47 protein-coding genes (2 of these 47 only partly in view) are annotated in these 57,671 nt (G+C 39.1%); 28 read left to right on the top strand and 19 right to left on the bottom strand.

The genetic code is table 11. The annotated features are described in order from the left end of the window. The 12 genes from ftsA to FNN09_RS04375 form a co-directional block, all read right to left on the bottom strand. Positions 1 to 419, bottom strand: the 5' portion of a protein-coding gene (gene ftsA / locus FNN09_RS04430) for a cell division protein FtsA (RefSeq protein ID WP_143300274.1). 919 nt of this gene lie to the left of the window's left edge; the window shows 419 of its 1,338 coding nt (coding positions 1–419); the start codon lies at positions 417 to 419; the stop codon falls past the left edge of the window. Between the two features lie 5 nt (positions 420 to 424). Continuing rightward, positions 425 to 1,153, bottom strand: a complete 729-nt coding sequence (locus FNN09_RS04425) for a cell division protein FtsQ/DivIB (RefSeq protein WP_143300273.1) — start codon at positions 1,151 to 1,153, stop codon at positions 425 to 427. Positions 1,154 to 1,248: 95 nt separating this feature from the next. Beyond that, the gene (gene murC / locus FNN09_RS04420; protein WP_143300272.1) at positions 1,249 to 2,637 is read right to left on the bottom strand and encodes a UDP-N-acetylmuramate--L-alanine ligase; all 1,389 of its coding nucleotides are present in this window, start codon (positions 2,635 to 2,637) and stop codon (positions 1,249 to 1,251) included. Position 2,638: 1 nt separating this feature from the next. Further along, positions 2,639 to 3,736: an undecaprenyldiphospho-muramoylpentapeptide beta-N-acetylglucosaminyltransferase gene (gene murG / locus FNN09_RS04415; RefSeq protein ID WP_143300271.1), complete on the bottom strand. Its 1,098-nt coding sequence runs from the start codon at positions 3,734 to 3,736 to the stop codon at positions 2,639 to 2,641. Continuing rightward, the gene (locus FNN09_RS04410; RefSeq protein ID WP_143300270.1) at positions 3,723 to 4,922 is read right to left on the bottom strand and encodes an FtsW/RodA/SpoVE family cell cycle protein; all 1,200 of its coding nucleotides are present in this window, start codon (positions 4,920 to 4,922) and stop codon (positions 3,723 to 3,725) included. Before FNN09_RS04410 ends, murG begins: the two co-directional genes overlap by 14 nt. 34 nt (positions 4,923 to 4,956) lie before the next feature. Continuing rightward, the gene (murD, locus tag FNN09_RS04405) at positions 4,957 to 6,294 is read right to left on the bottom strand and encodes a UDP-N-acetylmuramoyl-L-alanine--D-glutamate ligase (protein WP_143300269.1); all 1,338 of its coding nucleotides are present in this window, start codon (positions 6,292 to 6,294) and stop codon (positions 4,957 to 4,959) included. 4 nt (positions 6,295 to 6,298) lie between these two features. Beyond that, the gene (mraY, locus tag FNN09_RS04400; protein ID WP_143300268.1) at positions 6,299 to 7,531 is read right to left on the bottom strand and encodes a phospho-N-acetylmuramoyl-pentapeptide-transferase; all 1,233 of its coding nucleotides are present in this window, start codon (positions 7,529 to 7,531) and stop codon (positions 6,299 to 6,301) included. A gap of 10 nt (positions 7,532 to 7,541) precedes the next feature. Next, the gene (locus tag FNN09_RS04395; protein ID WP_221932415.1) at positions 7,542 to 8,999 is read right to left on the bottom strand and encodes a UDP-N-acetylmuramoyl-L-alanyl-D-glutamate--2,6-diaminopimelate ligase; all 1,458 of its coding nucleotides are present in this window, start codon (positions 8,997 to 8,999) and stop codon (positions 7,542 to 7,544) included. A 3-nt stretch (positions 9,000 to 9,002) separates the two neighbouring features. After that, positions 9,003 to 11,114 carry a penicillin-binding protein gene (locus FNN09_RS04390; protein ID WP_143300267.1) on the bottom strand — a complete coding sequence of 704 codons (2,112 nt, stop codon included), beginning with the start codon at positions 11,112 to 11,114 and terminating at the stop codon, positions 9,003 to 9,005. Positions 11,115 to 11,116: 2 nt separating this feature from the next. Continuing rightward, positions 11,117 to 11,485, bottom strand: coding sequence for an FtsL-like putative cell division protein (locus FNN09_RS04385; protein ID WP_143300266.1), 369 nt, complete (start codon positions 11,483 to 11,485; stop codon positions 11,117 to 11,119). 8 nt (positions 11,486 to 11,493) lie between these two features. Continuing rightward, positions 11,494 to 12,402 carry a 16S rRNA (cytosine(1402)-N(4))-methyltransferase RsmH gene (gene rsmH / locus FNN09_RS04380; RefSeq protein ID WP_143300265.1) on the bottom strand — a complete coding sequence of 303 codons (909 nt, stop codon included), beginning with the start codon at positions 12,400 to 12,402 and terminating at the stop codon, positions 11,494 to 11,496. A gap of 5 nt (positions 12,403 to 12,407) precedes the next feature. Further along, complete coding sequence (locus tag FNN09_RS04375) at positions 12,408 to 12,878, bottom strand: division/cell wall cluster transcriptional repressor MraZ (protein WP_143300264.1); 471 nt, start codon at positions 12,876 to 12,878, stop codon at positions 12,408 to 12,410. Between the two features lie 207 nt (positions 12,879 to 13,085). Between FNN09_RS04375 and FNN09_RS04370 the strand changes: the two genes are divergently transcribed. From FNN09_RS04370 to FNN09_RS04305, 14 genes are all read left to right on the top strand, one after another. Beyond that, a complete protein-coding gene (locus FNN09_RS04370; RefSeq protein ID WP_143300263.1) occupies positions 13,086 to 13,922 on the top strand; it encodes a 1-acyl-sn-glycerol-3-phosphate acyltransferase in 837 nt (278 codons plus the stop codon). 29 nt (positions 13,923 to 13,951) lie between these two features. Then, positions 13,952 to 14,899, top strand: a complete 948-nt coding sequence (locus FNN09_RS04365; protein WP_143300262.1) for a GNAT family N-acetyltransferase — start codon at positions 13,952 to 13,954, stop codon at positions 14,897 to 14,899. Between the two features lie 90 nt (positions 14,900 to 14,989). After that, the gene (locus FNN09_RS04360) at positions 14,990 to 16,480 is read left to right on the top strand and encodes an NAD(P)/FAD-dependent oxidoreductase (RefSeq protein ID WP_143300261.1); all 1,491 of its coding nucleotides are present in this window, start codon (positions 14,990 to 14,992) and stop codon (positions 16,478 to 16,480) included. Between the two features lie 320 nt (positions 16,481 to 16,800). Further along, positions 16,801 to 18,048 (top strand): aspartate aminotransferase family protein, encoded by a 1,248-nt coding sequence (locus FNN09_RS04355; protein WP_143300260.1) that lies wholly within the window; start codon positions 16,801 to 16,803, stop codon positions 18,046 to 18,048. Between the two features lie 134 nt (positions 18,049 to 18,182). Beyond that, a complete protein-coding gene (locus tag FNN09_RS04350; RefSeq protein ID WP_143300259.1) occupies positions 18,183 to 19,166 on the top strand; it encodes a CoA transferase subunit A in 984 nt (327 codons plus the stop codon). 20 nt (positions 19,167 to 19,186) lie between these two features. Next, on the top strand, positions 19,187 to 19,963 hold the full coding sequence (locus FNN09_RS04345; protein WP_143300258.1) for a CoA-transferase subunit beta: 777 nt from the start codon (positions 19,187 to 19,189) through the stop codon (positions 19,961 to 19,963). Positions 19,964 to 20,010: 47 nt separating this feature from the next. Beyond that, positions 20,011 to 20,835: a 3-keto-5-aminohexanoate cleavage protein gene (locus tag FNN09_RS04340; protein WP_143300257.1), complete on the top strand. Its 825-nt coding sequence runs from the start codon at positions 20,011 to 20,013 to the stop codon at positions 20,833 to 20,835. A 256-nt stretch (positions 20,836 to 21,091) separates the two neighbouring features. Beyond that, complete coding sequence (locus tag FNN09_RS04335) at positions 21,092 to 22,132, top strand: zinc-binding dehydrogenase (RefSeq protein ID WP_143300256.1); 1,041 nt, start codon at positions 21,092 to 21,094, stop codon at positions 22,130 to 22,132. 64 nt (positions 22,133 to 22,196) lie between these two features. Next, positions 22,197 to 23,480 (top strand): lysine 2,3-aminomutase, encoded by a 1,284-nt coding sequence (ablA, locus tag FNN09_RS04330; protein ID WP_143300255.1) that lies wholly within the window; start codon positions 22,197 to 22,199, stop codon positions 23,478 to 23,480. A gap of 258 nt (positions 23,481 to 23,738) precedes the next feature. Beyond that, positions 23,739 to 24,602: a hypothetical protein gene (locus FNN09_RS04325; protein ID WP_143300254.1), complete on the top strand. Its 864-nt coding sequence runs from the start codon at positions 23,739 to 23,741 to the stop codon at positions 24,600 to 24,602. After that, positions 24,589 to 26,169: a hypothetical protein gene (locus FNN09_RS04320; RefSeq protein ID WP_143300253.1), complete on the top strand. Its 1,581-nt coding sequence runs from the start codon at positions 24,589 to 24,591 to the stop codon at positions 26,167 to 26,169. Before FNN09_RS04325 ends, FNN09_RS04320 begins: the two co-directional genes overlap by 14 nt. A 1-nt stretch (position 26,170) precedes the next feature. After that, on the top strand, positions 26,171 to 27,733 hold the full coding sequence (locus tag FNN09_RS04315; protein WP_143300252.1) for a lysine 5,6-aminomutase subunit alpha: 1,563 nt from the start codon (positions 26,171 to 26,173) through the stop codon (positions 27,731 to 27,733). A 4-nt stretch (positions 27,734 to 27,737) separates the two neighbouring features. Beyond that, complete coding sequence (locus FNN09_RS04310; RefSeq protein WP_143300251.1) at positions 27,738 to 28,466, top strand: OAM dimerization domain-containing protein; 729 nt, start codon at positions 27,738 to 27,740, stop codon at positions 28,464 to 28,466. Positions 28,467 to 28,563: 97 nt separating this feature from the next. Further along, entirely contained in the window at positions 28,564 to 29,745 is a 1,182-nt protein-coding gene (locus tag FNN09_RS04305; protein WP_143300250.1) for an acetyl-CoA C-acetyltransferase, read from the top strand. Positions 29,746 to 30,046: 301 nt separating this feature from the next. Here the strand turns inward: FNN09_RS04305 and FNN09_RS04300 are convergent, their stop codons facing one another. Further along, positions 30,047 to 30,667 carry a bifunctional 2-polyprenyl-6-hydroxyphenol methylase/3-demethylubiquinol 3-O-methyltransferase UbiG gene (locus FNN09_RS04300; protein WP_143300249.1) on the bottom strand — a complete coding sequence of 207 codons (621 nt, stop codon included), beginning with the start codon at positions 30,665 to 30,667 and terminating at the stop codon, positions 30,047 to 30,049. A 259-nt stretch (positions 30,668 to 30,926) separates the two neighbouring features. Between FNN09_RS04300 and FNN09_RS04295 the strand changes: the two genes are divergently transcribed. From FNN09_RS04295 to FNN09_RS04250, 10 genes are all read left to right on the top strand, one after another. Beyond that, a complete protein-coding gene (locus tag FNN09_RS04295) occupies positions 30,927 to 32,189 on the top strand; it encodes a M28 family metallopeptidase (protein ID WP_143300248.1) in 1,263 nt (420 codons plus the stop codon). Positions 32,190 to 32,485: 296 nt separating this feature from the next. Beyond that, positions 32,486 to 33,067, top strand: a complete 582-nt coding sequence (locus tag FNN09_RS04290) for an RNA polymerase sigma factor (RefSeq protein WP_143300247.1) — start codon at positions 32,486 to 32,488, stop codon at positions 33,065 to 33,067. Between the two features lie 101 nt (positions 33,068 to 33,168). Next, the gene (locus FNN09_RS04285) at positions 33,169 to 34,215 is read left to right on the top strand and encodes a FecR family protein (protein WP_143300246.1); all 1,047 of its coding nucleotides are present in this window, start codon (positions 33,169 to 33,171) and stop codon (positions 34,213 to 34,215) included. Between the two features lie 211 nt (positions 34,216 to 34,426). Continuing rightward, entirely contained in the window at positions 34,427 to 35,857 is a 1,431-nt protein-coding gene (locus FNN09_RS04280) for a DUF6242 domain-containing protein (protein WP_143300245.1), read from the top strand. A gap of 126 nt (positions 35,858 to 35,983) precedes the next feature. Next, positions 35,984 to 39,172 (top strand): TonB-dependent receptor, encoded by a 3,189-nt coding sequence (locus tag FNN09_RS04275; RefSeq protein ID WP_143300244.1) that lies wholly within the window; start codon positions 35,984 to 35,986, stop codon positions 39,170 to 39,172. Positions 39,173 to 39,213: 41 nt separating this feature from the next. After that, complete coding sequence (locus FNN09_RS04270) at positions 39,214 to 40,638, top strand: RagB/SusD family nutrient uptake outer membrane protein (RefSeq protein WP_185968867.1); 1,425 nt, start codon at positions 39,214 to 39,216, stop codon at positions 40,636 to 40,638. A 27-nt stretch (positions 40,639 to 40,665) separates the two neighbouring features. Then, the gene (locus FNN09_RS04265; protein ID WP_143300242.1) at positions 40,666 to 41,181 is read left to right on the top strand and encodes a hypothetical protein; all 516 of its coding nucleotides are present in this window, start codon (positions 40,666 to 40,668) and stop codon (positions 41,179 to 41,181) included. A 20-nt stretch (positions 41,182 to 41,201) separates the two neighbouring features. Beyond that, the gene (locus FNN09_RS04260; RefSeq protein WP_143300241.1) at positions 41,202 to 42,341 is read left to right on the top strand and encodes a TlpA disulfide reductase family protein; all 1,140 of its coding nucleotides are present in this window, start codon (positions 41,202 to 41,204) and stop codon (positions 42,339 to 42,341) included. A gap of 18 nt (positions 42,342 to 42,359) precedes the next feature. Beyond that, a complete protein-coding gene (locus tag FNN09_RS04255) occupies positions 42,360 to 43,667 on the top strand; it encodes a thioredoxin fold domain-containing protein (RefSeq protein WP_143300240.1) in 1,308 nt (435 codons plus the stop codon). A 76-nt stretch (positions 43,668 to 43,743) separates the two neighbouring features. Then, positions 43,744 to 44,913, top strand: coding sequence for a thioredoxin domain-containing protein (locus FNN09_RS04250; protein WP_143300239.1), 1,170 nt, complete (start codon positions 43,744 to 43,746; stop codon positions 44,911 to 44,913). 281 nt (positions 44,914 to 45,194) lie between these two features. Here FNN09_RS04250 and FNN09_RS04245 read toward each other — a convergent pair whose 3' ends face one another. The 3 genes from FNN09_RS04245 to FNN09_RS04240 form a co-directional block, all read right to left on the bottom strand. Further along, on the bottom strand, positions 45,195 to 45,665 hold the full coding sequence (locus tag FNN09_RS04245; RefSeq protein ID WP_143300238.1) for a 2Fe-2S iron-sulfur cluster-binding protein: 471 nt from the start codon (positions 45,663 to 45,665) through the stop codon (positions 45,195 to 45,197). A gap of 24 nt (positions 45,666 to 45,689) precedes the next feature. Then, on the bottom strand, positions 45,690 to 45,830 hold the full coding sequence (locus FNN09_RS21090; RefSeq protein WP_185968866.1) for a hypothetical protein: 141 nt from the start codon (positions 45,828 to 45,830) through the stop codon (positions 45,690 to 45,692). A gap of 204 nt (positions 45,831 to 46,034) precedes the next feature. Next, the gene (locus tag FNN09_RS04240; protein WP_143300237.1) at positions 46,035 to 48,320 is read right to left on the bottom strand and encodes a restriction endonuclease; all 2,286 of its coding nucleotides are present in this window, start codon (positions 48,318 to 48,320) and stop codon (positions 46,035 to 46,037) included. A 261-nt stretch (positions 48,321 to 48,581) separates the two neighbouring features. Between FNN09_RS04240 and FNN09_RS04235 the strand changes: the two genes are divergently transcribed. After that, entirely contained in the window at positions 48,582 to 49,313 is a 732-nt protein-coding gene (locus FNN09_RS04235) for a hypothetical protein (protein ID WP_143300236.1), read from the top strand. A 543-nt stretch (positions 49,314 to 49,856) separates the two neighbouring features. Here FNN09_RS04235 and FNN09_RS04230 read toward each other — a convergent pair. Continuing rightward, positions 49,857 to 51,455, bottom strand: a complete 1,599-nt coding sequence (locus tag FNN09_RS04230; RefSeq protein ID WP_255434007.1) for a hypothetical protein — start codon at positions 51,453 to 51,455, stop codon at positions 49,857 to 49,859. A gap of 449 nt (positions 51,456 to 51,904) precedes the next feature. Between FNN09_RS04230 and FNN09_RS04225 the strand changes: the two genes are divergently transcribed. The 3 genes from FNN09_RS04225 (at position 51,905) to FNN09_RS04215 (ending at position 55,942) form a co-directional block, all read left to right on the top strand. Next, the gene (locus FNN09_RS04225) at positions 51,905 to 54,883 is read left to right on the top strand and encodes a hypothetical protein (RefSeq protein WP_143300235.1); all 2,979 of its coding nucleotides are present in this window, start codon (positions 51,905 to 51,907) and stop codon (positions 54,881 to 54,883) included. Then, positions 54,876 to 55,502 carry a thioredoxin domain-containing protein gene (locus FNN09_RS04220; RefSeq protein WP_143300234.1) on the top strand — a complete coding sequence of 209 codons (627 nt, stop codon included), beginning with the start codon at positions 54,876 to 54,878 and terminating at the stop codon, positions 55,500 to 55,502. The genes FNN09_RS04225 and FNN09_RS04220 overlap by 8 nt, the downstream gene beginning before the upstream one ends. A gap of 113 nt (positions 55,503 to 55,615) precedes the next feature. Then, on the top strand, positions 55,616 to 55,942 hold the full coding sequence (locus FNN09_RS04215; RefSeq protein ID WP_143300233.1) for a hypothetical protein: 327 nt from the start codon (positions 55,616 to 55,618) through the stop codon (positions 55,940 to 55,942). Between the two features lie 76 nt (positions 55,943 to 56,018). Here the strand turns inward: FNN09_RS04215 and FNN09_RS04210 are convergent, their stop codons facing one another. Both FNN09_RS04210 and mnmA read right to left on the bottom strand, forming a co-directional pair. Continuing rightward, positions 56,019 to 56,549, bottom strand: coding sequence for a peroxiredoxin (locus FNN09_RS04210; protein ID WP_185968865.1), 531 nt, complete (start codon positions 56,547 to 56,549; stop codon positions 56,019 to 56,021). Positions 56,550 to 56,636: 87 nt separating this feature from the next. Further along, on the bottom strand, positions 56,637 to 57,671 hold the 3' portion of the coding sequence (gene mnmA / locus FNN09_RS04205) for a tRNA 2-thiouridine(34) synthase MnmA (RefSeq protein ID WP_255434006.1). Its footprint extends 72 nt past the window's final position; the window shows 1,035 of its 1,107 coding nt (coding positions 73–1,107); the start codon falls outside the window, past its right edge; its stop codon occupies positions 56,637 to 56,639.

The raw sequence follows: 57,671 nt of genomic DNA, 5'->3' as shown, positions 1-57,671 counted from the left end.
ATCTCATTATCTACAATGTAATCCTGAGGAATTACATGCATTATTTTCTCACCAGCTTCCACTGGTATTTTGTAGTTATCTATGAACAAATTATCGACATCATCCTGGTTAATTTCTAAACCATTTTCAATGAAACGATACCCACGATTACGCAAACTTTTGATGTGTTGCCCTGCAATACCAACGTAAACATCTTTTAGCTTGATGTCTAATTTGCTTTCAATCCTTGCAATGGCAACTTTAATAGAGGCAACTGTTTCATCAATATTTAAAACAACACCTCTTTTTACGCCAATAGATGGCACCTGCTCCATGCCGAGCAACTGTAATTTTCCATTTTCCAATTTACGTCCAACAATGGCTACAATTTTAGTTGTACCTATGTCAATCGCTGCTATCAGGTTAGGTTCGTGGTTCATAACATCTATCCTTTTGTACAAACAACTTGTCCTTTATATTTTAAACTTACTTTCTTATACAAATTCCATTCACGGGTATCCCACCCGTTTTTATAAAGCGCCTTTAAATTGCGCAATTTACTTTCAGTGTTTTCAATGGTACCAAACTCAACTATATGATCCCCTACTCGAGGTACTAAGGTAAGTTCACCTTTTTTGTCAACATAAATCTGCTCGATTTGCGCTTTCCAGAACTTATCCTGGTAAAGCGTAGTTGCAATGGCCATTAAATCCTCCATCGAAGACAACCTTTTAACAAAACCATTCACCACTAACACGTGAGCTGTATGGTGCTTGAAAAGAGGCATTTTATCGCCTTTCATGTCCAAATAATACGATGTGTTATTATCAAAAATCCGAACTAAGGGTTCACGTTGCGTTACATTCAAGTGCAGTGCACCACCGTAGGTAACAAACACTTCGCAATTTTCAATAGCTGGATGTTTCATAAAAAACAACTCCATTTGATTACAATCCACATCTTGAATATGTCCACCTAACAAGCCTGGATATTTACTTAGCACCAAATCATTCATTTCATCTTGTGAAATAAAACGATTTTCAACGCTATCACATATTGATGGCACAATTTCGCTACACACCACCTCATGCTTATCAATGGCTACAAAGGCAAATATGATCGGGAAATAAATTCCGATTAAAACTCCGAATAATATGTTTTTCCAGCGTTTCATTTACTACTAAACCTTCTAAATCCGCTTAAATATAAACTTTTCAACCTACTAAGCCCTGTGTAACAATTATTATTTATTAACAATTTGTTAAACGACTATTTATTACTGATAAACTCATCTAATTTTTCTTTTAAAAGCGGAACTTCTTTATCAATATCACCCGCTCCTAAAGTCAATAACAACTCCAGTTCATCCTCCAAAAGAACATCACTCAAATCATTTTTACTAACAACACGAACATCGGAATTCTTCATGCGCGATGCAATCATCTCAGAATTGACATTTTCAATTGGCAGCTCGCGTGCAGGATAAATATCCAGTAGCAATGTTCGATCAGCCTTATCCAATGACTCTGCAAAACCATCGGCAAAATCACGTGTACGAGTGTACAAATGGGGCTGAAAAACAACCGTAATTTTTTTATCAGGATAAATAGCTTTAACTGATTTCATAATCGCATTAATCTCCTCTGGATGATGTGCATAATCATCAATAAACACCAGTTCATCGGTGTTTATTTGGTATTGAAACCGACGTCTTATACCTTCAAAGGTTGGTAATGACTTCCGTATCTCTTCTTCATCTACACCACCCAATAATGCCAAGCCGATAGCACCGACTGCATTTTCAACATTTACCAATCCGGGCACTCCCATGTACAAACTCTTGATAAGTCCAAAAGGCGTTTGTAAATCAAAATGGTACAAACCATCAATTAGTTTGAAGTTGAATGCACTAAAGTCTGCCTTTTCGTCAATTGAATAGGTAAAAACTTCAATCTCCTCATTCACATCATCAACAGGAAGCCCAAGTTTATGTAACAACACACCACCTGACTCAATCTTAGATACAAACTCATGAAAAGCATCAGTAATCGATTCCTTGTCACCATAGATATCTAAATGATCAGCATCCATAGCCGACAACAAGGCCAAATGAGGTGTTAAATGCAAAAAAGAACGATCAAATTCATCAGCCTCCAATACCATGTAGGACGAGTTGGCATTGTGTAAAAAATTGGTTTTATAATTATTGATTATTCCGCCTAAAAAAGCATTACACCCAACCTCTGACTGTGTATACAAATGTGCCGCCATGGAAGAAATTGTGGTCTTTCCATGTGTACCCGCAACACAAACACTATTCTTCCCCTGAGAAATTATGCCCAATACTTCGGCGCGCTTTCGCACGTCAAAACCATTATCTTGAAAATATCGTAGTTCGGTATGTTCCTTTGGAATAGCTGGGGTATAAACAACTAATGTGGATTTTTTATCGCGATAAGGAAGTTGAATTTGATTAACATCGTCTTCGTAATGAATTTGCACACCTTCTGACTCAAGCTCAGATGTTAAAACGGTTGAAACACGGTCGTATCCAGCTACTGCCAATCCTTCATATTTAAAGAAGCGAGCAATCGCACTCATACCAATACCACCTACACCAACAAAGTAGACACTTTTTATATCCTTTAGCTGTAACATACTATTTATTTTGAGCCAATTTCAACACTTCAGAAGCAATCACCTTTGCAGCATCCTGCTTTGCGAATTGCTTAATATTTTGCGACAATATTGTTAGTTTATCCTGATCAGCCAATAAACACTCCATTTCAGAAATAAGAGAATCAACCATTGCATCCTTAATCAAAATGGCAGCTTCCTTATCCACAAGAGCCATGGCATTTTTTGTTTGATGATCTTCTGAAACATTGGGCGAAGGCACAAAAATAGTGGGCTTGCCAATAATAGCTAATTCAGAAATTGAACTCGCTCCTGCGCGCGACACCACCATATCGGCCGCAGCAAAAGCCATATCCATTCGACCAATAAAATCAGTTACAATCACTCTATCTTTCAACTCTACTGGCAACTTTGACTTCATCTCATCAAAATAAAACTTACCAGTTTGCCATATCAACTGTATATCACTTGGTAAATTAGCAATGGTATTAATCAAACCATTATTAATGGAACGCGCACCCAAACTTCCACCAATAACAAGAACAGTTTTCTTGTTAGCATCCAGTTCCCAAAAATCGAGAGCCTCATCCTTACTAATTGTATTAATCAAATCTTTTCGAACAGGATTACCTGTTACCAATATTTTATCCTTTGCGAAAAAACGTTCCATCCCATCGTATGCCACACATATTTTTGCAGCTTTTTTCGCCAATATCTTGTTGGTTACACCTGGATAGGAATTTTGCTCTTGTAGCAAGCTTGGTATACCCGATTGCGACGCAATGCGAAGCACAGGACCGCTCGCATATCCTCCAACACCAACAGCCACATCAGGCTTAAAGTCCTTAATAACCCTACGAGCCTTTAGCATACTCCTGATTAACTTAAAAGGAAAAGCCAAATTCCTAAGCGTCAACTTTCGATGAAAGCCAGCCACTGGCAGCCCAACAATATCATAACCCGCTGCGGGTACTTTGTCCATCTCCATTTTCCCCTCTGCACCTACAAAAAGTATTTGCGCACTCGGCTCTAATTCTTTTAGTGAATTAGCGATAGATATAGCTGGAAAAATATGGCCTCCAGTACCACCTCCACTAACTATTACTTTAATTGGACTCATAATTTTCTTTTTCTTCTTGTGCAGCTAACTCCGATTCTTCAATATTATTGCGACTTACGCTTAAAATAGCACCCAAAGCCAAGCAAGTAAATAAGGTAGAAGTACCCCCCATACTAACCAATGGCAAAGGCTGACCCGTTACTGGCATAACGCCTACCGCCACTCCCATATTTATAAAGGCCTGAATGACCAACAAGGTAGACAAGCCTACCACCAGAAAGGCGGGAAACGTTCGACTACACGCCCTCACAATAACACCAGCCCTAAAGAGTAATATTAGATAAGCGAACATAATTAAAAAGCCTCCTAATAAAATACCCCATTCCTCGATAATAATCGCATAAACAAAATCACTATATGGATGAGGCAAGAAATATCGTTGTTGACTATTTCCTGGCCCTTTACCCCAGAAAACACCACTTGTTGCAATGGCCATTTGCGATCGCTCGGATTGGTAGTCTGCCGAACTTCCTTTTTCCTGATTCACTTCATCGTCTCCAACAAATCGTTCTATTCGCGCTTTCCAGGTACTTGCACGGTGTAAAAATGGCACATATTCCGATAAAAAGATGATTACAAAAACAAAGATCAAAACAGCCGCTACAGTACCCATAAGATATTTCATTGACACCCTGCCAATCATCATTACCACCCAACTTGTAAACCCAATTAATGCAGCAGTTGAAAAGTCATCTTTAAATATTAATGCACAAACAATTCCAACATGAATCATAATTGGCTTAAAAGCCTCATCAGCAGTCCTATCATTGCCCTGATACTGTGCTAACACCTTGGCGATATACATCATCAAAGCCAACTTTGCAATTTCTGATGGCTGAAACGAAATACCAACAACTGGCACGGTCAACCATCGACTGGCCTGATTAAGACTAACTCCAGAAACGGCGGTAATAGCCAAAAGAACGATAGATATATAAAGAAAAATAGTAGCAAACCTGGCAAACCACTTATAATTAACATGATGAACAGCGATAATAATACCAATGCCGACTAGCAAAAACTTCGCATGCCTGAATAAATAATATACAGCATTACCATCTTGATGTTTATAAGCCAAGTTACCTGTTGCACTATAAACCACCAAACAAGAAAATACAGACAATAAGATAATTACATACCATATTATCCGATCTCCCTTGATGTATTTTTTTAATAAATCGTTCATTATCTACCTCTTAATTCAACAGCCCAAATCTACTCTATAGGTTTCGCACGCATTCTTTGAACAAATCTCCTCTTTGCATGTAATTATCAAATAAATCGAAGCTAGCACAGGCGGGCGACAGCAAAACAACATCGCCCTTTGTTCCCTTTTTATAGGCATTTCCAACAGCATCTTCCATTGATTGTACCTCAACAATATCTTTTACTTTGCCTTGAAATGCTTGTTTAAGCTTATCATTGTCGACACCCAAACAAATGAGCGTTTTAACTTTCTTTTCAACCAAAGGCATCAACTCGTTATAATCATTGCCTTTATCAACACCTCCAACAATCCACACAACAGGCTTTTGCATACACTCAAGTGCATACCAAGTCGCATTGATATTGGTTGCTTTGGAATCATTTACGAACTCAATTCCTCTTACCGATGATACTTTCTCAAGACGATGAGCCACACCTTTAAAACTTAAGAGACTCTCACGAATAAGCTTCTTTCTAATATTCAACACCTTAGCAACAATACCTGCAGCCATCGAATTATATAAATTGTGACGTCCTTTCAACGACAACTCATTAGAGAATATACTCATCGTCTCATCGTTATAATTAATAATTAACTCATCAATAGTAGAATAAGCCCCTTGCTTAAGTATATCTGTTTGAGTAAATGGCAATAATTCAGATTTAAAGATTCGCTTTGGCAACTCAGTACAGATTACCTCATCATCCTGACAATAAATAAATACATCTTCTTCGGTTTGATTCTGAACGATGCGAAATTTACTATCGATGTAATTTTGCATATCATAATCGTAGCGATCTAAATGATCAGGTGTGATGTTTAATAAAACAGCCACATCAGCTTTAAAATCATACATTCCATCCAACTGAAAACTACTCAACTCAATTACAAACCACTCAGGCGTTTTCCCTTCGGCAATCTGACGAGCCAAACTAGTACCTACATTACCAGCCATTTCAACATTAACACCAGAATGCATTAGCAGATAATGAATCAACATGGTTGTTGTCGTTTTTCCATTACTGCCAGTTATACAAATCAACTTAGATTCAGTAAACCTACCTGCAAACTCAATTTCTGAAATAACAGGTATTTTACGAGCATGCAACTGTTGTACCATTGGGATATTATCAGGTATTCCAGGGCTCTTAACAACTTCGTTGGCTGCAAATATCAGATCAAGGGTGTGTAAGCCTTGCTCCCACATAATTCCAGCCTCGTCGAGCTCTTGCTGATAATGCTCTGCTACAACACCACTATCAGACACGAACACATCCCAGCCTTGCTGATTGGCCAACAAAGCTGCACCAACACCACTCTCTCCTGCTCCTAATACAACTAGTTTTTGCATTTCTTTAGCGAACTTTTAAGGTTACTATTGTTAAAACAGCCAAAATAATACCGATGATCCAAAATCGAGTGACAATTTTAGACTCTGGGTATCCAATCTTTTGATAATGATGATGAAGTGGTGCCATTTTAAACACACGTCGCCCCTCACCATATTTCCTTTTTGTATACTTAAACCACGACACTTGAATCATCACGGATAAGTTCTCAACTAAAAACACACCGCACAAAATTGGAATCAACAATTCGATACGAAGCAAAATAGCAAATACAGCAATAATACCTCCAAGGGTTAAACTACCTGTATCGCCCATAAAAACCTGAGCTGGAAAAGAATTATACCATAAGAAACCAACCGTTGCCCCAATAAAAGCAGCCATAAAAACCACCAACTCCTGAGAGTGTGGGATATACATTATATTCAAATAATCGGCATAAATAACATTACTAGATAAATAGGCAAAAATACCTAAGGTCACCCCTATAATTGCCGAAGTTCCAGTAGCCAAGCCATCTAGTCCATCGGTAATATTAGCACCGTTCGATACTGCCGTAATGATAAAAATAACAGCCACGGCGAAAATCAACCATCCCCACTTTTGAGCCTGATCGCCTAAAAACCAAAGGACAGAAGAATAATCAAAACGATGATTTTTTAAGAATGGAACATTTGTGACTGTTGACTTGACCTCTTGTGCTGCAACCCTTTCTACTTGCGATCCATCTTCGAGCTGCACAACAACAGTTTCGCCCTGCAACTTTTCCCTCACAACAACATCCCCACTTGAAAACAAAGTTATGGCTACAATTAATCCTAAGCCAACCTGTCCAGCCACTTTAAACCGACCTGCCAAACCTTCCTTATCCTTTTTGAAGACTTTAATATAATCATCAACAAAACCAATTACACCCAACCATAAGGTTGAAACTATCATTAAGATGATGTAGATATTATCAAGTTTGGTTAACAAGAGTACTGGCAATAATATGGACGCAATAATTATGACACCTCCCATAGTTGGCGTACCTTTTTTGGCATATTGTCCTTCCAAACCAAGATCGCGAACCACCTCACCAATCTGTTGTTTTTGAAGCATATTTATTGCCATTTTGCCAAAAACAGTTGCTGTAATCAAAGCCAAAATAACAGATAAACCAGCCCTAAAAGTGATATACTGAAACATACCCGCTCCAGGCAAATTCATAGATTCTAAATACTCAAATAAGTAGTACAACATAATTGGGATCTTATTCTTCGTTAAATACTTCGTTTACAATTTCTTTATCATCAAAATGATGCCTTTCACCCCTTACCTCCTGATAAGTTTCATGACCCTTTCCAGCAATTAAAATCACATCGCCTTGTGCAGCTACCATACAAGCAGTACGTATTGCTTCACGCCTATTAACAATTGACAAAACCTTGATGCGCTCCTTAAAAGCAACACCCTCCATCATTTGCTTTATAATTTCTTCAGGATCCTCACTTCGGGGATTATCAGATGTAAGAATGACTTTTGAACTACCTGTAACAGCCTGTTTAGCCATTTCTGGTCGCTTGAGGGGATCGCGATCACCACCTGCACCCACAACAGTTATCAACTGTTCTTTCGATTGACGTACAAGATTTATGGTTTCTATCACATTCTTTAATGCATCTGGGGTATGGGCGTAATCTACAATTGCTGTCTTCCCACTTTTTGAACGGATTATTTCGAATCGTCCATCAACTGGCTTTAACTGACTAATTGCCACTTGCACCTCAGCCTTTTCAAAACCAAGCAAACAAGCCGCTCCGTATACCGTCAATAAATTCTGTGCATTAAAATCACCAACAAATTGAGTCCAAACTTCCTGCCCATCAACCTCAAGCTGCATACCTTCGAACATACTTTCAATTATCCTGCCTTTGAAAGTGCCCATACTGCGTAAAGAATAGGTAAATTGTTTGGCCTTACAGTTTTGCAACATCACCATACCATTCTTATCATCAGCATTGGTTAAAGCAAAGGATGACTTACCCAAACCATCGAAGAATGATTTTTTAGCATTGATGTATGCCTTAAATGTTTTATGGTAATCTAAGTGATCGTGTGTAATATTCGTAAATAATCCACCCTCAAAAACAAGGCCCGCAGTTCGTTGCTGAACCAAGGCATGAGAACTAACCTCCATAAAACAATACTCACACCCCGCTTCTACCATCTCTGCCATTACCTTATTTAAGGTAACTGCATCGGGAGTTGTGTGCGTAGCATCAAGCTTTGTTTTTCCAATATAATTAGCAACAGTTGAAAACAAACCCGCTTTATAACCCAGGTTCATTACCAAATTGTATAATAGCGTAGCTGTTGTTGTTTTACCATTAGTGCCCGTAACACCTACTAACTTAAGCTGTTTTGATGGATGACCATAAAAAGAAGCAGCCATTTGCCCTAAAGCTTCTAAGCTGCTTTCTACCTGTACCAACACAACACCATCAGCCTCACATTCTGGCATTTCCTCACACACTATAACCCGGCAACCCGCTTCGATCACTTGGGGTATAAAGCGATGAGCATCGACCACCGTACCACGCGTTGCTACAAAAATGGTATCGACACTAGCTTTTCGCGAATCAAAAACAATATCCTTAATCTCATAATCGTCATGAGTAACACGATCTTTAAGCTTAATATCTTTTAATATATCAGAAAGTAACATCATTCTCTAACTCATTTTTAAATAAATGGTTGATCCTTTACGGTAATTCTGACCAGCCGTCATCGATTGCTGTTTTACCCGACCAACTCCATTAATTATCACCTTCAAACCCATATTCTCAAGAATGGAAACAGCATCCTTAGCGCCCATTCCTTTAACATTTGGTACAATTCCGCTTGGAAAGCTTTTACTTTTTAAACTAATATCATGTTCACGTGCTGAAGTTGAGATCCATTCCGCCTCCACTTCCTGCCCTTGCACCATCACACCTACTTCATCCAACACAGCCAATAACTCTTCCTTTTTTCCTCCTTTTGAATAAGGTTGGTGCTTACCCAACTCAACTTCATATTCCGTTTTTACATCGTCATGCTCAAAACTTTGGGCATATACCCGATCTGAAATCTCTTTAAATACCGATCCTGCAACCACATTTCCGTAATAACCCTTTTTAGTTGGCTCATTCACAACCACAATACACGAATACATGGGACGATCAGCAGGAAAATAACCTACAAAAGAAGCCTGGTGTTTCTTTCCACCCTCTCCTTTGTACCCTGTTGTTCCTTTTGCAATCTGAGCCGTTCCCGTTTTACCCGCTATTTGATAACGTTTACTTCTTATATTTCGCGCAGTTCCATTCTCCACTACACCAACCAAAAGTTCATGTACTTTTTCGATTGTTTCCAAGGAACAAATAGATGGGTTAATAACTTCGGTCTGTTTTTCCTCAATCACTTCGCCATGATGCTGAATAGCTTCGACAAACATTGGCGTAACCATTTTACCATTATTGGCGATGGCATTATAGAAAGATAAAATCTGCAATGGCGTTTGCTGTAATTCATACCCAATGGACATCCAAGGCAATGTTACTCCCGACCAGGTTTTCTCTCCAGGGTATTTAATCATCGGCATGCCCTCACCCTTGATTTCAATACCCAAAGGATCTTTTAGGTTCATATCATATAAACGATTGACATAACGACGAGCATCATCTCGATAATTATCAAATATTATTTTAGATATCCCAATGTTTGAGGACTTCTCAAACACCTCTCTAACAGACAGAGTACCATACCCACCCGGATGACTATCTGTCATCTTTCGGTCGTGAAAATAACAAAAGCCCTTACCCGTTTCGATACTATCTGATAATTGAACAACACCATCTTCAAGAGCAACAATTAAGGAAGCCAATTTAAATGTTGAACCAGGCTCTGTTGCCTCTCCAATGGCATAATTATATTTTTCAATGTATTTACCCGATGGCGTTCTTCCTAAATTAGCAATGGCTCGGATTTTGCCTGTAGCCACTTCCATCAATACCGCACATCCATGATCAGCTTGATATTGTTTTAATTGATGAAGAAGTGCGCTTTCAGCAACATCCTGCAAACCAATATCTATTGTTGTTACAATATCAAGACCATCAATTGGCTCTATCTGTTCTTCAACCACCCAATTACCACTCACCCTAGTGCGAGTGCTGATACCAGCCAAACCTTTCAAGCTGTTGTTATAAGCCATTTCCAAACCAAAACGACCGCCTAAATCTTTTTCAGCATATAAACTCCCAACAGTTCGGGCCGCCAACTCGCCAAATGGCAATTTCCTGTTTTCATATTTCTTCGGAATAAAACCACCTTTATTAGCACCTAAACGAAACAAAGGAAACTGCTTTAGCTTTTTTAAGTCGGTAAAAGAAATACGACGTGGATGAACCATATAATAACGCTTACCATCTGCTCTGGCTTTTTTCAAACCACTTCTAAAAGTACGTTCTGAACGATCGCCATAAAAGCGCGACAACAAATAAGATAAACTATCAACATTAGCATTAAACACCTCATCGATTAAACCATGAGCTCGCATATCCATATGAATTCGATAAGTAGGTACCGAACAAGCTAGCTTACGAAAGTCGGTAGCCAGTATATCCCCCCTATTGGCATCAATAACAATATCTTTATTGTTATGCTCCTCAACTACCTCTTCCCACCTATCACCCTCAACCACACGAAGATATAGTGCCTTACCTAAAATAGCCACAGCCAAAACTGCAACCCCCAGGTATAAGAAACCAAACCTTAATATGATGCTTTTCTTTATTTGCATTTTTAATACTTCACTTTTAAATGACGCGGAGGCTCTCGCAATTCCTCCAATTTAAGATTCTTGTTTCGTATCTTTTTCAACACTTCGCTTTGCTTACTCATAAACATCAATTCAGACGATGTTGTAATGGCCTCATATCGGAGTGATTTTAGCTCTCTATTCAAAACTGCAATCTCGCGCATTTGCTCCTCCATACGGTAATGATTACCGATATACATAAAAGCAAAAAAAGCCAAAAACAATGCAAAAGGCAGTTGATTGGCAATTAGTGAGCGTGTAAATAATCGACCATTAATAACATCTCGCAAGGAGATGTTTTTCAGCTCATCTACATCTTCTTTTGACAGAATGAAGTCTGGTATTTTATTCATCCGCCACTTCATACCCGCTCAGCAATTCTAAGTTTAGCACTACGCGCACGATTATTACGTGCTATCTCTTCTTCGTTAGGAATGATTATTTTACGATGCGTTGCCTTAAATGGCACATTTGATTGCCCATACAAATCTTTATCGGCTTGGGTTTTATCACAATCACCCGAACGCACAAAGTTCTTCACCAATCGATCTTCCAAACTATGGTATGATATAACAGATAGACGTCCGCCTTTTTTGATAACATCTGTACTTTGCATCAGAACCGACTTAAGCACATCCATTTCTTTGTTAACTTCTATTCTTAAGGCCTGAAATACTTGAGCTAAAAATTTAGACTGTTCTTTTTTAGGACCAATCTTCTCAGCCAAAGTTTTTAAATCCGTTGTTGTTTCAAAAGGTTTATTCGATCGCTGATTTATTATTTCACTGGATAATTTATACGAAGACTTTATTTCGCCGTACTGCCAAAAAATTCGCTTCATATCCTCCAAACTATAAGAATTTACAACATCGGCAGCTGTCATTTTTAAACCCTGCCCCATGCGCATATCTAACTTCCCCTCAAAACGAAATGAAAAACCACGCTCTGCTGCATCAAAGTGATGCGATGACACTCCTAAATCACCAAGTATTCCATCTACTTTTTCAATACCCATGTAACGTAAAAAATGTGACAAGTATTGAAAGTTATGCCTTACAAACAACAGGCGATCGTCCTGTGGCCTATTCTTATAAGCATCTTCATCCTGATCAAACACAACCAGCTTTCCATCCTCACCTAAACGACTTAATATTTCACGGGAATGACCTCCACCTCCAAATGTTAAATCCACGTATATTCCACCCGGATGAATATTCAATCCATCAACCGATTCCTTAAGCAAAACTGGTACATGATACCCTTGTTCCATAACTTTTAATTTTCTTTCTCGTCGGCAAAGTTACCACCAAGTAATTCTTCTGCCAACTCCCCTAGCTCATCTCCATCCAATCCGTCATCATCAAAGTGCGCCTTACTCCACAATTCAATACTATTCCCAACCCCCAACAACACAACTTCAGCATCAACTTCCACCAGATCCATCAAGCGCTTTGGTACTAAAAATCGACCATTTGCATCCAGCTTCACTTCTGCCGTTGAACGATACAAAGCGCGTTTTAAACGCTTATCCTTTTGACGAAAACCACTCAACTTTTCTTCTACTAGCTTCACTTCTTTTTGCCATTCGTTTTGCGGAATCAAAACAAGACAGTGATCAAATAAATCTTTGCGCACCACAAAAGCAGACTGCCCCTCGTCACTCATCAACTTCTTGAAGACTGAAGGCAGTACAACACGCCCTTTAGCATCGGGCTTACAAACAAAATCGCCTATAAATGTGGTCATTACAAAAGCATATTTCTTGTTGTAAAAATATAAAATAATAAAACCACATGCAACCACATTAAACCACTTTATGACACTTGTTGATAACTTTTCCTATTCAACTCAGCTTAAAGTCACAAGCACCCCTACAAACAAGCCATAAATACGCGCGATTCATCACGTTTTTTCATAAATAATTCCTAAAATTGAAGTCTATTACGATTTTACATGGAACAGAAGATACAACAAGATAAATTCATCGACATTGATAAGGTTTTTAATGAGAAAAACGCAAAACTCAAACGGTTTATTCCAAAATTCCTGATCAACTACCTAAAACGCATTACCCATCAGGAAGAAATTAACACTTTTATGGCCAACAACGTGCATTTATTCGATGCAGAATATGCAGAAGCCATTATTGCAAATTTCGAATCGAAATACGTCATAAAGGGAGAAGGGAATATACCAAAAGCCGGTCGGTACATTTTTGTGGCCAACCATCCACTTGGAGGCCTCGATGGCGTTATGTTTGTTGCTGCTGTAGGTCGGTTTTTTCAAAATATGAAATTTCCTGTCAACGATATTTTGATGAATATTAAAAACTTAAGCAACATCTTTTTACCAATAAACAAGCATGGTAGCCACAGTCGAGAAGCGGCCAAAGCAATTGACAATGCCTACGCAAGCGACAATCAACTACTGATGTTTCCTGCCGGTTTAGTTTCCAGAAAACAAAAAGATGGCACCATTCAAGATTTGGAATGGAAAACGAATTTCATCAAAAAGGCAAAATACCACAACCGCGACATCGTACCAGTTCATATATCGGGACAAAACACCAATCGTTTTTACAATTTAGCAAACTGGAGAAAGAAACTAGGCATCAAAGCAAACATTGAAATGCTTTACTTAGTAGACGAACTATATCTTCAACGCAACAAAACAATTACAATTACATTTGGGAAACCTATTAATATATCAGACGTAGAATTGACCAAGGGCGGAAAAGTATGGACTCAAAAAATCAAAGATGAAGTGTACGCCTTATCAAAAATAAATTAAATTTGTAGTCTACCGAAAGAAATCACCGAATGAGAGTAAAAGAAATTATACCTCCTGTACCAAGGGAAGAGCTGGAAGCAGAGTTGACAAAGGAGACATTTGTACGAAATACGAATAAAGGCGATAATAAAATATATGATTTTACTGCTCAGCAAGCTCCTGCTTTAATGCGCGAGGTTGGTCGATTACGTGAAATCACATTCCGCATGGCAGGTGGAGGAACTGGAAAAGAGACCGACATAGACGATTACGACACCGCAGAAGTACCTTACAGACAACTTATTGTTTGGGATCCTGATCAAAAAGAAATTCTAGGAGGTTATCGTTACTTACTCGGTTGCGACATTCCAGTAGATCAGTTGGGAAATGTAAAACTAGCCACATCGCGCCTTTTTAGTTTCTCAGACAAATTCATTCACGAGTACCTACCTTACATGATTGAACTTGGCCGATCATTTGTTCAGCCAACCTATCAGTCATCTAAAGCAGGCACAAAGAGTCTATTTGCTTTAGATAACCTATGGGACGGATTAGGCTCTCTCATTGTTAGCCACCCTGAAATGAAATATTTCTTCGGTAAAGTAACAATGTACACACATTTCAATCGTCACGCACGGGATTTAATCCTCGGATTCATGCAAAAATATTTCAATGATCCCGATCGATTACTTTATCCACACAAACCAGTTGAGATAGACCTCACAGAGCAAGATTTAAAAGAAATATTTTGCGGAACTAATTATCAGGAAGACTATAAAATATTAACAAAACGTGTTCGTGAGTTTGGCGAAAACATACCGCCACTTATAAATGCCTACATGAATCTCTCTCCATCGATGAAAACGTTCGGAACTGCCATAAACGATCGTTTTGGAGACGTTGAAGAAACCGGTATCATCCTAACAATAGACGAATTATATTCTCAAAAGATAAACAGACACGTGGACACATTTACACCAAATGAGCCACATGAATAGTTCTTTTTAATGAACGAAGATTTAAGAAAGAAGAGTCTCCAATAAACAATTGGGACTCTTTTTTTTTATATGCATATAAGATTTTAACTAATGATAGACATTTACGACCTCGTAGTTATAGGCAGTGGACCTGCCGGATTTTCCTCAGCCATTCGCGCATTGGATTATGGATTAAACGTATGCATTATTGAAGGAAAACATTTAGGTGGTGCCGGCATCATGAATGGAGCCCTTACTTCAAAAACCATGTATGAGTTATCAATGGATTACGCCATTGCCGCACGTGTCGATCGAGGCTATAGAGTCGGGTCACTCAGCGTCAATTTCGAAAAGGTAAAGAAAACAGTTATTCAAGCAGCAAAAGAAAAGCAATATCAGATGCTGAGCCAGATTGAAACGTTTTCACCAGCCAAAGACAACAAAGGCTCACTGACCATTGAATATGGATGGGCTACTTTCATAGATTACGATCACGTAGAAATTAAAGGACAAGACAGCGCCAAAACCATTAAAGGTAAAAACTTTGTAATTGCTACAGGATCAAGACCACGCCATTACGAAGGCTTACAAATTGATGGAAAAAGAATTATTACTTCCGATGGCGTATTAGATTTAAAGGAATTTCCTGAACGGATGCTGATTATTGGATCGGGCATAATTGGTTGTGAGTTTGCCACCATTTTCTCAAATTTCGGACAAACAGAAGTTCATTTATTAGATCGTTCAAATCGTGTTTTACCATACGAAGACGATGATGTTAGCAGTTTCGTCTCGCGTAACCTCGAAAACAATGGCGTTAACATCCACCACACAGCAACCTTGCGCCACATTAAAAAACATCCCGATCATCTAGAAGTTGTGCTAGACTACCAAGATGGACATAGCAAAGTAATTGAAGTGGACGTGGCACTTGTTGCAATTGGTCGTGTACCAAACACCGAAGGCCTGAATCTTGAAAAGATAAACATCGATCTTCATAAAAACGGAACAATACCTATTAAAGATGATTGTCTGTTACACGATGGAAAAGGCAACTGCCATGTATATGCCGCTGGCGACGTTACTGGACACAGTCAACTTTATAGCGTAGCTGAATTTCAAGGCAGACTCGCAGCAGAAAAAATTGGAGATGTACCACAGTACCCCTTAGATTACTCACACATGAGTACTTTAATGTTTTTCAAACCAGAGGTAGCTGCCGTTGGAGCTAACGAAAAAATGCTACAAAACAAAAAGATACCTTACAAGGCAGCATTTTACTCCAACAAACTAGTTAACAGAGCCATTGCCATGCGCAACACCAACGGCTTTGTAAAAATACTAGTGAGCAACGATGACGAACAACGCATCCTAGGAATGAGAGCCGCAGGCCCACAGGCATCTGCTTTTATCGTATCAGTAGCCCACCTCATCAACCAAGGAAATAGCCTACAGGAAGTACTGAAAATATTTTATCCACACCCTAGCATTCCCGAAGCAATTCAAGAGTGCCTCAGAACATTAAGTGGAAAATCGGTATTTAAACCAGAAGCTTTCCCTGATCTCATTAACATCAGAGAGTGGACACCTCCGGTCGAATAAGCCCATTCATTTAGAACGAATTTAAATTACACCAAAGCGCATAGTTTTTATAAAATTATGCGCTTTGTCATGTTGTAATATTAACTTACTACATATATTTGTGTATTATTTAACACTAAGTAATACTTGTGTTAATTTAAACACATGAACTGGACATATAAATACATACGCGACACCTTTGAAAGAATAGAAGTTACTGACTTCTAGCAACTCCCATTTTTGACCATTTCTAAGGTCGAGCAATTGTCGTTTGTCTATTTCAACACACCACAACCTTAATTCTTGAATTACATATTAGTCAAGTCCAAATTTATATAGCTATGGAAGCAAAGAAGCTACAATTAGAAAAATCCCTGAATGAATTAGAGCATGGTAAAACATTAATTCCAGGTGGAGTATTAGGCATTCGTCGCCCCTATAACTTTGTCGAGGGAGAATTCCCTATTTATTTTGATGAAGGACAAGGCGGACGGGTTACCGACATTGATGGTAACGAATACATCGACTACCTATGCGCCTATGGCCCTATGATACTAGGCAACCGCGAAAAAGAAGTGGACAACGCTGTAATAGAGCAAATTCAAAATAAAGGATTCTGTTTCTCGCTTACTCAAAAGTACCAGAACATGCTGGCTGAGAAAATGAACGAACTGATTCCATGTGCTGAAATGAGTTTATTTGTTTGCACAGGATCTGACGCCACATCCACCGCTATTAGATTAGCCAGATCTTACACCAAACGCAACAAAGTAATGCGTTGTGGTTATCACGGATGGCACGACTGGTGTGTAGAAGTAAAAGGTGGTATTCCAGAGAAACTATACGAAGATGTATTCGAATTCAGATACAACAACCTGGAATCGCTTGAAAACCTACTGAAAGAGCATGGCGATGACACCGCCGCTATCATCATTACTCCACTTGGTCACCCACTGGCAGCTCCAATTTCAGAACCAAACGAAGGCTTTTTGGAAGGCGTAAAAGCACTAAGTGAACAATACGGCGTGGTATTAATCTTTGATGAAATACGTACTGGATTCCGTGCTAGTATCGGTGGTGCTCAAAAACTATACAAAGTAACACCTGATTTGGCTGTATTTGGCAAAGCCATGGCCAACGGCTATCCAATTGGAGCGGTTACTGGCAAAGCTGAAATAATGAAAGAAGGCGAACACAACGTGTTTATCTCATCAACATTTTTCCCCAATAGCTTAAGCTATGTGGCTGCACTTAAAACCATTGAAATATTGGAGCGCGACAAAGTTTTGGATAAAATTTGGGCTAAAGGCGAAGAGTTTAACGACAAGATTGAAAAACTTCTTCAAGAATACCCTGTTGGAGCACGCATTAGCGGCATTGCCCCAATGATGTTCATCACATTTGACAAAGATGCCGATGGCACATACAAAAAGAAACGTAACGAATTCTACACTCAGTTAATCCGTAGAAAAGTATTCTTGCAACCTTATCATCACGGTTACATCTGCCACCGCCACTCCCAAGAAGACTTGGATTACACAGTTAATGCCATTGAAGAAGCATTGCAGTATCTAACTGAAAAATACTGATAGATATTGTCTCCCGCAGATATCGCAGATTTAGGCAAAAAAATCAACGTCATTCAGCGCAAGCTTCGGGAAACAACATAATAACATCATGTAAATCGCTAATAGCTATAGGCTAGAAGCTAAATGCTAGTAAAATGAGTAGCACACAACTAAATAAAGGCATCGGCGAGTTATTTGTTTCTCCCAATGCCGATGATATGCGAGGCTTCTTACGCAACAAGAAGAAGCAAATGAAAAGCAAGCTTACAACGGTATCAGAAGCCGTTGAAGCACATATTCATGATGAAGATTATTTAGCCATAGGTGGTTTTGGAGGTGTTCGTATACCAACAGCTCTAATTCATGAAATCATCCGCAAGGAGAAGAAAAACCTAGGGTTTGCAGGACACGTAGCTACGCATGATTGTCAGTTATTAAGTGCAGGCAAAGTGTTTAACCGTTGCGATGCAGCCTATATTGTTGGACTAGAAGCAAGGGGTTTATCGAAAAACTCACGTCGCATGTTTGAATCGGGTAATGTTAAAGTTACCGAATGGTCAAATGGTGCATTATCGTGGCGCTTTAAAGCAGCAGCGATGGGACTACCCTATTTACCATCGCGCGTAATGTTGGGAACCGACACCTTTAAGCACTCAGCTGCTATGGAAGTTGAATGTCCGTTTACCAAGCAAAAACTGGCAGCGTTACCAGCATTATATCCCGATGTAGCCATCATCCATGTGCACCGTGCCGATGTGTATGGCAATTGCCAGATTGATGGTATTTTGGTAGCGGATGACGATATCGCGAAAGCATCAAAGCGTGTGATTATTACCACCGAGAAGATCATCTCAAATGAAGAAATACGAAGAGAGCCATCAAAAACAGTAATTCCATACTGGTGCGTTGATGCGGTTATTGAAATGCCTTATGGCTCCTACCCTGGTAATATGCCTGGCGAATACTTCTCCGACGAAGAACACCTTAAAGATTGGTTAATCGCTGAAAAAGATGAGATGCAGCTCGAAGAATTTGTGGGCCATCACATTCTTTCATCGAAGGATTTTTACGAATACCTCGAAAAAAATGGCGGCATGAATAAAATGAAACAACTCATGCAAGCCGAACACTTGTATTAAGCCTCTAAAACCAAAACAAGATGGAAACAACATATAATCCAATGGAATTAATGATTACCATTGCAGCACGTAACCTCGAAGACGGTGCAATGGTGGTGGTAGGTACTGGTGTTCCGGTGGCAGCCGCTATGTTGGCTCAAATGACCGAATCTCCCAACCTAACCATAATGTTTGAAGCAGGCGGCATTGCTCCTCTTCTGCCAACCATGCCAATTTCGGTGGGCGACTCACGCACCACACACAAAGGTTTAAAAGCCACATCAATGGCCGAAATAATGGAATTATGCCAGGCTGGGGTGGTGGACTATTGCTTTTTAGGCGGTGCACAAATTGATAAATATGGCAACCTGAACTCCACTTTAATTGGAGATGACTATAACAAACCCCGCACTCGATTCCCGGGAAGTGGCGGTGCAAACGACCTTGCTTCATTATGCTGGAGAACCATGGTAGTTACTCCGCAAAACCCCAAACGATTTGCTAACAAAGTCGATTTCATCACCACTCCGGGATTCTTAGATGGTGGCACTTCAAGAGTTGACGCTGGCTTGCCAGCCAACACAGGGCCTTACAAAGTAATTACCGACATTGGTGTATACGGCTATCACGAAGAAAGCAAAGCCATGATGTTACTTTCTCTTCATCCAGGTAAAACACTTGAAGATGCAAAAATGAATGCCGAGTTTGACATCATTATACCTGATAATTACGAAACAACCCCAGAGCCATGTGCTCACGAACTAAAAATACTGCGCGAAAAAGTAGACCCCGCGGGCGTCATCATTGGCCGTGGATAACTCCTTCTTCACCGATTAAACCTTAACAATCAACAAAAACAGAAAAAATGAAAAAAATGATAATCACTTGTGCAGTGTGTGGAGCAGAAACCACTCGTGAGCACAACCCCAACTTACCTTTAACACCTCTTGAAATAGCAGATGCTACCTTTGATGCTTATAAAGCAGGCGCCTCAATTGTGCACTTGCATGTGCGCGATGAAAATGGTGGACCTACTCAAGACCCTGCTGTTTTTAAAGAAGCCATTCGACTAATTCGTGAGCGCTGCGACATTGTAATTGAAATCACCACAGGTGGTGCTGTGGGCATGACAGATGATGAGCGCGTTGCAGTCATCGAAGCCATTCAGCCAGAAATGGCATCCTTAGATTGTGGTACAGTCAATTTTGGCGATGAGTACATCGTTAACACCTTACCTACCATGCGCCGTTTTGCCAAGGAAATGATCAAATACAATGTGCGTCCTACCCTAGAGTGCTTTGACATATCACACGTTGCAGCTGCCGATATTTTAATTAAAGAGGGTTTATTAAAACCACCATACCACTATGGTTTTGTAATGAATGTACCAGGTGCGATTCCATACGACATTGAATTATTAAACCTATTAGTCAGCCGCATTCCTGAAGGTGCCAACTGGACAGTAATGGGCGTTGGTCGCGCATGCCTACCTGCACATTATGGTGCTTATTCCATTGGCGATGGCTTTATACGTGTAGGTTTTGAAGATAACGTGTACTATTCGAAAGGGGTATTAGCCGATAGCAATGCACAACTGGTTGAACGAACGGCTAAACTATCACGTGATGCGGGATACGAAATAGCAACGCCAACAGATGTGAGAGAAATGTTGCAATTGAAAGGCATTTAATCAGGCAAATTGCTTTTAAAACTAATTAACCACCCCGCCTGTCGGCACCCCTCCTATAATTCAGGAGGGGACGGTTTTTCATCCCTCTCCTCCTTGCCAAGAGGAGTACCACAGAGTGGGGAGGTGGTTAAAACACTTAAAAGCGAATTCGCTAGGCATTTAAATAAAACACACGAAACTAGACCATTAATACTACTTAAACAAAAGCCGGTAGCCAACAGCTAACTGCTATCGGCTTTTTATCTACAAAAACAAAATGAAGACAGGTAATAAATACGGGACCCACCGGGTAATTGAGCCACAAGGCGTTCTACCACAACCTGCTACTCGGGTTGATAACAACATGAGTCAGCTTTTCGACAACGAAATACTGATTGATGTGGATGTATTAAACATTGACTCGGCCAGCTTCACACAAATAAAAGAACAGGCCAAAGGCGATGTGAGTGCTATTAAAAGCATTATTCTGGATATCGTATCGAAGCAGGGTAAAATGAAAAACCCAGTGACGGGCTCAGGCGGTATGCTTATCGGATCCATCGAAAAAATTGGCTCTGCACTGGAGGGTAAAATCGACCTTAAGACCGGAGATCGCATTGCCACACTGGTATCTCTATCTCTAACACCTCTATTTATCGAAGAGATAATTGATATCAAATCAGATATTGATCAGGTAAAGATAAAAGGTAAAGCCATCCTATTCGAAAGTGGCATATACGCCAAGCTACCCAATGACCTGTCTGAAACTCTATCATTGGCAGTTTTAGATGTATGTGGCGCTCCAGCCCAAACACAACGACTGGTTAAAAAAGGAGATACGGTTGTAGTACTTGGTGCCGGCGGTAAGTCGGGCATCTTATGCTGTGAAGTGGCTAAGGAAATGGTTGGAGACAAAGGCCTTGTGATAGGTGCCGACTATAGCGATGAAAACATTGAACGACTGAAACAAGTAGGCGTTTGTCATCATGCCATTAAATTAAATGCTACAAATGCTCTTGATTGCTACGAGACCATTGACAAACTGAGCAATGGCCAACTAGCCGATGTGGTAATCAACAATGTGAACATACCTAATACGGAAATGGGCTCCATCCTCATGTGTAAAGACAGGGGCACGGTGTATTTCTTTAGCATGGCAACTTCGTTTACCAAAGCAGCACTGGGTGCCGAGGGTGTTGGCAAAGATGTGGATATGCTAATTGGTAACGGCTACGCCATCGGCCATGCCGAAATGGCCATTGACATCTTAAGAAAGAACGAAAAGATCAGGAAACTATATGAGGAGTTATATACCTAGTCCGAGGTTCGAAGCACGAAGTCCGAAGATTAAGCAATAGCTTTAAAATATAAAATCTACATAAATGAAACGAAAATATTCAAACGTCGATTATAAAAATATCCCCTTATTTAAGGATGTGAGTGAGGAGGATTGGAACAATTGGAAATGGCAAATGCGTAATGCCATACGCGATGTGCCTAGCCTGGAAAAGGTACTTCCGCTTTCTGAAGAGGAGCACGACCATCTATCCAAAACCCTGAAGAAATTTAAAATGGCCATTACACCGTACTATGCGGCTTTAATGAGTAAGGAAGACAGAGATTGTCCGGTGCGCATGTTGGCGGTACCCGTACTTAAGGAATTACACATAGCCGATTCTGACCTAAGCGATCCTTTGCACGAAGATGTGGATTCACCCGTTCCTGGACTGACACATCGCTATCCAGACAGAGCTCTTCTATTGGTCACTCATGAATGTTCGATGTACTGCCGCCACTGTACGCGCCGCCGAATTGTTGGCGAAATGGATGAAGACATGGCGCGTGGCCACCTTGAGAAAGCCTTTGAATACATTGCTAAAACGCCAGAAATACGCGATGTGGTTATTTCTGGTGGCGATCCGCTCATCTTAAGCGATAGTCGCATTGATTACATCCTTACCGAGCTGCGCAAAATAGATCACGTGGAAGTTATTCGCATTGGCAGTCGTATGCCTGTGGTATTGCCGCAACGCATCACCGACGATTTATGCAACATCATAAAGAAGCATCACCCGGTATATGTTAATACACACTTTAACCATCCGAAAGAAATTACAGAAGAAGCACGTGTAGCATGTGAAAAGCTTGCGAACAGTGGTGTTCAGATGGGTAACCAATCGGTTTTACTCAAAGGGGTTAATGATTGCTCTAATATAATGAAGGCCCTGATGCACGATTTATTGCGCATCCGTGTTAAGCCATATTACATCTACCAATGTGATTTATCAGAAGGCATATCGCACTTCAGAACCACCATTTCTAAAGGCATTGAGATAATTGAAAACCTACGTGGTCACACTTCGGGCATGGCAGTGCCAACGTTTGTGGTAGACGCACCTGGCGGTGGAGGAAAAATACCTGTAATGCCTGATTATTTAATCTCCCAAACAGAGAAGCGGGTTGTTTTACGTAATTACGAGGGCATGATAACAAGCTATACACAGCCATCGGACTACCAAGGACATAGCTATAAGGATTGTGATTACTGTAGTGATGAATCTTTAGTTGCTAAAGATGGTGTAGCAAAACTCTTAAATGAAGGTGGAACCATCAAACCACAATCGTTACGTCGCGAAATTAGAACCAATGGCAACGACAAACACTAAACCCTTATCTATTATACTAGTGTGATGTTACATTTTATTAAAAGATAACAACATTTAGATACAAGATTATTTAAAGTATATGTAAGATTATTCTATTTAATTAATAGAATTTTAAACAACTAGAAAAGAGTAATACAGTTAATTAAATGATAAATTCAGGTCAATTAAAGAATTATACATCATCTAATAAGATAGACGATCTTCTATCCATTTACGAAGCTTCGTATACTTTTTAGCCTACTGTTTATTTAAAACACCATGCAGACGCAGCAACTCACATACCAGTTCTTAAATAACACCACGTTTGTGATGGGAAACCGGAAGCATGCGGGTAAAACAACCTTCCTTAACTGGGTTTTGAACCAGATTAGGCAGGTTGAATCGCCTGCTTTCGGTAGCATTGGTGTCGATGGCGAAAGCCACGATCAGATTGATGGGCGAACAAAACCAAGGGTGTATGCTCATAAAGGCGACGGCATAGTAACCAGCCTGGCCATGATTAAAAAGAGCGATGGCTTATTTAGCATTGAAAAAGCTTTACCTATTAACACCCCCCTTGGGCAATTAGTTATTGCTAAAACACTACGTGGCGGGCGCGTTGAGTTAATTGGCCCGGAACACAACGAACAATTACAAATGGTGATTAAGCATCTGAAGGATGAGTTGCAATACAAAACCATTGTTTTCGATGGGGCAGCGAGCCGCTTAACACCAGTTAGTGCAGTGGAACAAAGTGGTTTTTATTATGTGATGAATATTGATAGACGCAACCTCACAAAAGCAGTGGAGCAAATGCAGCTATTGACACTCAGCAGCCAACTAAAGACAATGCAGGCTGCAGAACAACTTCATCCGCTCGAAGGAGCGCTTACCAAGGCCAAACTAAGTCAATTACCAAAGCAGTGCGAAGGCATTTTAATTAATGACCTAAGCTCAGTGTTTTTGAGCTACCAGCAGCTTGCTCAATTAATGAAAAACTCAAACATCCGTGTAAAGCAATCCATTAAACTAAAAGGTTTTGTGATAATTACAAAAGACATTGCTCTGGAAGCGATTAAGGCAATGCTTCAATCAAAAAACATCCAAACAAAGATAATTTACAACCCCTATGTGCATCAATAAAGCCATACAGTTCTGCGATTTTAAAAGCTTCTACGATAAGTACAAGCCTTTAACGCCCTATGGTTATGCCCATAAGGAATCCATGCCATTTTATAAGCAGGCTGATGATTTGGATGCCATCCATCAGTCGGTTGATACTTGGATCAATTTTATAAACGAACACCAAAACAGTACCTTAAAGGTGGTACACCACCTCAGCCGCATCGACAAACTGAACACCTTGGATAAAAAGGATTATGACATTGCAGATCTGCAACTCATTAAAAAATTTCTTATCCACACAAAAGCCATTGAACAGTACCTACCCATTGACATTGCAAAAAGCGCTAGCATTGCTTTTCAAACCCATAGCCTGTTGAACATCTTAATGCCCGATGATGACAAAACGGAGAGTTTTCATCTTTCGTCGGCCTTTGATCCACAACTACAAAAGGTAAGGGAGCAAATTTGTCAGGCCGATCAAACGATTAATAATTTACGCATTGAAGCTCACAAACAGCTTCTGGACAAACTGGGCTTTGACTTTTCCAATCGTGATTTTATACTGGTGGATAAAAAGCAACTACCTGCTAACGGCTCACCATTATTGTTAGCTGAATTATACGATTCGAAGCTAATTAAGCTAAGGGTAGCATTTGACAAAACCTACATGGATGCTCAAATGCTTAAAGAACAACTATTAAATGAAGAGTCGGAAATTGAAAAACGTGTACTCAAAAGCATATCGGAGGCAGTGAGAAAACAGGCTCCACAACTACTGAAGGATATTGACACCATTACACAACTGGATGTTCATTTGGCCATGGCTCAATTATCCGTTCAACTTCAACTGCTTAAACCTAATTACCGTGCCGAAACCATAGTGGTTGATGAGGGCATTTATTACCCACTTTTTGAGAGGCATCAACAAAAAGACTTACGCTACACACCTTTACGTGCAAGCTTCGGCAGCAATGCCATTTTACTATCTGGCTCTAACATGGGTGGTAAAACGGTACTTTTTAAAACCATTGCGTTTTTGCAGTTACTCACACAAATGGGTTTTAGAGTGCCAGCTCAAGCCTATGCTACCAAGCTATTCGACGAAATACAGGTATTAGGCACAACAGACAAGGCAGCGATCGAAGGCTTGAGTTCTTTCGGCCAGGAGATTCATCAACTAAGCGCGGGTTTAACAAAGGGGCAGTCGCGCCTATTGTTGGTTGATGAATTAGCCAAAACAACAAATGCCACCGAAGCCAAAGCTATTCTGGTGGCGGTATTAAAATTCATCAGTCAGCAACCACTTATCACAGGTTTCTTCTCAACCCACTTCATTAACATACCTCATCTTGATGGAGTGATAAAATACCGCATGCGGGGTTTAGACAAGGAGGCCTTTCAGAGGCATTGCCACGAACAGACCAGTGATATAAACGATAAAATAAGGCAGATAAACGCCTACATGCAATACGAGCTTAAGCCAGATGAAGGCGTTAACCATTCACACGACGCCTTAACAATTGCCAACATGCTTGGCTTACAAGCCGAAATAATTGATTATGCTAACGACTATTTAGACAAATAATATGAGTCAAACGAAACTAAATCTGGATCAGAGTAAAATTGACAGGGCTCGTGCGCTTTCGAAAGAAATTACACAACCAGTTAATGCTTACATCAAACAGCACACCACTGTGGCCATTGAACGTGCCACCCTGCGTATGCTGGGAGCCGACGGCGTTACACCCGACGATGTACCCGTTCCTAATGCCATTGTTAATGCCTTGGGAAGTGACATTCAATATGGTGCTTCAAAATATTACATCAATGCCCTTATCCGCAAAAACCTATCGGTTGAGCAGTTGAATGCAGAAATAGCCAAGGGTTTAGATATTGCCAAGCTCGAATTAACCGACATGTCTCTTATTCAGGAGAAGGCCAAAGAGCTGGTGGCTGGCTTTTCACATCGTGTAAAAGGTAATGTAGCCTATCGCACCTCAAAAATAAGCGAGCACAAAGAAAAGGAAAATGCCCCCCTACTCTATTTAATTGTTGCCACTGGTAATATTTACGAAGATGTGCAGCAGGCACAAGCAGCAGCCCGACAAGGAGCCGATGTTATTGCTGTGATTAGAACTACGGGGCAAAGCTTACTTGACTTTGTACCATACGGCGCAACTACCGAAGGTTTTGGCGGCACTTATGCCACGCAGGAGAACTTTAAAATAATGCGCAAGGCACTGGATGAAACAGGCAATGAAATTGGTAAATACATACGACTGGTTAATTACTGTTCGGGTTTGTGCATGCCTGAGATAGCGGCAATGGGGGCCATTGAGCGTTTAGACATGATGCTGAATGATTCGATGTATGGTGTTCTGTTCCGCGACATTAACATGTATCGCACCTTTGTCGATCAAAAATTCTCGCGCATGATTAATGCCTTTGCCGAGATAACCATTAACTCGGGGGAGGATAACTACCTGACCACATCGGATGCCTACGAGAAAGCCTACACAGTAACAGCCTCGCAGTTTATCAACGAGCAGTTTGCCTACGACTCTGGTTTGCCTGCTAAATTAATGGGCTTAGGCCATGCCTTTGAAATGGATCCAAAAATTGAAAATGGCTTTTTATATGAGATGGCACAGGCTCAAATGGCCCGTGAGCTTTTTCCTGAAGCACCATTAAAATATATGCCTCCAACCAAATACATGACAGGCGATATTTTCAAAGGCTACATTATGAATGCGATGTTTAACTTCATTGCCAAAAGTACCAACCAGGGCATTTTACTACTGGGCATGCTTACCGAAGCCATTCATACCCCTTTTATGCAAGATCGCTTTTTGGCCGTTGAAAATGCGCGTTACATCCTTAACAACACCAAGGATTTTGCCAACGACATTGAGTTTAAGAAAGGTGGCATTATGCAAACAAGGGCTCAAAATGTATTGGATGAAACCATTGAATTTATGGAAAACATCAATGAAAAAGGGCTGTTTGACTCCATTGAGCAAAAGATGTTTGCCGAAGTAAGTCGTCCTAAGCACGGCGGTAAGGGTTTTGATGGCGTGCACGAAAAGGCAGCCGAATACTTTAACCCAGTGTATGACTATTTAGAATTGGAACTTGGACTAAAAAACTAAGGTTATGAACAATATAATTCGTCCTTACGGAGATACCATGAACGACGGCGCTGTGCAGCTATCGTTTACATTACCTGTGGCACACTCGGCCAAAGCCGATGAGGCTGCTAAGCAATATGCACACCAACTGGGATTTGAAGAGGTGGAAGTGGTTCACTCCAACCCCCTATCCGACGACTTTACATTTTTTGTTATTTACGGTAAATCGCAACAGCAGATCGATTACGATAAGATAGAGGTGGAAGCCGTAGAGAAATCGATGGATTTTTACGAGGTAAACAACTTTATTAAGGAGCAGATTAAACGTAAAGTAGTAGTGGTAGGTGCCTGCACTGGCACCGATGCCCATACGGTTGGTATTGATGCCATTATGAACATGAAGGGTTTTGACCAACATTACGGCCTGGAGCGCTACCCTATGATGGAAGCCCATAACCTGGGGGCGCAAGTACCCAATGAAGAGTTGATTAAAAAAGCCGTGGAGCTAAATGCCGATGCTATTTTGGTATCGCAGGTAGTAACGCAAAAGGAGGTGCATATTCAGAATATGACCGATTTGGTTGAGCTACTGGAAGCAGAAGGTTTGCGCTCAAAATTAATTGTGGCGGCAGGTGGCCCACGCATCAGTAACAAGCTGGCTTTGGAGCTGGGCTACGATGTGGGCTTTGGCCGCGGAACCTACCCCGAGAATGTGGCTTCGTTTATTGTGGAGAAAATGGTGGAGAGAAAATAAAATATTTATAGTGCCAAGGAACAAGTGCACTAAGCACTGTGAAAACATACAAAACTTCGGACTCCGCGCTACGGACTTCGGACTAAAATGATTAACCATGAAAGAAATTTATATCATCGATGCAGCTCGTACTGCCATAGGTAATTTTGGAGGATCCCTATCAACAATTTCTCCTGCAACAATGGGTGCAACAGTTGTTAAAACCCTTTTGGAGCGCAATAAACTAAATGGCTCGGAGGTAGATGAAGTATTAATGGGGAGCGTACTACAGGCTGGCCATGGACAAAATGTGGCACGTCAGATTGCCATGGAAGCAGGCATACCAAAAGAAAAAACAGCCATGACCATTAACATGGTGTGTGGCTCTGGACTGCGCACGGTAGCCATGGCAGCTCAAGCCATAAAAGCGGGCGATGCCGAATTAATTATTGCTGGTGGAGCCGAAAACATGTCGCAAGCACCATACATACTACCCAAAGCACGTAATGGATACCGCATGGGCGATGGCACATTGGTAGATACCATGATTGCTGATGGCTTAACCGATGTATTCAACAATTACCACATGGGTATTACGGCCGAAAACCTGGCTGATAAATTCAACTTAAGTCGCGAAGAGCAGGATGCATTTGCAGCCGACTCGCAAAACAAAGCAGAAAAAGCCATTAACGAAGGGCGTTTTGAAAATGAAATAGTTCCTGTTGAAATACCTCAACGTAGAAAAGATCCAATCATCTTCAAGCAAGATGAATTTGTTCGCTTTGGTGTTACGGCGGAATCGTTGGCTAAACTACGTCCTGCCTTTAAAAAAGATGGTAGCGTAACGGCCGCTAATGCATCAGGCATAAACGATGGTGCTGCAGCTATTATTGTGGCCAGCAAAGAAGCGGTTGAGAAATACGGTTTAAAACCAATGGCTAAGATTGTTTCTTATGCCTGGCACGGTACTGAGCCTTGCATTATGGGAATTGGCCCGGTGGAGGCTGTTCGTAGCGCCTTAAAAAAGGCCGATTGGAACAAGGATGAGCTGGAGCTTATTGAAGCCAATGAAGCCTTTGCAGCTCAGTCTTTATCCGTTATGAAAGAATTGGAACTGAAGCCAGAAATATGCAATGTAAATGGAGGCGCTATTGCTATTGGCCACCCTATTGGTGCCAGTGGTACACGCATTCTAACAACATTAGTGCACGAGATGAAAAAGCGCGAAGTCAACAAAGGCCTAGCGACCCTCTGTATTGGAGGCGGCATGGGCATTGCCATGTGTGTTGAAAGAATTTAATTTGGAGTTTATAATACCAATTCTATTTTGAAATGAAACTTAAATTGTTTTGAATATTTTGGACTTATGTGAGGCGAAAAATTGAGGCATAGCAAAGTTACGGCGATGTTTTTCAACAAAATCATAAGTTCAAAAGAACGAAAGAATGAGGCGCGTTTCAATGTAGTATTGGTATAATCCCATATACGCTTAAACCTTTAGTCTATGAGTGAAGAGCCTGCCATTTTTTTCTGGTGGGCTCTTCTTTTTTTACAATACAGTACACTCGTTTGAGCAAAAGAATATATTGAGTAGAAACTGACTACTTATTAAACTTCTTCTTCCCCACAAATCGAATGACAGAACCCTCACCCACATGACCAAAACCCTCTTGCAAATGAACCAACTCCTTTTTGAGTTCTATAAAATCGTAATTATCAAAATAGCTTTTTATTTCCTCGATTGAATACATCATGTCAGCATTGGGTGGACCTCCTGCATGCTCATTTACTTTGTTAATCTCACGGTGCTCTTTGCTGAACGCATCCATAATGATATAACCTCCCACCTTAAGATACGAATCCAGTCGTTTGTGCATTTGCATTTTCATATCAGGATGAAAATGAACAAAGGTAAGGCATATGGCATCAAACTCATTTGCTTCATATTCTTCCTCCAGAAAACCTTTTACCTGATAGTTAATACTTACACCTTTTGAAGCCGCCAAAGCATCTGCCTTTTTTTTGCCAACAGCACTAAAATCAAAAGCACATACCTCCCAGCCCAATTGCGCTGCATAAACTGAATTACGTCCCTCTCCCTCGGCCGGAAACAATACCTTTCCTGGTTTTAGTAAGGGCAACTTTTCTTTAATGTATTCATTGGGTTCTGCTCCATAAGCAAACTCGTCCTGACTATATCTATCGTCCCAAAATTCTTTCATTATTAATTACTTTTTGTACTTAATATCAACACATGATATCTATTTTCGTTTAAACAAGAATGATAAAACATTATTCCATAACAACATAATTAGAGTGTTCTAAAGTAAGGAATACCACTAACAATATTGATATTAAAGGATCATATGCCTTAAACTTTTTTAACACGACTTAACTACAAACCATGACAAGTGTTAGCTTGCTCCTTTCGTAGTATTCTTTCCTTTGCTGCTCGGCAAACATTTTTAAAAGTAAATCACTATGAAACGAATTATTATCTGCTCTTGGCTTATAATGGCCTTGCATGTAATTGCCTTTGGGCAAAACATGAATCGAGTAAAGCAATATGTCAACGACTTAAGTTCACCTGAATTTTATGGGAGAGGATACACTAATAAAGGCGATAGTTTAGCAGCTGATTACATTGCTGTTAAGCTGAAGGAAATTGGTATCAAGCCTATAGGAAACTCCTATTACCAGCATTTTAACATGAGTATAAACAGCTACGTTGGCAAGCCTAATTTAACAATTAATGGACAAAGCTTACAAAATGGGATTGATTGGGTGGCCTACCCTACATCACCAAGTTTACAAGGCACTTTCCCTGTAAAATGGATAACAAAACAAATATTAACGAGCAGACGACAACTAAATCAACTACTTGCTTCAGATCTGAAGAATTCTTTTATCTGTTTCGATTCAACGGTTATTAACAACAGTGATTTGTATTATTTTGCACGTAACACATTCACCTCGTCTCCCCTCATGGTAAAAGGCATTATTGATCGGGTAGATTCGCCCAAATACTCCGCTCGTCGCTATGTTAATGATTATGGTACCTTTCGTGTGCGGAAAGAATTAATGACCAAAGCAGTTACTTCAATAGATATTGACTTGGTAAATAAGTTCACCACCAATTATCAAACACAAAACATAACGGGTTTAATTGAGGGGAAAACTGACACTTGCATTACATTAATTGGTCATTACGATCATATGGGTATGTTTGGCGAAGCAATGTATGCGGGTGCCAACGATAATGCTAGTGGTGTTGCTATACTGCTTGAGCTAGCCACTTATTTTAAAAAACATAAACCATACTACAGTATACAATTCATATTTTTTGGTGCAGAAGAAGCCAGTTTTTATGGTTCGGAATACTATGTGAACAACCCTGTTTACCCCTTAGATAAAACCAAACTGGTAATCAATTTCGACATGGTGGCCTCGGGTACAGATTGGACAGAACTCATACATGCAGAATTATATCCAGACATAAAAAAGCAGTTTTTATCCATCAACAAACAAAACAATTACATTCAACATCTTAAACCAACCGGCTACGAAGCTACTTCTGACCATTACCATTTTCACGACAAAGGCATTCCATCCTTATTCTTTTGGACAGCAGGTGGTAACGAATACTATCATGAACCATTGGATACCCCAGAAAAATTAGAATATCCTGTATTCGAAGGCATCTATCAATTAGTAATTGATTTTATAGAAGAATATCAATTGTAAAAACACTTGTTAGGCGTCCAAAGAGCAATTAAAATATAAAGAACAGAATCTTCATTTATACGAATGATAAAAAACAATCTGACCAATATGTACCTCAACATCATTCGATAATTACTATTGCTCTTTGGATACCTCATTCTGTTGTTAAAAGGGGTTTATCACTGCTACTTCAAAAATTAAGTTTAAAGCTTAAAAAAAGTTATTCCAACACAGCATTACTACCGTAAAGTCCAAAACTAAATAAACAGAGTGATTTATAGCAATAGGCAAATTTCATTATATTGCGCTGGTAAATCATGGATAATTTCTCACTACAATCGGATCGTTTGCTCATTGAGCAGATATTAGATGATAGTCAGTATGCTTTCAATCAACTATTTGAAAAGTATTACGATTATGCATTTGATGTAACAAGCTTGTACTGCAATTATTCCGATGCTGAAGAAGTTATAAGTGATGTTTTTGCCAAAATTTGGAATAAGAGGCAGCAATTAGAAGAAATTAGTAATTTCAAAAGTTACCTTTTTATATCGCTAAAAAACCAATGCCTTAACTACCTCCGCAAAAAGAAAGTTAACACGGTTGAAATTGAAAATGCCTTTGAGTTCTTAGCACCTAACGAAATTGATCCACAACATAGTTTAGAGATAGATGAATTAACCGAAAAAGTAGAAGCCGTTATAGACGGCCTACCGCCTAAATGTAAAGAAGCATTTAAGTTAGTGCGAGAAGAGGGTTTAAAATATAAGGATGCAGCTAAGCGTTTATCCATATCAGAAAACACATTGGATGTTCACCTAAAAAAAGCTACCAAGCGTATTTTAGAGGTTATAAAAAACTATGGAATGAAAATTATAATCATTTTTTTACACCTGTAAATCACTGTCCTCAAGTATAGTTATAAAATAATTACAAAAAAAACACTTTTAGAGTAACGGAAAAGTAAAAGATACGAGTCTTTAAGAATAGCAATAAGAAAATGACACAACTTAGAACAGACATAGAGCATTTAATCAACCGTAAATTAAGCGGCGAAATTTCAGCAGATGAAACACAAGAACTGTTTCGTTGGATAGCTGAGAAAGATGATAATGCCCTTTTGTATCAAAAAGCAATGAACAACCTGGGAAGGCAACAAAAGCAACTCAGGAAAAGTGCTATTTGGAATAAAATTCAGAAGAAATCTGTTCGTCATCAACAAAGTAACAATAACATCTTCAGCCTAAGCCGAATGATTAAGGTGGCTGCTATTTTGGCTCTAATTGCACTTATTCCGCTTGCACTAGGCAAGTATGGAGAAGATGAACAAGGCTATGGCTTTACCCATAAAGTAGTGGGTAGTGAATTGGTAAGCTCGTTTTATCTACCCGATGGAACAAAGGTTTTTCTTTCAAGAGGCAGTGAATTAAGCTATAATGATGGCTATAACCAATCGAATCGAGAATTAGTACTGAAAGGTAAAGCCTACATTGAAATAGATCCTACTGCGGCTCACCTACCTGTTATTGTTAATTCAGGAAAAAGATGTGCCATTGCTCGCAATGGAAAATTAGTCATCGATAGTGAATCAAACCACTTGGATGTAGCTGTTGAAGAAGGCGAAGTAACTGTAGTAGATACAGTATACAAAAAGGTTATTATTCCTATGTTCAAGCTTCAGCCAGCTAAAAAGATAGGCAGTAAAGAAGTGGCTTTATTCGAGAGCACAAAAGTAAAGCAAGGTCAGCGTGTTACCTATTCAAACAAAGATGAAATGGCAAAAACAAGCGTTGGCAATTATTGCGATGTATTTAGTTGGAAAGATAAAATATTCTGCTTTAATAATTTAAAGCAACACGAACTAGCATTTAAAATTGCTGAATGGTACGACAAAAGAGTGGAGTTCAAGGGCGAATTAAACCCTTATCAAAACTACTCTGGAAGCTACAACGATCCATCTGTTCAAGATTTATTAAACACAATCTTTGATTCAGAAGTACTAGAAGTCAAAATAACTAAACGGAAAATAACAGTAGTCTTTTCATAAGACAAAGCTAACTATTGAATTTACAAACCACTGGCGAGCCACACGGCCGGTAGCGAAGCTAGTAGATAAATCATTAACCAAGTTAATGTTATTGGGATAAATGTATCCGCTTCAAAATGAAAAATTCGTTATTAATTTAAAATAGACAGTAGTCTGTAAAAGCCCTTAATCAATTACAAACTACCGTCTTCAACTACAAAAATTAAATTGTATGAAAACAAATCTATTAAAATTTGTAATGGGATTACTATTGCCTGTTACTTTAGTTTTTACTTCTTGTGAAGATGATGCACCAAAGTCGTCATTAACTGGATTAACAGCATTCAGTTTTATGGCTGATGATGCCATACCTGGTTTAGAGAATATTAATTTTGAGGTAAACCAAACCAATTACACAATTACCAATACCGATGAATTACCATATATGGCTGATGTATCTGCTCTGGTTGCAGAATTTGATGCCATTGATAAAACAGTAGTAACTGTAGGTATGACCGAGCAAGAAAGCGGAGTAACTGAAAACGACTTTAGCTCGCCTGTTAACTATGTTGTAACCGCTGAAGATGGGGTTACAATTCTAACATACCAAGTTACAGTTAATGTATCGCAAGTAAACCCTGAAGGTGTTAGTTGGGTAAAAGAAAATCCAGCAATCACAGACATGGGTTATAACGCCATGCAAGCTGTAAACTATAAAGGTAAGCACTTGGCCGTATTCAGTAACGGTGGTTTTTCAAGCTCTACTAAGTTATTTAAATCAGATGATGGAAAAACATGGACTGAAGTGACTTTAGATACGAATTTCCCAGGTGCAGCTGCCGGTGCTTATTACACTATGACTGTTCATAATGAGAAATTATACATTACAGGTTATGCGGCTCTTGCAAGCGGTTGGGCTCCTGAGGATCTTGCTGAAGTATGGGAAAGTACCGATGGCGAAACGTTCACTAAGCTAGATAATGCTTACGAAACACCTGCCGTAACATTTGCGAGCTACTCGTTCAATAATGCTCTATGGGCTGTTGGTGGCCAAACAACTTTCTATGGTTCTATTTCAGGCGCTAAAGGTTTAGATTCAGATTTCTTTGGCCCGCAATCTCTTTCTAACAAAATCAGAAGCACATCAGATTTAACTACTTGGACTGAAACAGACCTACCTGAAGAAGCTCCTCGTCGTAATTCAGCCAACATCGTTCACGATGGTAAACTTTATATGATTGGTGGACAAATTCAAGGTGGTTTCTTATCTGGTGATGTTTGGAGTAGCACCGATGGAACAACATGGACACAAAATACACCAACAGGTTTGACCCCTCGTATGGGAGCAGCAGCTATTTCTTACGACGGACAAATATGGTTATTCGGTGGTCAAACAGAATTAGGTGTTTGTGTTAATGATGTATTAGTATCAACTGATGGTATTAACTGGACAGCTCCTGATGAAGATGCTATGTTACCTGCAGAGTTTACTGGTCGTGCTGGACACTCGGCATACATCGATGCTGATAACAAGGTTTGGATTGTTGGTGGCTATACAGCTGTTAAAACAAGCACTACTGACCCTGATTCAGGAGAAGTAAGCTACAGTGAAGAGATTACAACTACCACAGAAGTATGGAGTGGTAAATTAAACAAACTATAAATTGCAAAAACCACTGCCGTTTTAACCTTTCGGCGGTGGTTTCCTTTACTTTATGAATCTTTTTTCATAACTCAATCTAGTTTATAATCTACTACCGGCAATTTGTCAGGTAATAAATCTACTGCCATGCATAAAGCGTTATACATTATTGGCTTATGGCTTTTAACCACTATTAACCTAACTGCACAAGAAACTGTTAAGGCAACAACCCTGCAGCCTGCAACTGTAAAAGGTGTAGTAATTGACTCCGAAACAGGACTCCCAATTCCAGGCGCCAATGTGTACATCAAAGAAACCATGCGAGGCGATGTCTCCAACATGGAAGGGGAATTTCATATACTACAAATACAAGAAGGACAAACCATTTGCATCTCCTGCATTGGTTGTAAAGATCAGTACATCCTATTCGAAGGACAAGAATATATAAAAGCAGAATTAATTGAAGATGTTGTTGCGCTTGGTGAAGTAGTAACAGTAGGCTATGGTGTTCAGGAACGTCGTGACCTCACAGGTGCAGTTTCTAAAATTACTTCAGAAGAAATCTCAGGCATCGCTCCTAGCTTCGACAATGCGCTAGTAGGCAAGGTAGCAGGTGTCAATGTCAACCTAAGTAGCGGTGCTCCTGGTAGTGCTACATCCATAACTATACGTGGTTTATCATCGCTTAATGCCGATAGTAACCCCTTATTTGTAATTGATGGTGTTCCCGTTTACGGAACAGGAAAAGGGGTTAATAACCACGACTTTGGCAATGGCAGTGTAGCTGGCGGAACAATAGGAGGCAACGCTGTGTCAAATGGATACTCACAACAACCCGAGTTTGAACGTAATCCACTTGCGGCCTTAAATCCCGATGACATTGAGTCTATTGAAATATTAAAAGATGCCTTTTCAACAGCAATCTATGGCTCAAGAGGTGCCGCTGGTGTTATTTTAGTTACAACTAAAAAAGGAAAAAAAGGTAAGCCTCAAATCAACATCGGCCATTCAGTAGAAATAAGTCAACCAATGGGAACACCCGACTTATTAAATGCCAACGAATTTAGTGATATATACACACGATTTAACCGTTCACAGGGCGACTCTGATGTTTTCCCAACCACTCATAACACCGATTGGTTAGATCAGGTTATACAAACAGGTGTTGTGCAAGAAACAAGGGCTTCTGTTTCTGGCGGAACAGATAATACATCGTATTACATCAGTTACAATCGCTACGACCAACAAGGTTATATTATTAATCAAGATTTTCTTCGTAATAGCATACGTACTAATTTTGATTTTAGCCCAGCTGAATGGATTAATTTTGGCACCAATTCATCCTTTGCAATTGTTGACAATGCGGCTCTAAACAGTCAAAGCGTTTATCGCGATGCTATAATGATGTCACCTAACTTACCAATTTACAACTCTGATGGATCGTATTTCTTTCATACACCTAGAGGAAGTAATTTTGAAAACAACATCAATACAATATCAGGCCATTTAGGCAATCCGGTGGCAACTGCCAACGAAGATAATAATGTAAAAGACACACGTGTTATCTCTAATTTTTATGCCGAGTTAAAACCTCTTCCTTGGATGCGTTTTAAATCAGAAATTGGACTTGACATCTACAATACGAAATCGTACAACAGAAATATTGCAACACCTCAAAACCCAGGAGGAACAGGTACTTCATCATCCAATCAAAACTTAAAATACGTTGTTAACAACGTTCTAACACTGCGCAAGCACACCGACGATCATTTGTTAAATGCCATTATTGGTCAGAGCTTTGAAACATCGGAAGAAAGCAGAATGCGCGTGACGGGTACCGGGTTTTTTGATGATAATGAGAAAAGTATTCAATCGGCAACCGACAAACGTGTCTTAGATGCAATTACACAGGAGTGGGCGGTTGTTTCGTATTTCACACGATTAAACTACCGCTATAAAAACAGGTATTTAGCAGGATTCACCTACCGTATTGATGGCTCTTCTCGCTTTAGTAAAAACGAACGTTACAGAGGATTCCCATCCTTATCGGCGGGTTGGATACTAACCGAAGAAAGGTTTATGGACAACTCACAAAGTTGGCTGAACGAGTTTAAGATTAGAACCAGCTACGGTTTAACAGGTTTAGATGGTTCTTTTGGCGGTTACTATGGTAATCAAGGACAGTGGACTCGCGACAACCGAACGGTTAATGGAGGTACCCTCATGTACAATGGCGTACCCTTGTTATTTAACTCACAATCGGTTAACCCTAACCTAGAATGGGAAACAACCACATCATTCGATTTAGGTTTTGATGCCTCCTTATTTAATGGCAAGCTAGACATTACGTTCGATTACTTTTACAAACGTACCAATAACTTATTAGCCAACGACCTGGTGCCACTTTATATGGGATGGAGTTCGCAGCAACAAAATGTTGGCGATATGAAAAATGAAGGACTGGAGCTATTGGTTAATGGAACCATTTACCAGAATAGAGATTGGTTGTGGACAGGTTCGTTTAACATCTCGCGCATCAAAGATAAATTACTACGCTTAAACGAAGCGGGCTACCAAATGGCAGAAAGCCAGGGCTTGGAACGCAAAGTTTTTGTTGTTGGCGAAAGTCTAAACCAGTTTTACATGTACGACTGGGTCGGTGTAGATCCGCTCACAGGTAATCCAATGTGGCGTTATGACGATGGCTCAATCAGCGATGTGCCTCCTCAGGCTGTATTCGACGAAGATAATCCATTGGCCAACAGAGTTTCATCAGGCAGTAGCATGCCAGATTTCTACGGTGGATTTAGCAATAATATCCGTTATAAGAATTGGGAACTAAACTTTGCTTTCTCTTATTCGGTGGGCCAGAAGTTATACAATGGTACACAAGCTACCTTAATGACTTATACACTAACAGATGCTAATAATTTATCAAGTGACATGCTTGATTACTGGAAAATACCAGGCCATCAAACAGATGTTCCTAAGCTTGATAATGCCACCACTGTATACCGCAACCCTCAATGGCCAGGTAGCGGTTTAAATGGCTACGATGTAAGTCGATTGAACAACCGTTTTTTGGAAGATGCATCCTACCTACGCTTACGTAACATTACCCTAGGTTATTCTTTCAAAAACGATTGGGTAAGAAAACTATACATGGAGCGCATAAGAGTTTATGTACAGGGCTCCAACCTATTAACATTTACAGGTTATACCGGCATAGACCCCGAAGTGAGTGCCTATGGCTCAAGTGCTATACTTAGTGGTTATGATGAAATAACCATGCCTCAAGCGAAATCGGTGAAATTTGGTATCGATATAAGTTTTTAAGGACTGCGTAATACATTGTGATGAAAGTAAAAAACAAACACATGAAGACAAGATATTATATACTAGGCCTGTTAAGCATAGCTACAATTTTTTCAGCATGCGATAAACAATTGGACTTAGCTCCTGAAGATACCATTGTTGAGGACAAGGTATTTGAAAAGTTTTCAAGCACTGAATCGGCAGTGGCAGGAACGTATCATATGCTTTTTAGCGCTGCAACAAAAGACTATAACATGGCCGAAGCAACAGCTCCTACCTGTGAATATAGTTCAGGTGCAGCACGTACCTTCGATGAAATAAATAACGGTACAGTATTGCCTGAAAACACATTACTTCAAGGCATATACGAGTCGTATTATGCAGCTCTTGTTCAAGCCAATCTATTGTTATATAAGATACCTGAATTAGGTCAATACAACGAAGCAGCAATGAACCAACACATGGCCGAAGCTCGCTTTATACGTGCTTATGCCTATCTACGGTTGTTAGGATGGTATGGCGATGGGGCTTTATTAGACCAACCACAAAAAGACGGTGTCGTATTGTATCTGGAGCATTACAATGGCTTTGACCGCGATACTGATATTCGTCCAAGAAATAGCAATGAAGAGGTGTATGCACAAATCATATTGGATTTGGAAGAAGCAATTAAAGCTCTGCCCGAGCCAGGAGAACAAATCGAGCTTGAAACACGTGTAAGTCGTGCCAATACGGCTACCTGCGAGGCGCTTCTATCTCGTGTTTACATGTTTAACCGAGATTACACACAAGCATTAGAATGGGCTGATAAAGTATTAGCACGTACTGAGTATTACTTGGCTGATGACTTACGAAAAGTGTTCCCTCTTAATCCTAGCGACATGCCAATGAGCTTTTCAAGTGAGCATATCTTTGGATTCCCAGTAAGTACAAATGGTGGTAACTGGCAATTTGGTGGCAACAATATTTACTACAACTTTAATAATTACTGGTATAGCAATGCGCTTATTAGCAGTTTCTCCGACACCGATGTTCGTAAAACAGAACTGATGAGAGAAGAAGTATATCAAGGCGAAGTAGTTTATATCACCGATAAATATCCTAACACTAACGGGCGTGATAACATGACCATGATGCGTTTGACAGAAGTTGTACTATCTAAAGCTGAAGCTATGGCCCGTACATCAGCAAGCGTAACACAAGAAATGGTTGATTTGCTTAATGACATTCACCTACGTGCGAATCCAACAGAAATGGCATTTACACCTGGTGATTTCACATCAACGGAAGTCTTTATTGAGCGAGTTTTATTGGAAAGAAGTAAAGAGTTAGCCTTTGAAGGTTTCTCACGCTTTGATCAACTACGAACCGACAGGCCTTTATACAATCCGGAACTGCCTGATAGCAAAAAGGTATTTCCAATTCCTTTACGCGAGATACAAATCAGCAATGGTGTAGTAAAGCAAAACGAAGGATATACTAATTAATCGACAATCAACTTACATACATAAATTATGAACCGTAATAATTTTAAACAGGTATTGCTACTGATGGCTATGGCCTTTTTGCTAACATTTACTACAGAAGCACAAATGCAACCAGCTAAACGCATTGCCCCTAAAGTAATTAAAGGAGTAAGCCTAAATGCAACAAATGATCAGGTGTGGGATTTTGTGTCTCAACCTAAAGCATTTTACGAAGCGATTGAAGAAGTTCAAAACCTTAGCTGTCCGAACATAAGCGATGGAGCTAAGCTAAGCTTTACTCTTCCAGCGGATAAAAATAGAAAACAAGAAGTAAGCTATTTTAATAAGCAAGAACAAGCAATTACCTATTACATTACAAAATCAGATTACTACCATCAGCCATGGGTATTCCAACTATTAGTAGGCAAAGATGGTGATAGTGCTTACGTTCAGTTTCAAGGCATTTTTAGCATTGATGATAAAAAGCTTGAGAAAAAAATGATTGCCTTGGTGGAAAGCGAATGGCTATTATTGAAAAAGGCGCTAGAAATAAAATTTAAATAATACCTGATAAACATAGACGAATGATGATAAGACTAACACTAACGATGATCGTTATAACTCTGTTGAGTGCATGTAGTACAAAGCAAAGTGACTCCATAACCCTATCGGGAAAAGTGAAATTTCCCGATGATAGATTTAAAATGTACATCACTCAGTACCGCGATGGTGAGAAGGTTGTAACAGATTCGTTTCAATTGGCCGAGGACGGTAGTTATCACTATGTAATGAATACATCACTACCCGGCGAGTACAATCTAGACTGTCAGAAATGGCAATCGGTACGTTTCTGGGCTGAGGATGAGAATCTGGAGATAGACTTTAGAGGTCAGGATACAGCCAAAATAAAAATTAAGAACCCGCCTTATGTATACATTAATGGTGGTGACAAAAACGAGGTGATGAACCACCTTAACTTCAACAATTATCGCTCATACCAAGTAATGATTGGTTTATCGCAAGGTGTTTATAAAGCTACCAAAGATATACCTGAGAAATACGGTGAGATAGCAGGTATGGTATATGGTGTTACTGGCGATGATGATGATGCCCGAACCCGTTTTTTAGCGAAGGAATATGCTGATAGAAACAGTGTTTTGGCGGTTGTTAATCGTTTACGCGATAAAACAGACAAAGAACTGATTGATGCAACCCTTGCGACTCTTAAAAAGACTAACCCGTCTTATCCTCCTTTAGTGAAGTACATTAAAGACAAAGAAGAAGCACGTGCTGCAGCCGAAAAAGTAAAATTGGGTAAGGTAGCCCCTCACTTCTCCTATCCTACTCCAGATGGCGAAATGGTGTCACCAGCCGATTACAAAGGAAAATTTGTGGTGATTGATTTTTGGGCATCATGGTGTGGCCCATGTCGTAACGAAATACCTCATTTAAAGGAAGTATATGAGAAATACCATCCGCAGGGAGTTGAAATATTAAGTGTATCCATTGATAAAAAAGAAGCCGACTGGCATAAAGCCTTGGGCGAAGAAAACATGGAATGGACACAGGTACTGGCTCCTAAAGCTGGTAAACAAACCATGAAAGACTATCAGTTTAGCGGCATTCCTTTTATCATCATACTTGATAAAGATGGTAAGATTGTTGCTAAACAATTGAGAGGTAAAAAGATTGATGAGAAGTTAGACGAATTACTAGCAAAATAATAGATAAAGACTTTGATAATGAAGAATGTATATTCCATTTTATTAGCATTAGCTTTAATGGTGGCCGTAACGCCTAAGCTTAAAGCAGAAGACACCGGCGAGGGCATACAGTTTACCCACGCCACATGGGCCGAGGTAATAGCCAAAGCAAAAAGCGAAAACAAAATAATTTTTGCCGATTGTTATACAACGTGGTGTGGTCCGTGTAAAATGCTTTCGAAACAAGTGTTTCCTCAAAAAGAGGTTGGCGATTATTTCAACGCCAATTTTGTAAATGTAAAAATTGATTGTGAAAAAGGCGAAGGCATCGATTTAAAAAACAAGTTTGGCGTTTCGGCTTTTCCAACCATGCTATTTATCGATCCTAGCAACGAAAAAGTATTACACCGTGTTGTAGGTTTTCGTCCGGCAGAAGAGCTGATTAAAGAAGCTAAAGGTGCACCTGCTGAAGCCAAGCGTGCCGAAGCATTAGCAGTAGCTTACAACAAAAATAAAAAGGACTTAAAAACCGTTGAGGATTACTTAAGTTACCTTGTGAAGGTAAGTGACCCTAAGGCCGAAGAAGTGGCTTTGCATTACCTAAAGATGGTGCCTAAAACAGACTGGCACAAGAAAGAGTATTTTTGGTTGATGGCGCGTTACGTAAAAGATCCTTTCAGTAAGGAAGCAGCCTACTTTTATAAGAATAAGGCCAAGTTCCTGGAGGCAAACGGATTTCAAGGCGAATATTTCGAGTCGGGCATGTACTACAGCTATGCAGGTAAACTTACCGAAGTAAGCACCAAGGATGAGTTTAATCAGAAGAAGTTTGATAAACTGATTAAGTTGATGGAGACGAATGAATTTGACCGCATCGACAACGTTAAAGACTATACTAACAGAGCTTTACTAATTAGTGTGGGCGACTATGCCGGTTACATGGATGTAGTTGAAGAGAAGTTTGCAAAAGGATTAGCGAGCAACCCTAAGTACTATGCCGAGTCGGGTTTTAACCTATTAAACCGTTTGCAAGACTGCGAAGACAAAGCCATTTATGAGCGTGCAGCAAAACTTTTGGATGATGCCGTTGAAACACAAATGAACGCGGAAGAGTTGGACATGTTTAGTCTATCAATTGCGTACCGCGATAGCTATGACTATTTGACCAAAGCCGGCATTACTGGCGAGCGTTTGGCGGTGGCTAAAGCCATGAACGATCTGTTTGTTAACATGGTGCCAAAGCATCGTAAGTTGCTTGATAAAACACATAAAGAAGCTCAAAAAGCCAAAGAAGAAGGCAATACAGGTGGGCGTGCAATCCCAGCTATGAAAATGGGTGGATATTAGAATTTATTTAACATTTGGTTTTATTGGCAAACGCTTTGGATATTGTATTCAAGGCGTTTGCTGTAAATAATAGATAATGAAAACACTTTTAAGCATACTATTAAGTCTGATCGTTATTACATCGTGGGCACAAGATAAACATGGTATCCAATTTACACATGGCAGTTGGAGCGAAGTAAAACAACTGGCTAAAGAACAGAACAAAGCCATTTTTATTGATTGCTACACCGAATGGTGTGGCCCATGTAAGATGTTATCAAAAGACATTTTTACCCAGGATAAAGTTGGACAATTGTTCAACAACAACTTCATTAACTATAAAGTAGATATGGAAAAGGGCGAAGGTCCAAAGCTTAAAGAGCAATTTAATGTGGCTGCATTCCCAACCCTTGTATGGGTCGATGGCGATGGCAATGAGTTACACAAATCGGTGGGTGCTCCTAAAGCTGAAGCGCTAATCAACATTGCTCAGCTAGTGATTGATGGCAAAGGCATGGTGGCTTTACAGCGTCAATACGAAGCTACACCTGATGATTACCAAACAATGCTCACCTATATTGAGACCTTGAGCAATGCCTATGAAAAGCAGAAAATACAAATCGTGCTAGCCGACTATTTCACTAATCAAAAGGGTAAAAAATTATTGAGTGAAACTAACTACCTCTTGATAAACAACTACCTCAACGATATATACTCACCCGCTTTTACCTGGTTCGATAAGCATCAAAACAGATTTAAAGATAGTTATACGCCCGGTGATGTAGACCAAAAGCTTTACCAAACATACCTTTCATACGGTCAATCGCTCATTAAAAAAAACAAAGTAGATTACCCAGGCTTTGAAAAATACAAGCAAACACTAAAAACAAGAAAAGTAGTAGGTAAAGAAAAAATGCTCGCTTATGTGCAAGAAAGCATCTATAGAAGTGAAAAAAACTGGGATGCTTATATCAAGCAGGTCAATAGGAACATGGAACTGGGCTATCACGATTCTGGCAACTCCTTTTTGTATTACAATTGGGCACGTTCAATAAGTGGTGATGAGGATTCTAAAAAAAGCCACCATCTGCAAGCAGCCCAATGGATGGAAAAAGCCTTTGAGGTAAGTCAATGGCCTTTAGCCAACAACATTGTTTACCTCGATGAAAAACTAAAAATATTAATAAATACGGATGCGGATACTGAAAACATTGAGAAGCTTAAAAAGCGCATCGCAAGGCTCAACGAAGAGATTAAGAAAAAATAAGGTGTTTTTAAATGCCGCTTTGGTATACCTTTAAAAAGGTGCTAAAAAAATACTTGAATGCTCTTTGAGCGAAGTTGAAATGATAAGAATTGCTATTCATTCTTCATCTTGACTTTGCTCGATGAGCATTTATTGCATTGCGCATTAAAGTTCAAGCATACTGTGTTTACATATACCCGTCTTGATTCTACACTAGTCTGCGGCACATTGCTTGTCGTTTTTAGAATTCAATCCAATTTTAAATTATATAAACTATCAGCGATAGAAGTGATCACATCCAATTACGGACAACCACATTTTTGAAAGATTCCATTTTCTTTGTTCTCTCTATATTTTAACAGGCGTTCTTTCCTAAGTGCTTTCAAGTCATCGCGATTAAAAATAATATCCATACCATCCGTCGGTTTGGTAACGCAAGCATACAGCTGCTCATTATTTACCTCAATAACACAGGCATTACAGCAGCCATATTTGTGCTTATTCAAAAAACAAGGAGCGGGAATACCGATGCGAGCTTCCTTGGCTATTTCCACAATATTCTTGCTACTATCACTCACTACAATCTTTTTACCATCAATGGTAATATGCATTTCATTGGCTTTGCTACTATTGCCTGTTTGCTCTCCTGCCGTGTCACCAGAAGTATCGCAGCAGCCACTATTACAACCACAAGACGAAGAGCTTTGTAATTGAACGGATTTAAAATCAGTTGTAGCCATCGGCGTTAGAGGGTATTGTTTATTTTTCTTCATCGTGTTTACTTTAAAATTAACGGCTTAATAATTTCCATTCTTAGCTCCTTGGAGTGCTTTTCGTTCTTTCAAGAGATCAATTACCTTAAGATTACAAACGCCCGAAACATTATCACTTACATGCAACTTGCCGTTTAATTGAATAGGGTAAATATTAAGTTCCATGGGTTCAAACTTTTGCCAGAAACACTAATACTTTCTTTTCTTGCATATAGTTTAAACTTATCAAATTGTTTGAACTCTAATTAGAATTGCTATTCTAAATTGCTATGAAGACCTAGGCTTGTGTTGCGCCTGCGGCAAGACTATGCTTTATGAGCCATTTTTGGCAACAGTTTTTTATATTTATAGGTCAAACTAAAACACTTTTCATGAACGTTCAAAAATCGCATCAATACCATCTTGAAAAGAAGGTGTAATTGCAGCATACCCTCTCGTATCATCATAAGGATCTTGATTTTCTAAATAAGTCATTGCCATACTTTCAAAATCTAAATTCGAAACAATATTTGATGTACTAAACTCTATCTTTTCCAAAACGGATTCATTAAAACCCTCTAAACAATAATCTAAACTTTCATATGCTTCTGATTCAATACCTGTTGTGTTAATTTCAAAGTCAGAATAACCATCTGGATATTCAAAGTGATTGATATTACTACTAAAATCAATGTCTAATCCATCATTAGCAATAATATCTTCCAAGTAAAGTCCAATTTTATTTTCTACTAGGGAGAATATATGTGTATCTGTAATATTAAATTTTTCAATAAAATTTAATAGTTCTTTCAAAGAATCTTCATCTATGGTGTCTTCAATAAAATTCTTTAGAAAATCGTAATTCTTAACTTCTATTTGGGGTTCAAATTCTGTTAATATCATTAAGAGTTCGGATAATCTATTTCCCCTAGGATAATCAGTATTTAACAAAACTTCTATGAATTGTTCTATTCTCGTTTTTATGCTCTCATTGAAAATATTAATATAGGATAGCAATATTAAGAAATCCCAATTTTCCTCTGCCAATTTTTCTTCGAAAAAATAGTCAAATAAGTTTTCTTGAATCTTTTCTAAGCACTGTTTATTTACTTTATTAAAAACAGAAAGAGTGTTTAAATAACTTATGGAAGTTTGTGTTCCTAGCGATTTTAGAATATTTGAAATTAACTCACACTCTCCAGAATAAGAACTTAATATAAAATCTGCAATAGATGGATTAAAAAGGGTATACTCATAATTTGTTTTATCAGTCTGATTTCTATTTAATAATGATTTAGTAGCTAATTTCCTTATTGCTTCAAAGCTCTTGTCAGAGTAATCACCTAAATTTACACGATGAATTTTAAGAAACGTATTGTATGAATATCTAAGTTTTTCTTCTGATATCTTACCATTATTATAAACAGTGAGATACGTTAATGCTCTAACACAATCATCTGTTTGGTTTTGAAAATAATCAGCCCATATACTTTCAGGTTCTTCTAGATTTCTTTTTATGTAATCCCAATATTCAACTGGCGTAATATTCCCAACTCTAATATTGTCGGTAACGAATTCGATTATCCGTGGATTAAAATTGCGATGCTTTATTATGTCTTTATATCTTTTTTCTTGATATATTACGTCTATATATTCCTTATTCAAGTTGGAATGATATATATGATTATATAGGATATTTGCTTTATCCAAGTCTGTTAAATTTTCAACTCGAAGTAATAACTCATTATCACGAATATTTTTATTTTGAAATTTATGACTTAGACTGTAAGCCTTATTCAAGATATTCGTTCTTGATGTCAGAATAAATTTTTTAGATTTATCCTTACGAACTCTATTTATAAATTTAACAATATGTGAATCTCTTTTGTTATTAACAGCATCATACATATTACTGCCTAAAAAATCATCACAGTAAAATATTATTCTCTTTTTTTCTTTTTCTCTAAATATACTTTCAGCTTCGCTAAAATCCTCTTCAATGTCGCAAAACTCATACCCTCTAGCGGTATAATAAAGTGCTAAATTATCAGCAAGAGTTGTTTTGCCAATTCCTGGTTCACCAGTCATTATTACGACATTATTTTCTTCTAGTATCCTCAGTCCTTTATTGTGATTTTCTGTAACAGCATACATGTAAGAATTTTCTTCTATTTCATGTATTGTACTTTCACTTCGTCCCTTAATAGCATTATTATAAATTAAATCTAAGACAGAAGTACTCGTAATCCATAATTTAAGATTTTGCTCAACTATATCCTGATTTTCTTTTTTTAACAAAAAGTCAGTTAAATCTTCTTTACCAAAAATATCATCCTCTCTCACTATGTATGGATGAAATATCGCTCGTATTTCTTGTTTATTTAACCTTGATAGTTTCTGAGATGTAATAAATATATATTTGGCGGGCTCAAGCTTTTTAACCTTGGCTAATTCCTCTGATTTTAATTTTGATATTAGAATATTATATGGAGTCCCGATGTAGTGTTTGCATTGAATAATTCCTTCTTTTTTGGCGCCAATCCAGAATCTACCATCGACTCCACCATCTCTACCAGGTTTAAAGGTTTCAATTCTTTCATTTAATACTTTCCCAACAACTGATGCTCCCAATGCTTCAAACTCCCTATCATTAAGCTTCGAAAAGTCATACTCCATCTTAGTACTAGATTTTTATTTATAGTTAATTTGACCTAAAAACTGATTTTTGTATTGCTAAAAAATGGTACGTCATTAAATTGTTACCAACCCTTTTGCCCCCAATTTAATAGTCCATACATATCAATATCCACTATCTATTACCTACTAACTGCGGATCCCCTATAAAACTATCAATTATTGTTTAATAAACAAGTTCTGATTCTTATACATCTTTTATATCTTGTTCCTACATACTAATACACAACTAAACCTAACGCAATGCAATTTGAACAAGCCTTTAACGCCTGGAAGCCCGCCTTGGCTCAACTATCCAGCAATGAAGTAAAAACGCCATCCATACCAATTGATGAGATGTGTGCCGAGGCCGAAACCCTTTCTGTTGTTTGCCACAAAGACAAAACAGAACTATTGGCGGCAGGCCTAAACTGGCAATATGTCGATGATCTCAAAAGCTTAAGTCTGGCACTAAGGTTCTGTCAGGCACATTGGCTTAACGCTTCGGGTAGAACAAAAGAGGCAGCCAAGTGGCAAGAACTAAAAAAGGAGGCTTTTGAACTCAAAAAAGAACTGTTACGACATTTCAACTATGCCTTCTATCATCATCCCAGCATCAAGAAAAAGCTAATTACCATTGGTAGGCATCGTGATATTAACAACCTGATACTCGATTTGCTGCTCTTAGCTAACTTAGCCGATAATAATGCTGATGTACTTCAAAACATTAACTACAACACCGAGCAAACTACACAAGCCCGTACCTTGTCACGTCAGGTATCAGAGCAATATGCTTCTGCTAAGCTAAATAAAGGCGCTAAAGTGGAGAGTAAGCTCTGGCGCGACAGGGCCTACACCCTCCTATCCCATCGCATGAGTGAAGTCCGCACTTGTGGTCAATATATTTCACACAATAATGACAAGAAATACCAACAGTACGTATCAAACTACTACAGGAAGCTCAATGCAGTGGACAGGAGCATTAAATCACCGTGATCTATTGCTCCTGTTCGGGATTTGACCTTCCTGTTACCTACAATCATGCTCCTGTACAAGATCATAGCTTCCTGTTCAAAATCAATAGCCCCTATTGCACTTCGGCATACTCATAAGCTATTTTGCTTTGCCTATACACACAGAAGAGTCTTATAGAGTTTATTGCACAAAAAAAGGACTCTTAAGCCGTTGCCTAAAGTCCTTTTTACTAACCTAACCCAAATCTATGAAAAAAATCTGATAGGTTTACAGCAAGCCTTGTGCCAAAAAGCGCATGACTTAAGTTAGTGAAAGTTAAAAGATGAAAACAAATGTAGATATATACATTCTGACATATATGAATGATGTATAAAGCAAACTAGACTTTTATTGCTTAGGTAATATTTGCTCTCTATAAAACGTAAGCTATTTAAAAGAGAGGCCACAGTGCAATATGCAATTAAAGAATTTCTCAAAATCAATCACTTTATATGTGATTTAATTTCAATCAATTACACCCAACTCAAGCTTTCGTTTAATATGCTATTATTAACTAATCAATACTTAGAAATTATTATACAGACTCTTGATAGAGGTACGAACGCCAAAATAAAAATGCTGCGTATCCATGGTTTCCTGATCATTCGTCAGGTTCCTGATGCGAGCCCCAGCCACCACATTAAACATGTTGCGAGGGTTAATCAAGAAGGACACATTAAAATCGGCATTGAATACTTCAGTCTCTAAACCCTGCCCTATGGTATGCCCATAATCGTAAGGACGCTCGGTATTGGGCATAAATACATCTTTACCCCAGCTAATCCCATCACCATAATCTAGTCCGTAGGTCGTAGCCATCACTTCGGCTTTAAATAGCCAACGTTTTTTGCGGCATTTTAAAATGGCTAAAGCCTCCCGGAAGTTGGCACCCAATATATGAGCCATTGGCTGGTTCATATGTCCATAGGCATACATTGTTGTATAATGCGAATAGGTGTATGGTCGTACCTGGTTATATTCAAGCTGTAGATCGAGTTTATCAATACCAAACAAATTAAAGGTGCGCGCGCCCAATTGAAAACCATGCTTATTGGCCCACCATTTTTCACCTGACTTTACCTCATCAAACTTAAACTCCCCCAGCACAAACTGTCCGTAAAGGGTTAACCACTTGGCCGCAATATAACGGGCATTTAAACCCATTGTCACATTATCGGGCGACCCTAGATTATATTCTACCGGACGGAAGAAGTTAACCGGGTTCAAATAATGCATATCAAAACCTCTGTGACCTGTTGAATCTTGCTCGGCATATACTACATTGGCATAAAAGCCTATACTCAAGCGTTTACCCATGTTCCAATCCAGGTATTGAAAAACACCATAGCGTCCGGGATAACGGTAATCGGTATTATCGGCCTCTTGATCGTACTGCAACATCTTATTCCACATTACCATGTATTTGATGTTCCAAAAGTCGGCCGTTAGCTTTGCATATGGATAACTAAAAGCGCCGTCGGACAGTAGTAGGGAGCGATGACCATCGCCAATAAAGTGCTTGCCATTACCAAGCTGCAAATTAAAATACTTGGCAAAATTAAAGCCGATGTATCCTGTTGCCTGTGCAAAATCATGACCATTGTCTCCAAAGTCTTTTCGCTGCCCTTGTCCTGGCATCATATTGGTTTCGCGGGCAAAAGCATCCACATAATTGGGTACCACTGCCTGATTTTCTACAAAATCGGTATAAAAATAAAGGTGTTTCCCAATATTACCTTTTATAAATAAGCCCCGTGTATTCGTCCATGTACTAAGCCCATCGGTGTTATCGCGGCCACCCTCAAAAGAAAAAATAGGGTTAACAACAATGTTAATATCGTCGTGTTCCAACTTAAATAAATCATCGTGCCAAATACGTTTCCAAAAGTTCAACTTCCCGTCTGGCACTCGCAAACCATCATACAAAACGGAGTCTGTATTAATAACTTCTTCGAGCTGATCCATTCGAAATTGGCGCACTGCGGTATGAAAACCACTGCCCGGTTGATACACATATCGCTCAAAAGGAGAATAATATGGATCTTCGTAATGGCTGACCGATTGAGCCATTAGGCTGTTACCAATAAGTAACAATACGAAAAGGGTACACAACTTATTTAACATGAAAGTAAGGTCTTATTTTAGAACGAATATACAACATACGAGCAATCTATACGCCGTAGTAGTACGCAAAGTTTCGTTTAATAATGGGAGAAATATGTATCGGAGGGGCATAAAAAAGAGCTAAAAGCCGTTTCATCTCTCGTTATCCTTTAATGGTAATGCTTTACCAGGATCCTCGTACCCTTATTATAGCGAGGCGCCACAGCTTTTGGCTCTATAACTGATTCGAAATCTCATCCACGAGACAATAAGTAATTTACGTCAACTCGCTGTAAGTGTCAAGTTATAGACATTATTTTTGTGTTTATATATGCGAAACAACCAAGTGGAAATAAATTTAAACAGATTAAACATGATCTTAAGTTTTTATATAAAATGGATACCAATACCATGTTTTAATCATAAATTTGCCTTATCTCAATAACTCAAAGCATCAGCACATTCTAAATATGAAGTTACTAGGCAAAATTACAGCTATCATCTTTATTATATTATTTGCTATATTCTTATCGGTACTATTAATTGCCGAACTTGCAGAAAACAAAGTAACCCAAATAGCATTGGAACGCATTAACGATGGTGTTGATGCTACTATTTCGGTTGAAAATGTTGATTTTTCCCTATTGCGCGATTACCCCAATGCGGTAGTTGAACTCAGAGATGTAAACATTTCGAGACCAGGCGATACATTGGCACATATTAAGCGCTTTTACATATCTGTTGAGGCATTGCCGTTAATAGATAACGAGTTTATTGTCAACAGCATTACCCTCGAAGGCGGCTATACCAATTATCACATCGATAGCCTGGGACATACAAATTTTGATGCTTTTTTGGCCGTTCCAGAAGAACAGGAGCAAGACAGCAGTACAAATGAACTTTTTCTATCGTTAAAACAACTGGAACTAAACAAGCTTTTCTGCTCGTTTACCGATGATGAAAGCAATATTGCTTCGTGTTTGTACATCGATAGTGGTTTAATGGATGTTTATATTGATAATGACAATCAGAAGGCATCTTTTAAAGGTGAACTAAGAACTAATAACTGTCGATATCCAAAAAGCAAGCTCCATCTTATGGAGGAACTGAAAGTTCAATTGGATGTTGAGTACTTTAATAAAGCCACCAATATCAAACACCTACACATTAAATCTGATGGACTAGACATTCAAGCGAACGGCCTTGTTAACATAGGGGATTCGATCTATACTGATCTTCAAATCAGCTCCTCGTTTTTTAACATGGGAGAATTGAAAAAATACATACCTGATAGTTTAATTCAGGCCTATCAAATAAAGAAACTATCTGGCATTGCCAATGTTCAAGCCAGTGTTAAGGGGGTGTATAACGACAGTGTTATGCCGCACATCAATGCGAGCATACGATTGAATGATGGAAGTGTAGCCATGCTCGAGTACCCTACTATTAAGCATATGCAGTTAGCAGCTAACTATTCCAATGGTGAGTTAATGAATATGCAAACAAGCCAGGTTATTATCGATACTTTATCGTTTAACACAGGTCAAAGTAAAGTGTGGTTGGCTGCAAACATTAATAACTTGGACAACATACAATACGGTGCGAAAGCTAAGGTACAGCTTGATCTGGCTGATATCGAAACGGCGATTCCTGATTTGCCGGCTAAAGATTTACAAGGTTTAGTTGATGTTCAATTATCTACGCATGGTAAGCTACCTAATACATATGACATGCATTTTGCAGATTATTTTTTACAAAGAACTAATCTACAAATTACACTCAATGATCTTGGGCTTAGCATGGATTCGGTCATTAAGCTGAAAGGTTGTAATGCCCTACTAATGTATGCCAACAACACCTTAACTGTTGACGACTTAGGACTTTACTTACCCGATTTTAATCTTAACATTATTGATGCTGATTTAACAAGCCATTTCAAGGGCCAGCTACATGACCTAAGTTCTTTAAGCATAGAGATACCAAGGTTGGAATTGGCCACTGAAGGCAGTCATCTGGCGGGCACAGCACAATTTAAAAACCTAACAATGCCAAGCTATGAGATGGATATAAAGGCCAATGTTAAGCTAAATGAATGGATGGCTTTTGCACCCGACTCACTGGTTAAGCAAATGGATGGGTACATGTCAGCTGCGCTTCAAACCGGTGGTACAATGAATCTTGATTCCATAAGTGATAATGTGATTCAAACCTTGTTTACCAACACCATACTTAAAACTGAGTTTAAAAACGCCGAAGTAGCAATGTTTGATGAAAACATGCACCTTTCGAAGCTTAATGGACGTTTTAGCTTGCAGAACGATTCATTGAGCATAGAAAAAGTATCGGGCGATTTTAGCGGCATTACATTCAGCTCAGATTCTACTTCAGTACAAAACATATACGCTGCATATTGGCTTAATCAGGAAGACACGATAAAAGTTGATGCCTACATGCACTTGGGCGATATTGATTACACTTTGATTGAATCACTAATGACCAGCGAAGTCGAAGCAGTAGAGCCAACCAACGAAAGCATTGAGCCTGCGCGCTACAGCATCCAAGCCAAAGGCAAAGTCAGTGCCAATAGCTTTTGGTATAACAATGCCTTGTTCGAAAACCTCAGTGCCTTGTACAATGTTTCTGACAGCTTGTATATAGCCGATCAAATTAAATTCGATGCTTTTAAAGGAAGTACCAACAGTTCGGTAAAAGCTCAGCTAATGCCTGATGATGTAATGAAAATAAACTTCAACAATAGTACAAGCGGTTTGGACATTAACCAGCTTCTTTACGACTTTGATGATTTTATGGAGTATACCGACGAGGTGTATATCAGCCATGAGCAGTTAAGTGGTGTATTTAGTACCGATAGTTTAGACGGCCAAATAATACTAATTGGCGACTCAATAGATTTGAATAAAGTAAAACTAAAAGCCAAGCTTAAATTGGAAGACGGTCGACTTAAAGATTATCCGATTACTGCTGAAATGGGTAAAGATTACAAGATCGATGGGCTTGATGATTTGCAGTTTAAAACATTGGACACTAAACTTTTTGTAACCGGAGGTGCTGTTTACGCACCCTTAACAAACATCAAAACAAATACATTCGACATCAGCTTATTCGGAAAGCAAGATTTCAACCTTGATTGTCAATATCATTTACGATTCTATTTGAAAGAAATTCTTCGCAAAGGCAAAACCAATAGAATAGAAAAGAAACAATCGAAAGAAAGTAAGCAGACTGATGAGGGCGGCACCAAAGGTTTAACATCCATGTTTGCCATATACAAAGTAGAGAATGGTAAAACAGTAAAGAGCACACTGGAGGGTAAAGATTCTCAATCAAGGAAGAAGATGAGAAGCCAAATTTACCTTAAAGAGGCTTTTGCCGAACTCGAATTCCACCCATTAATAATTAATTACAATACAGGGGTTACCGATGAGTAAAACGAATTCATTATTCTACCGTTATAAATGGCTTTTCGCAACAGTCGTGATTCTATTTGTTGGAATAGTTTATTTGACAAATAAACAAGTAGTTAAGCGTGAACAACTGAAACAAATTAATGTAATCCGTGATTCAGATATTATTTTTGGAGATGCATCAGCACCCCAAACTATTCTGTTGTTTTTCGATTATAACTGCTCCTATTGCAAACGTTTTTTTACCGATGTCTATCCAAATTTAGAAGAGTATTATATCAAAACTGGTCAAGTTAAATTGGTCATGCGTCTTGTCTGTCGTGGCTCGGATCAAGTGGCTAGCAAAGCCTACCAAACGGCTATTTGCATTGATAAATATGGAGATTACAGTAAGTTACACGCACTTCTCATGCACAAAAGCGAGATTATATACTCTACTCATTTCCAACAGTTAATAGAAGATTACATCGCAAGCAATGAGCTAATTGGCGATTGCATATTAAACACCAATGACAATCCGATTATTCAAAATATTTTTCAATTTCAGTTACTAAAGACAAAAGGAACGCCTACATTTGTAATAGGTGATGAAGTCGTATCAGGATATCAGGACTTTGACTATTTATCAGACAAATTAAATTAGAACTTTAACTTTTAAAAGACGATAATTGAAACGAGCCATGAGAATTGCTTCATAAACAAGAATATGAATATTTTGGCGAGTTGCATGTTACAATAAAAACAAAAATGAAAAACATGAAAAAGCAAGCGAGGTTATATGCATTTGCATTGTTGGGACTATTCTCTATATCATTAATGAGCTGTGACGATGATCCAGAAGAATCGTGTAATAAAAATGAAGACGATATTGGCACATGCTCGGCCGATGATATTACGGCTTGTTGCGATGATGGTGGCTCTTGTTACTTTATTTACCAAGGTGAGGAATACAGTTCGGCAACTGAATTGGCGAATATTTGTAAGCCTGGAAGTGCACAACAACTTAAAGCATTTGAAATACAGTTAGATGACATTACGATGCAGCTTATCAACGAAGCACGATCGGCAGCTATCTGCCAATAAAAAATATAAATTTAAAAAGAAGCCCGCTTAGCAACTGCTAAACGGGCTTTATATTTTTTATCAAAGTACTTTTTCTCTACCAAAAGCGAAACCAACTTTTGCGTTGCAACTTTTTCAGTTTCTTAGCTATTTCATCTCCCCGCAGATCCATGGCTACGATAATGCCATCGGCATCAATTAAAAAATTAGTAGGCACCTTACGCACACCATATAATTTGGCAATCTCATTGCGCCAACCTTTTAAATCACTAACGTGATAGGGCCAAATAAGACCATCGTCTTCCACTGCCTTTTTCCACGACTCATGTTTCATATCCAAGGAAACACTAAAAATGGTAAAACCATCGGCACTGCCAATTCTTGTATTACGAAACTCATTGTAAGCTGCTATCAAATGTGGGTTTTCTTTACGACAGGGAGCACACCACGAGGCCCAAAAGTCGATCAAAACAACAGAGCCTTCTATGGATGATAGTCGCATTGGCTGGCCATTAATTGACTGCTGTACAATCTCGGGAGCTTTATCGCCTATTTTTAAACCTTGAGCTTTGAGCTCTATCTGGCCAAATAACAGGCCTGATATCAAAAATAGTACTAAATATTTCATGAGCATTTGATTCGTTTCACGACAATGGATTTACAGCCACTAAGATAATCAAATAAGTGAACGACACTGATTTGCTATTTTTCTTAACTATACGATACCACCCGCTACAATCATATCGTTGTGATAAATAACAATTGACTGTCCCGGAGTAATAGCCCAAACGGTCTCGTCAAATTGAATATGAAGCTCTCCCTCATGTTCTCTAATATGTCCCCAATAACCTGGCACACTGTCTAAACCTCTAATACGAATAAATACTTTTATATTCTTCCATAACGATGCATCAGGGCTTAAACTGTAGTCTTTTAAAACAAGAGCTTGGCTATTTAATGCTTCGCGCTTTCCCGCAATCAGCTGTTTTTTATCTGCATCAATAGCCACCACACACATCCCTTTAGCAACACCTTCTATACCGCGTCGTTGCCCAATGGTATAAAATGGAAAGCCATCGTGATGCCCCAGTTCATTCCCATTTTCATCAACAACAGTTCCTTGCGATAAAGCAGGATGATTTTTATCCAATAAATCGCTCAGATAATTGCGATAATCGGTGCCCGCTAAAAAGCAAACTCCCATACTTTCTTTCTTATCAGCTATTGCGGCATAACCCAACTGACGTGCTAAATCGCGCACTTCTTTCTTATGCAATTCGCCCAAAGGGAATAGAGCTTTGGCTATTACTTCCTGATTAAGGTTCCAGAGAAAGTACGATTGGTCTTTGGTGGGATCAATGCCTTTTCGGATATAATAACGATGCCCAACTTTTTCTTTCTGTACATAATGGCCTGTTGCAATAAACTGACAATCTAATTCATCGGCCAATTGCAAAAGCAATTTCCATTTGATGGTTTCGTTACAGCGAATACACGGGTTTGGTGTACGCCCACTCAAGTATTCATCGATAAAATACTGGATTACTGTCTTTTCGAATCGTTCCCGACAATCAAGCACGTGATGTTCAATCTTCCGCTCTTTTGCTAAATTTTGAGCAGCTATAATACTTGCATCCTTTTCGTCGGTATGTGTTAACAAGGTAGCACCAATAACCTCATAGCCTTGCTGCTGCAATAATACCGCCGACATAGAGCTATCCATACCACCACTCATCCCTAATAATACTCT

This window comes from Carboxylicivirga sp. M1479 (genome assembly GCF_007097485.1).
Taxonomy (GTDB): Bacteria; Bacteroidota; Bacteroidia; order Bacteroidales; family Marinilabiliaceae; genus Carboxylicivirga.
This window is presented reverse-complemented; position numbering and strand designations above follow the sequence as displayed.

What these genes read in the sequence shown, in the direction of transcription:
- FNN09_RS04425 (WP_143300273.1), bottom strand. Translation starts at nt 1,153, where the DNA reads ATGAAACGCTGGAAAAACATATTATTCGGAGTTTTAATCGGAATTTAT.
- murC (WP_143300272.1), bottom strand. Translation starts at nt 2,637, where the DNA reads ATGTTACAGCTAAAGGATATAAAAAGTGTCTACTTTGTTGGTGTAGGT.
- murG (WP_143300271.1), bottom strand. Translation starts at nt 3,736, where the DNA reads ATGAGTCCAATTAAAGTAATAGTTAGTGGAGGTGGTACTGGAGGCCAT.
- FNN09_RS04410 (WP_143300270.1), bottom strand. Translation starts at nt 4,922, where the DNA reads ATGAACGATTTATTAAAAAAATACATCAAGGGAGATCGGATAATATGG.
- murD (WP_143300269.1), bottom strand. Translation starts at nt 6,294, where the DNA reads ATGCAAAAACTAGTTGTATTAGGAGCAGGAGAGAGTGGTGTTGGTGCA.
- mraY (WP_143300268.1), bottom strand. Translation starts at nt 7,531, where the DNA reads ATGTTGTACTACTTATTTGAGTATTTAGAATCTATGAATTTGCCTGGA.
- FNN09_RS04395 (WP_221932415.1), bottom strand. Translation starts at nt 8,999, where the DNA reads ATGATGTTACTTTCTGATATATTAAAAGATATTAAGCTTAAAGATCGT.
- FNN09_RS04390 (WP_143300267.1), bottom strand. Translation starts at nt 11,114, where the DNA reads ATGCAAATAAAGAAAAGCATCATATTAAGGTTTGGTTTCTTATACCTG.
- FNN09_RS04385 (WP_143300266.1), bottom strand. Translation starts at nt 11,485, where the DNA reads ATGAATAAAATACCAGACTTCATTCTGTCAAAAGAAGATGTAGATGAG.
- rsmH (WP_143300265.1), bottom strand. Translation starts at nt 12,402, where the DNA reads ATGGAACAAGGGTATCATGTACCAGTTTTGCTTAAGGAATCGGTTGAT.
- FNN09_RS04375 (WP_143300264.1), bottom strand. Translation starts at nt 12,878, where the DNA reads ATGACCACATTTATAGGCGATTTTGTTTGTAAGCCCGATGCTAAAGGG.
- FNN09_RS04370 (WP_143300263.1), top strand. Translation starts at nt 13,086, where the DNA reads ATGGAACAGAAGATACAACAAGATAAATTCATCGACATTGATAAGGTT.
- FNN09_RS04365 (WP_143300262.1), top strand. Translation starts at nt 13,952, where the DNA reads ATGAGAGTAAAAGAAATTATACCTCCTGTACCAAGGGAAGAGCTGGAA.
- FNN09_RS04360 (WP_143300261.1), top strand. Translation starts at nt 14,990, where the DNA reads ATGATAGACATTTACGACCTCGTAGTTATAGGCAGTGGACCTGCCGGA.
- FNN09_RS04355 (WP_143300260.1), top strand. Translation starts at nt 16,801, where the DNA reads ATGGAAGCAAAGAAGCTACAATTAGAAAAATCCCTGAATGAATTAGAG.
- FNN09_RS04350 (WP_143300259.1), top strand. Translation starts at nt 18,183, where the DNA reads ATGAGTAGCACACAACTAAATAAAGGCATCGGCGAGTTATTTGTTTCT.
- FNN09_RS04345 (WP_143300258.1), top strand. Translation starts at nt 19,187, where the DNA reads ATGGAAACAACATATAATCCAATGGAATTAATGATTACCATTGCAGCA.
- FNN09_RS04340 (WP_143300257.1), top strand. Translation starts at nt 20,011, where the DNA reads ATGAAAAAAATGATAATCACTTGTGCAGTGTGTGGAGCAGAAACCACT.
- FNN09_RS04335 (WP_143300256.1), top strand. Translation starts at nt 21,092, where the DNA reads ATGAAGACAGGTAATAAATACGGGACCCACCGGGTAATTGAGCCACAA.
- ablA (WP_143300255.1), top strand. Translation starts at nt 22,197, where the DNA reads ATGAAACGAAAATATTCAAACGTCGATTATAAAAATATCCCCTTATTT.
- FNN09_RS04325 (WP_143300254.1), top strand. Translation starts at nt 23,739, where the DNA reads ATGCAGACGCAGCAACTCACATACCAGTTCTTAAATAACACCACGTTT.
- FNN09_RS04320 (WP_143300253.1), top strand. Translation starts at nt 24,589, where the DNA reads ATGTGCATCAATAAAGCCATACAGTTCTGCGATTTTAAAAGCTTCTAC.
- FNN09_RS04315 (WP_143300252.1), top strand. Translation starts at nt 26,171, where the DNA reads ATGAGTCAAACGAAACTAAATCTGGATCAGAGTAAAATTGACAGGGCT.
- FNN09_RS04310 (WP_143300251.1), top strand. Translation starts at nt 27,738, where the DNA reads ATGAACAATATAATTCGTCCTTACGGAGATACCATGAACGACGGCGCT.
- FNN09_RS04305 (WP_143300250.1), top strand. Translation starts at nt 28,564, where the DNA reads ATGAAAGAAATTTATATCATCGATGCAGCTCGTACTGCCATAGGTAAT.
- FNN09_RS04300 (WP_143300249.1), bottom strand. Translation starts at nt 30,667, where the DNA reads ATGAAAGAATTTTGGGACGATAGATATAGTCAGGACGAGTTTGCTTAT.
- FNN09_RS04295 (WP_143300248.1), top strand. Translation starts at nt 30,927, where the DNA reads ATGAAACGAATTATTATCTGCTCTTGGCTTATAATGGCCTTGCATGTA.
- FNN09_RS04290 (WP_143300247.1), top strand. Translation starts at nt 32,486, where the DNA reads ATGGATAATTTCTCACTACAATCGGATCGTTTGCTCATTGAGCAGATA.
- FNN09_RS04285 (WP_143300246.1), top strand. Translation starts at nt 33,169, where the DNA reads ATGACACAACTTAGAACAGACATAGAGCATTTAATCAACCGTAAATTA.
- FNN09_RS04280 (WP_143300245.1), top strand. Translation starts at nt 34,427, where the DNA reads ATGAAAACAAATCTATTAAAATTTGTAATGGGATTACTATTGCCTGTT.
- FNN09_RS04275 (WP_143300244.1), top strand. Translation starts at nt 35,984, where the DNA reads ATGCATAAAGCGTTATACATTATTGGCTTATGGCTTTTAACCACTATT.
- FNN09_RS04270 (WP_185968867.1), top strand. Translation starts at nt 39,214, where the DNA reads ATGAAGACAAGATATTATATACTAGGCCTGTTAAGCATAGCTACAATT.
- FNN09_RS04265 (WP_143300242.1), top strand. Translation starts at nt 40,666, where the DNA reads ATGAACCGTAATAATTTTAAACAGGTATTGCTACTGATGGCTATGGCC.
- FNN09_RS04260 (WP_143300241.1), top strand. Translation starts at nt 41,202, where the DNA reads ATGATGATAAGACTAACACTAACGATGATCGTTATAACTCTGTTGAGT.
- FNN09_RS04255 (WP_143300240.1), top strand. Translation starts at nt 42,360, where the DNA reads ATGAAGAATGTATATTCCATTTTATTAGCATTAGCTTTAATGGTGGCC.
- FNN09_RS04250 (WP_143300239.1), top strand. Translation starts at nt 43,744, where the DNA reads ATGAAAACACTTTTAAGCATACTATTAAGTCTGATCGTTATTACATCG.
- FNN09_RS04245 (WP_143300238.1), bottom strand. Translation starts at nt 45,665, where the DNA reads ATGAAGAAAAATAAACAATACCCTCTAACGCCGATGGCTACAACTGAT.
- FNN09_RS21090 (WP_185968866.1), bottom strand. Translation starts at nt 45,830, where the DNA reads ATGGAACTTAATATTTACCCTATTCAATTAAACGGCAAGTTGCATGTA.
- FNN09_RS04240 (WP_143300237.1), bottom strand. Translation starts at nt 48,320, where the DNA reads ATGGAGTATGACTTTTCGAAGCTTAATGATAGGGAGTTTGAAGCATTG.
- FNN09_RS04235 (WP_143300236.1), top strand. Translation starts at nt 48,582, where the DNA reads ATGCAATTTGAACAAGCCTTTAACGCCTGGAAGCCCGCCTTGGCTCAA.
- FNN09_RS04230 (WP_255434007.1), bottom strand. Translation starts at nt 51,455, where the DNA reads ATGTTAAATAAGTTGTGTACCCTTTTCGTATTGTTACTTATTGGTAAC.
- FNN09_RS04225 (WP_143300235.1), top strand. Translation starts at nt 51,905, where the DNA reads ATGAAGTTACTAGGCAAAATTACAGCTATCATCTTTATTATATTATTT.
- FNN09_RS04220 (WP_143300234.1), top strand. Translation starts at nt 54,876, where the DNA reads ATGAGTAAAACGAATTCATTATTCTACCGTTATAAATGGCTTTTCGCA.
- FNN09_RS04215 (WP_143300233.1), top strand. Translation starts at nt 55,616, where the DNA reads ATGAAAAAGCAAGCGAGGTTATATGCATTTGCATTGTTGGGACTATTC.
- FNN09_RS04210 (WP_185968865.1), bottom strand. Translation starts at nt 56,549, where the DNA reads ATGAAATATTTAGTACTATTTTTGATATCAGGCCTGTTATTTGGCCAG.